This window comes from Bosea sp. 685, from assembly GCF_031884435.1.
GTDB lineage: Bacteria > Pseudomonadota > Alphaproteobacteria > Rhizobiales > Beijerinckiaceae > Allobosea.
Genome location: NZ_CP134779.1, coordinates 1,454,524 through 1,508,568 on the forward strand (window position 1 = coordinate 1,454,524; position 54,045 = coordinate 1,508,568).

Sequence of the window (54,045 nt, forward strand, 5' to 3'; positions counted from 1 at the left end):
GAAAAACGCGCCGTCGATGCGTAGCGCCTTCGATTCGATGCCATAGGGCTTGAAGCCGAGGCGTTCATAGAGGCGCAGCGCGACGCTGTTGGTCGTCACGGCGCGCGCCTGCAGCACCAGCACATGCTGCGCCGCATGGGCGCTTACCGCTTCGATCAGCGCTTGAGCGCCGCCGCGCCCGCGCCAGTCCGGTGCAAGATAGACGCCCCAGAGCGTGCCGCGATGCCGGCTCTTCTCGGAGTTCCCAGCGAGGAAACCCGCCACGCCGACCAGCTCCGCATTCGCGAATGCCCCGAAGACGAGGCTCGGCGGAGCCGGCGTGATGCGCGCGATGAAGGCTTCAAGCGGGCGCGCCGCCTCCTCGGCATGGCTTGCGCCAAAGGCCTCGGGCGCCTGAAGCAGCGCCTGGAGGCGCAAGGCCCGATAGGCTTCCGCATTGGCGGCATTGAGCGGCCTGATCGTGACGTCGCTTTCGGTCTCAGCCATGGCCGGCGACCTCCTGGGCCAGCGCTGCGAGCTTCGTCAACGTCGTCCAGTTTCGCGCGGTGCCCTGCACGCCGAGATGCCTTTCGATCACGGCATTGGTCAGCTTCGAGCGGCCGATGCCCTCACTATAGTGCAGATAGAGGTCACGGCCTCGCAGGCCGATCTCCTCAGGCCCCTTGTGCCAGGCGCGCAGGCGGTCGAATGCGCCATCAGTCGGGACCGCGTCGAGCGGCATCACCAGAAGCCAGTTCGGTTGGCGCTCCGCGGCCGGCAGTGGGGAATGCGTCAAGATGTCCTGCAGCTCGGCCTGGCTGCGGGCAATCACGCGCGGGCGCATCGGATGCGTGGCGGCGATCGCCTCTTCCAGCTTCAGGGCGATTATGTCGCGCGCCTCGCTGTCATGGCAGGCGACGAGGTTGCCGCTCTGCAGCAGGGTCGCGGCATGGCGAAGGCCCAGCGGCGGGCAGAGCGCGCGCAGGGCCGCCATCTTGATGGTGCTGGCGCCGCCGAGATTGACGGCGCGCAGGAGGAAGATCGTCACAGGCATGGCGGGGCAGTATCGCAGCCCCGCCGCCGGGTTGGAAGCGCGGCGTCAGCGCTTCAGATTGACGATGACGACACCGCCCAGCGCCATCGCGCCACCGAGGATGCCGAGGAGGCTCGGCACCTCGCCGAGCCAGAGATAGCTGATCAGGAGCGAGACCGGCGGGGCGGCATAGAGCAGGTTCGAGGCGCGGCCCGCCGGCAGGCGCGAGAGCAGCGTCGTCCAGGTCGCATAGGTGATCAGGCTCGGCACGATGGCGAGATAGAACATGGCGTAGAGGCTGGCGGTCGAGGCAGTCTGCGCCTGGGCGATACCGCTCGGCAGGAAGGGCGAGAGCAGGAGGCCACCAACCACCATGTTCCAGGCCGTAACCGTCAGCGGCTTGTGCTGGGCGAAGAGCGGCTTCTGCACGATGGTGGTGAGCGAGTTGCACAAGGCCGCGCCGAGCACCAAGAGCACGCCGATGCCGAGGTCGAGCGCCGCCCCGTTCTGTCCGAAGGCGATCACCCCGACGCCGGCGAGCGAGATCGCGCTGCCGAGCCATTGGCTGCCGCTGAAACGCTCACCCAGCACCAGCATGGCGAGCGCTGCCGTGATGATCGGGTTGATGTTGATGATGAAGCTTGCCGCTCCGGCCGAGACCGTCTGCTGGCCGAGATTGAGCAGCACGGTGTAGCCCGCGACGAAGACGAGCCCGCCGAAGCCGAAGCGCCAGGCGTCGCGCCATTCCGGCAGCTTTGGCCGCGTGACGGCAAGGAACAGCGCGGCTGGCACGGCGGCGATGGCGAAGCGTACCGCGCCGAGTTCGAGCGCCCCGAAGCCACTGAGCGCGGCGCGGATCGCGGGAAAGGCCGAGGCCCAGGCGATGATGGTGAAGATCGCCAGCCCCAGCGTGGTCGAGTCGAAGGCTGACTTGGTGGGGATTGGCGCTGCGGCGCTGGCGGTGGTCATGGCGAACCTCATCGAGGAGAGAGCATGACCCGCCATAGATACCTGCCCCAGCTGATTGACAAACGATGAATTCGAGGGCGAGCTGTGAGAATGGATCACAGCTCGAACCTTCCGCCTCTCGATACGCTGCGCGCCTTCGAGACCGCGGCGCGCACCGGCAGCTTCTCGGCCGCGGCCGAGGCGCTGAACCTGACCCATGGCGCGGTCAGCCGGCAAGTGGCCAAGCTGGAGCATTGGCTGGGCCTGCGCGTCTTCGAGCGGCAGGCGCGCGGCGTGGCGCTGACGCCGGAGGGCCAGCGCCTGCTCCAGCGCACGCAGGAGGCGTTTTCGCTGATCGCCGATACCTCTGACCGCTGGACCGAGGCGCGGGGCGCGGCCGTGGTGCGCTTCAGTGCGACACCGTCGGTCTGCAGCCTCTGGCTGATGCCGCGCATGCACCAGCTCGAAAGCGGCAATCCAGCCCTGCGCATCGTGCTGCAGGTCGACCACCGTCGCGTCGATCTCGATGACGAGGGCATCGACCTCGCCATTCGCTGCGGGCGCGGCGGCGCGCCCGGGCGCATCTCGGTGCAGCTCTTCGAGGAATGGTGTTATCCGATCGCCGCGCCGGAGCTCGCTCGGGCGATCGGGCAGGGCCGGCCGGAGCGCCTGCTGGCATATCCGCTGATCCATGATTCGGATGCCGCGGGCTGGCGTGCCTGGTTCGCGAGCCATGGGCTGGATTACCGCCCGCGCCCGCAGGATCGCAGGTTCGAGGATTATAACCTCGTGCTCGACGCCGCCGCCTGCGGGCTCGGGGTGGCGCTGGCCCGCCCGCCTCTGGCGCATGCCCAGGTCGAGGCGGGCCGGGTCGCTATGGTCGACCCTCGCACCGCGCTGAACCCGGTCTCCTACTGGCTCGACCGTCCGCTCGGCCAGCTACGCCCAGCTGCGCTCGCGTTGGCGCTGCGGATCGCGAAGGAGGCGGAGCTGCCTGCCGGCAAGCTCGCAGGATTCCTGAAGATCGAGGCGAAGGCGGCGTGAGGAGGCGCGGGTAAACGCCGTGTCGATACGAAAAGACTGCCGGCTCCCTGTCTCAGAGCTTCGCAGAACTCGTTTCCCGGTTCGAGGCCGGAGAGCCAAGGCGGCGCTGCAGGCTTGAGCTAAAACGACGCCCGATGGACGGCGTAGGCGATGATCAGGCCGAAACCGAGCATGGCCAGCAGATCCTTGCCGATCTTCGTTATTTCTGGGAGTGGGCGGCTGGGCGCGGCTGAAAGCGGTACGACGACATAGGTCATGACCACGAAAATGCCGACGCCATAGGCCAGGCCGGCTGCGATCCACATCGTCACCAGAATCGGCAGCCAGAGGCTGGCCAACCCATAGATGGCGGCGATGACGATGCTCATCGCGACTTGCAGGAGAAAGCCCCAGGCCGAAGCCAGGGCTCCGCCTTTCAGCGCCTTGCCGCCAAGAAGCCCGCTCGCGATGCCCCGCAGGATGGCGAGAGGGCCCTTTCGATTGATCATCGCCGCCGCGCCGATGTCGAGAATTCCGGCGACGGTCCCGCCAATCACAACGGCGCTCAGCAAATCTGGATTCATGAAGGGTCTTTCGCGGGTATCCCGCATGCGGCGCCTGGGCGGCCTCTGCTGTCCACTGTGAGCCGATGTCACCGCAAAAGCGAATTCCGAGGCTAGTTGCCGGGCTGCTCATCAGCCAACGGCCGCCGCGCCGATTTGCCGGAAATCCTTCGAAATCAGACGTAAGGCGTCCCGACGAGCGCGGCGTCGACGCCGATGAAGCCGCGTTCCAGCACGCTCATGAAAGCGGCTTCGGGCTCTCGGTTTCCGCGAAAGGCGCGTAGCGCCCCGCCATAGGCGACGACCAGCGTGGCCATCAGCATTGCCGCTGCGAGGTGCGCGTCGGGGTCGGAATGCGGCCTGCCCACCACGTCGGACAGCATGCGTGCTAGATCATCGGCGAGCGTCACCTGAAGCTCGCGGGCGCGGGCCGTCAGGGCCGGACTCTCCGCGACGGTACGCCAGAACTGGACGGGCCGCTCCGTGATCCTGAACAGGGGGTGCTGGGTCTCGACCAGCCTGCGCATCAGCGCCTGGAACGCCTTCACCGGCGAGCGCCCATCGCGACCGGCGAGCGCTTCCCGCACTAGGGCGCGCACTTCCTCCTCGCGATCGAAGACCAGATCTTCCTTTCGGGGGAAGTAGTTGAACACGGTCTTTCTGGCGACGTCCGCTTCCTCGGCGATATCGGCGACGGAGACGTTGTCGAAGCCACGTTCGACGAACAGGCGCGTGGCGACGGTGGAGATCGCCTGACGCGTCACCTCCTTCTTGCGGTCGCGGAGTCCGAGTCGGTTTGACATGTCGATATCTATACCATAGATAAATTTACACTGAGTATAAAAATATGCTCTATCGAGCGCACCAACGCGCGTCATCGCGCTCGGCGCGGGCCCTATGGGCACTTGAGGAATTTTGCCTTGATCTATGATGTCATGATCGCCGGAGCCGGCCCTGTCGGCCTGTTTCTCGCCTGCGAGCTGCGTCTCGCCGACGTCTCGGTGTTGGTGCTGGAGCAAGCCGAGGATCCGAGCTCGCCCTTGAAGCGGCTTCCGTTCGGGATGCGCGGCCTCTCCGTGCCCAGCATCGAAGCCTTCTACCGCCGCGGATTGCTGAACGACATCGCGGCACCGCAAAGCGCGCAGGCTGGTTCGAGCAACCGTGCTTCGCCTGCCCCGCATTGGATGCAACAGCCGCGCCGCCCGGGCGGCCATTTTGCCGGCATCCAGTTCTACGAGGACAACATCGACACCTCGAAATGGCGCTATCGCCTGCCAAGTCCGGCGGGCGCCAGCATCGCGGTCGAGATGGAGCACCTCGAATCCGCCTTGGCTGTTCGCGCAAGCGCAATGGGCGTCGAGATCAGGCGCGGCCTCGGCGTCGAAGACTTCGAGCAGTCGGATGAAGGCGTGAGCATTCGCGCGGGCGGCGAGATGTTTCGCGGACGCTGGCTCGTTGGCTGTGATGGCGGCCGCAGCATGGTCCGCAAGGCTGGCGGTTTTGCGTTCGTCGGCACCGATCCCGAGTTCACCGGCTATTCCGTCGAGGTCGAGATGGCCGATCCGGATCAGCTCCGCCTCGGCCGCCACTACACGCCGACCGGCATGTATACCTACTCACGGCCCGGGACCATCGCGATGGTCGAGTTCGACGGGGGCGCTTTCCATCGAACCCGGCCGATCACGCTCGAGCATGTGCAGTCGGTCCTGCGCCGTGTCTCCGGCACTGACGTCACCGTGACGGCCTTGAAGCTTGCCACGACCTGGACGGATCGCGCCTACCAGGCGACCACCTACCGCAACGGGCGGGTGCTGCTCGCGGGTGACGCCGCGCACATCCATTCTCCCTTGGGCGGCCAGGGGCTCAACCTTGGGCTCGGCGACGCGATGAACCTTGGTTGGAAGCTGGCCTCGACGATCCGTGGCGACGCGCCTGCCGGTCTCATCGACAGCTATGCGCGTGAGCGGCATCCGGTGGGGGCGCAGGTTCTTGAGTGGTCGCGCGCCCAGGTTGCGCTGATGCGGCCAGCTAAGAGTTCACGCGCGCTGGAAGCCATCATCCGCGATCTCATCGAGACGCGCGACGGCGCGACATATTTCGCAGAGCGCGTCTGGGGTGTTTCTCTCCACTATGATCTTGGCGGCGGCCATCCGCTGGTGGGCCGCAGCGCTCCTGACTTCGCGCTGGCCGACGGAACGAAACTCGGCGATCTCCTCAGAACGGGCAGAGGCCTGTTCCTGGATTTTGACGCTCATGCACCGCTTCAGGCGCTTGCAACGCGCTGGAGTGGTCGCATCGCCTATGTCGTAGGTGACGCCAGGGATCGGCTGGGCTTGAGCGCCGTGCTTATCCGTCCCGATGGGGTCGTCGCCTGGGCCGTTGAGGGCGCCCCTGACCCCGAGGGCGCGGCTCAGGCCGCGTCGCGATGGTTCGGCGGGCCCGAGGAGGCACGTCAGTCTGCCTGAGCCGGCCCAGCTTTGCGATGGCCTCCTCCCAACCAATCGCAGAAATCATCCGACTCCGGATATGGCGTGATGCAGATCATCAAGGCGACTGCAATCGTCAACAATGAAGTCGCGGTTCTCGCATGGCGGACCGGCCCCGATCCGCTCCCTGATTGTAGCGGCTTTCACATCGTCCGAGGCTATCTCGACGCAAATGATCAAGTGACGAGCGAGCGGTCGTTTGCCGCCTATGTCGCTTTCCAGGGGCCGTCGAACTCCGGCTGGCAGGCTCAGAAGGCTGCGGCAGGAAAGCGCCCGAGTTCCTCCAGCAGCATCGGCCAGGCCTGCAAGCCGAGCGGGATCGAGGCCAGATGGAAGAACTCGTTGGGCGCGTGCACGTCCTCGTCGGGCAGATTGAGGCCGAACATCAGCGTGTCGAGGCCCAGTGTCTCCTTGAAGATCGCGGTGATCGGGACCGTCGCGCCAAGCCGGACATGGACCGGTTCTTGTCCCGAGGACGCCTTCAGGACGCGAGTGGCGGCCTGCACCAGCGGGTGATCGGCCGCCAGCGTCGAGGCGGGCGAGCCGCCCCCGATGGCCTCGAAGCTCACCGCGACACCGGGCCGCGCCGCGGCCAGGATATGCGCCTTGAGCGCCTGCGCGGCTTGGTCGGGGTCCTGCCCCGGCGCGAGCCGGATCGTGATCTTGGCGCGCGCCTCGTCGGGGATCACCGTCTTGCTGCCGGAGCCGGTATAGCCGCCCCACATGCCGTTGACATCGATGGCAGGGCGCAGCGTCAGTCTTTCGCGGATGCTGTAGCCGGGCTCGCCCGCGGCGATTCCACCGATATCGGCGACAAAGGCGGCCTCGTCGAAAGGTAAGGCGGCGGTATCGTGCCGGTCGCGTTCGCTGAGCGTGCGCACCGCGTCCATCAGCGCCGGGATCGCGATCGCGCCATCCGCGTCATGGAGCGTGGCGATGATCGCCGCGAGTTCGTGCAGAGCATTGCGCACCGAGCCGCCATAGCGGCCCGAATGCAGTTCCTTCTCGGCGGTGCGGACCACCAGTTCGAGCTTGGTCAGGCCACGCGCGCCGATATTGATCGTCGGCACGGTCGGGCTGGCGCGACCGCCATCGGCCGAGATCATCGCATCGGCCTGCAGCAGCGGGCCATAGCGCTCGACGATGGCGTGCAGGCTCGGGCTACCGGTCTCTTCCTCGCCTTCGATGAAGAGCTTGATGTTGACCGGGCAGCGGCCGTTCACCGCGAGGAAGGCTGCGACCGTCTCGATTGCGATCGTGGTCGATCCCTTCACATCGGATGCGCCGCGCGCATAAAGCCTGCCGTCGCGGATCGTCGGCTCGAAGGGCGGCGTCTTCCAGAGGGCCAGCGGGTCGGGCGGCTGTACGTCATAATGGCCGTAGATGATGATCGTCGGCGCACCGGGCGCGCCGAGCCAGGTGCCGTAAACGGCCGGCTGGCCGCCGCCATCCAGCAGCTGCACATCCGACAGGCCGATCTCCTTCAGCCAGGCGAGCAGGAACTGACGCGTATCCTGCATGCCCTGCGCATAGGCTGGATCGGTGCTGACGCTCGGCAGCCTCAGAAAGGCGTTCAGCCGGTCCAGCACAGCATCGTGCCGGGCGAGGAGATGGTCGATGACGGGCTGCACGCTCATCGCGGGCCTCCAATGGTTTCGCGATGATGGGCCGAGACGGGGATCGGGACTTGATGGAGGCAGGCTTGCAGATTGGGAAGCCAGGCGCCGGCGGCGTCAAGCCAGATCCCACGGATTGATCCATCGACCTTGGGTGGCGAGGCCGAAAAAAGCGCGTGTTTCCGGACGAATCCGGTCATCTCGGCGAAGCGATCGTGCCCGTCAGCGCATCGGGAAAAGCGGGGCACCGGCTGCAACCCTGGTTCCGATCAAGGCGTCGGGGGAAGCTGGCCCTGAATAGCCTCCGTCTTTGCCGAGTTTTTCGCTCAGCCTTCGGCTGGCTGCCGGGAGCAGCGGGGCGATGCATTGCGCTATCGTCTGGAGCGCGCCGGCAAGGCTGAACAGGCAGCCATGGAGCTTGGCGAGGCTCGCGGCGGGATCGCCGGAATCCTGGCCGGAATCCTGCCCTGAAGCCGCTTTCCTTGCCAGGACCCAAGGCTCTTCCTCGGATACATAACGATTGGCCTCGGCGATGAAGAGCCAGAGTGTGTCGAGCGCATGGTCGAAGGCGAAGGCCTGCAGATGCCCGGCAACCGTCGTGTTCAGGTGCTGGCCCGCTTTCGAGAGCCTGTCGGTTGCCGCGAACCCGTCCGGCGGCGCTGGCAGGATCCCGCCGCAATAACGTTCGATCATGCTGAGGACGCGATGCGCCAGATTGCCGAGCTGCCCTGCGAGTTCGGATTCATAGGCTTGCCGGAAGCGGTCATGCGAGAAGTCGCCATCGCCGGTCGAGCGGATATGGCGCAACAGATAGTAGCGCAGCGCATCCGTGCCGAGCTCCGCCGCGAGTGGAACCGGATCGATCGCGTTGCCGGCGGATTTGCCGATCTTGCGGCCTTCGACAGTGACGTAGCCATGGACGAGGATGCGCGTCGGCACGGGCAAGCCGGCGGAGAGCAGCATGCCCGGCCAATAGACGGCGTGGAAGCGGGTGATGCCCTTTCCAATGACATGTTCGCGGGAGGCGGAACCTGTCCAGTAGCGGGAGAGAAGAGCCTCATCGCTTCCGTAGCCCAGCCCCGTGACATAGCTGCCGAGCGCGTCGAACCAGACATAGATCACCTGTTCGGGGTCGCCGGGCACGGGAATGCCCCATCCACCGGCACGTGCCGCGCTGCGTGAGATGCTGAAATCCGTGAGCCCCTGCTCGATCCAGGCAAGAACCTCATTGCGGCGGCTTTCCGGGACAATCTCGATCTCGCCACGCGCATAGAGACTGCGGAGGCGGTCGCGGTAGCGCGACAGGCGGAAGAACCAGTTCTCTTCCTCGACCTGCTCAGGGATCGTGCCGTGCTCGGGGCAGCGTCCGTCGAGAAGGTCGTCCAACCCGTAGAACTGCTCGCAACCGGTGCAATAGAGGCCGCGATAGGCGCTCTTGTAGATGTCGCCATTGTCGCAGCAGGCTTTCCAGAGGCGCTCAACACCCTTCCCGTGCCGAGGATCGGTGCTGGTGCGGATGAAGTCGTCGAAGGAAAGGTCCAGACTGTCCTTCAGGGCGAGAAAGCGCAGCGCGTTGCGCTGGACGAGTTCCACGACCGGGATGCCCGCGAGGTTGGCGGCCTGGACGTTCTTAAGGCTGTTTTCGTCGGTTCCCGTCTGGAAACGCACCTCATCGCCTGACTGCCGATAGAAGCGAGCCAAGGCATCGGCCTGCACCATCTCCAGCGCGAAACCGACATGAGGCGCGGCGTTCACATAAGGAATGGCGCTGGTGATGTAGCGGTGAGGGCTCGCGTCTGGTTCAAGCGTTTCGGCCGGCATTTCTGGAATCCTCGGTCTGGATGAGGAGGCGATTCCGGAAATGAAAAAGCCGCCTCGGGTGGAAGCGGCTCAGGCGTGTCGGATGTTCTGATCAAGTCACATGCCGAAGGGGACCGCTCCCGGTTTGCAGGGCGGCATCATCATGGCAGAGGCGATGAACGGGGTGGAATTGATCATGGAGCAAGCTTAGTCGATGCGAAGACATTCGCCAATGGCGGAATCCGACACGGCTGGCGTGTTTATCGCGCTTGTTGGCGAGATTCGGTGCCCGCGCTCCAATGCCTCGGTCAGCTCCTCCGCATAGCTGAAGAAGCGCTCGCGCACGGCGCGTGCATGCGGGTTGGCGCGTTCGATCGCGAGGAAGACGCCGGGCGCGTCATGGCGCACCATCTCGGTCGCCTGCATCAACAGCTCGAAGCTCTTCGTCGTCATGCGGCGCGGCATCGGCTCCATGCGGACGAGGATCTTTGCCACGAGATGGGTCAGCCCCTGCACCATCGCCATGTCGCGATCATGCGCATCCGGCGTGGTCAGGATGACGTCGAGCTTCAGGACATGGCGCAGGAAGGCCGCGATCCGGCGAAAGCTGTCGCCGCGGATCGGGCAGAGCGCGAGCTTCAGGCCCGCAATGCCGCGGCGCGCGCTTTGCGGGCCGAAGAGCGGGTGTGTGCCAATGATCTCGACATCGTCGGGTAGTTCGGCGAGCAGCAGGCGCGCCGGTTCGATCTTCACCGAGCCGACATCGAGCACGATCGCACCGGCGCGCAGATGCGGGCGCAGGCTCGCTATGGCCTCCGGGAGCCGGTCGACCGGGACGGCGAGGATGACGATGTCGCAGGCGGCGACCTGCGCGATGCCGCCGGGAGCCAGGCCCTTGCCCGAGCCGTCGGCCTCAGGCGCGCGCGCCGGATCGAAGACGACAAGCGGCAGATGTGGCTGGAGGTGCTGCGCCATCAGCCGGCCGAAGGCGCCAAAGCCCATCAGGCCGATGGAGGAGAATGAATGTCGCTGGGTAGGCATCGTCTGGTCCTCTCGGAGGCCGCGATGCCGGGTGACTGCCTTTAGTTCATCCGCCAAACGCAGCGGTTGAACATGAAAATGCGCCCGCTCTTATGAAAAGAGCGCGTAATACTGCTGGGTGCGGAGCAGGGCGGGGCTGGTCATGAGCCGCTTAAATCCCGCGCCGGCGGGGCTGTCAACCGGGAAGCGGCCAGGCTCAGCTCGACAGACCCCTGCTGAGCGCGAAGTCGACGCAGCCCCAGATATGGGCGGACAGGATCTCCTGCGCCCTGGCGGCTTGGCGCTTCAGGGCGGCGTCCAGCAAGGCCCGGTGCTCGTCGGCGGCGATTTCTCCGCGGAAGATGACGAAGACCATCTGGTAGCGGAGATAGCGGTCATAGACGCCCGAATGCAGGGCCAGCAGTGCGCGCGAGCCGCAGGCCGAGACCAGCGCCTGATGAAACTCCCAGTCATAGCGTTTCCAGGGCTCGGCATTGGAGCGGTCGCCGGCGAGCAGCTGGGCCTCCATCCGGGCGAGCTTGTGATGGGCGGCGACGACGCGGCCTTCCCATTCCATGTCGCCGGCCTGGAAGGATTGTTCCATTGCATGGCACTCCAGCAGGAGGCGCAGCGCAGCGATTTCCTTGAGGTCGGCCACTGAGCAGGGCGCGACCTGGAACCCGCGCTGTCCCTCGGCGACAACCAGGCCTTCCGGCACCAGGCGATTGAGGATTTCGCGCAAGGTGCTGATGCCGACGCCGTAATCCAGGCGCAGCCGCTCCAGCTTGAGCCGCTGCCCGGGCTGCAGGCGCCCGAAGACGATGTCGGTGCGCAGTCGCTCATAGGCCTGCTCGCCGGCTGTTCCGGCGTCAGTCTCGTCGCGCAAGATTTGGGCTGAAAGCTCGTTCATTCACAGTGCTCGCATTCGCAAGGCTTGCATTCGCAGGCTCGCCCCTGGGCCTATCGCGCTCCGGCATAGACGGAGGCTGGAAAGGAGGCCAGCCGAGACGCAATGGCCGATACCGGGTTCCGTTATATCTGATGTTTTATGATTCATCAGTTGAAATTAATTTCAGCAGATGAAAGATTGACGCCTGAGCTACCCGTGGCAAGCGGGAGCGAGAGCCGATCACGGCCCAAAGCACCATGCGGCCTGTAACCCTGGGGAGGGAACACCGATGTCTGGACCGAAGTTTTTGCGACGCGACATCCTGCTGGGAGGCGCTGCGCTTCTCGCGGCGCCGGCTATTGCGACCCGGCCGGCGCTGGCGATCACGCCGGCCGAGATCAAGAGCCGGGGCAAGCTGGTGGTCGGGATTCAGGGCGACAACCCGCCCTGGGGTTTCGTCAACAGCGCCGGCAAGCAGGAGGGGCTGGATGCCGATATCGCCGAGCTTTTCGGCAAGGAGCTCGGCGTTGCGATCGAGTTCGTGGCGCTGGAGGTCAACAACCGCATTCCCGCGCTGACGACCGGGCGCGTCGATCTGCTCTTCGCCACGATGGCGATGCTGCCGGAGCGGGCCAAGGCCGTGCAGTTCAGCAAGCCCTATGTCGCCAACACCATCGTCCTGATCGGTCCCAAGGCGGAAAGCATCAAGACCAATGCGGATATGGGCCGCTACACCATCGGCGTGGCGAAGGGCGCGGCCCAGGACACGCAAGTGACCAAAAATGCGCCGGCCAATACAACGATCCGCCGCTATGACGGCGATGCGCCGAGCATCCAGGCGCTGGTCTCGGGCCAGGTCCAGGCGCTGGGCGGCAACATCTTCTACCTCCAGCGGATCGAGCAGGCGCGGCCCGGCATCTTCGAGAACAAGCTCGAATTCCAGAACCTCTACAACGGCGCCTGCACGCGGCTGGGAGAGAAGGAGATCAACGCCGCGATCAATGTTTTCATCGACAAGATCAAGGCCAATGGCGAGCTCCAGAAGGTCTACGACAAGTGGATGAAGGTGCCGGTGCATAAATTCCCGGACAGCCTCGAGAACATTCCCTTCACCGTCAGCTGATCGCGGCTCGCCGCGCCGCCATCCCGGTGGCGCGGCGGGTTAGCCAGTTAGCGGCGGTCGCCGCGGAGCCTGTCCATGAAGAAGCCGATCTATGTCCTGAACGGACCTAATCTGAACCGCCTCGGCCGCCGGCAGCCCGAGATCTACGGTCATACCACGCTGGCCGAGGTCGAGGCGCTCTGCCGGGCTGCGGTCCCTGAGCGCGAGATCGTCTTCCGCCAGTCCAACCGGGAATACGAGCTGATCGAATGGATCCATGAGGCGATCGACGAGGGTGACGGCATCGTCATCAACCCGGCCGGCTTCACCTTCACCTCCGTCGCGATCATGGATGCGCTGAAGATGTTCGAGGGCCCGATCATCGAGTTCCACATCTCGAACGTCCACAAGCGCGAGGCGATCTACCACAAATCCCTGATCTCGCCGGTCGCGACAGCGGTGATGGCCGGCCTCGGCGCGCGCGGCTACGCCACCGCGCTGATCGCGATGCGGGATCTGTTGAGCCAGAGCTAACGGCTTTCGACCAGACAAGAATCGTCATTCCGGGACGCCCTCCGGGCGCTGGGGATGACGGAGAGGGTCTGAGCGCCAGCGGCGTCGTCCAGCGCGGGCTTGGTGCCTGCGCTCAAGCGGAAATCACCCCGGTCGGCGAATAATCCGTCAGCGTCATGATCCGGTCCTCGATCGTGCCGACGAGATTGCCGTATTCGATCGAGGTGACGCGCTTGATCTCGATCCACTCCGGGTCCGCGAGGAACGTCGTCCAGCGCGCTGTCCGGGTCTCGTTGTCGGGCCAGGCGAGGATATAGGCGAATTCGGTGCGGCCGGCGCTCGCCGTCTCCCACATCGCCACGATCTGGAAGCCGTGCCGCGCCATGATCCGCATCGCATGGTCGCGGAAGCGGGCGTGGAAGGCGGCCTTGTTGCGCTCGAAGATCTCATAGATGCGCAGCTGGTGGATCATGCCCGGCTCCTTTGTCGACATCCGCGGCCCTCATCTCGAGGAGCCGCGAAAGCGGCGTCTCACGGGATGATCGAGAGCCTGCCGGAGCATCCTTCGAGACGTGGACTTCGTCCACTCCTCGGGATGAGGGCTGAATGTCGCGCCCAAGCCGCCGTCTTCAGGCCGCTGTCTTGGCCTTCTCCGCCGCCATCATCTCGACGAAGCGAGTGAACAGGTAGTGGCTGTCCTGCGGGCCGGGCGAGGCTTCGGGGTGGTGCTGCACGCTGAAGGCCGGGCGATCGGTCAGGGCGATGCCGCTGTTGGAGCCGTCGAAGAGCGAGACATGGGTCTCGACCGCATGCGCCGGCAAAGAGGCCGGATCGACCGCAAAGCCGTGGTTCATCGAGACGATCTCGACCTTGCCCGTGGTCTTGTCCTGCACGGGGTGGTTGGCGCCGTGGTGGCCCTGCTTCATCTTCATGGTCTGGCCGCCGATGGCGAGTGCCATCATCTGGTGGCCGAGGCAGATGCCGAAGGTCGGGATTTTCTTGTCGAGCAGCGCCTTGATCACCGGCACGGCATATTCGCCGGTTGCAGCCGGGTCGCCCGGTCCGTTCGAGAGGAAGATGCCATCGGGCTGCAGCGCCAGGATGTCCTCGGCGCTGGCGGTCGAGGGCACGACCGTGACTTCGCAGCCGGCCTTGGAGAGCAGGCGCAGGATGTTGCGCTTCACGCCATAGTCGATCGCGACGACCTTGTGGACCGCGCTCTCGCGCTTGCCATAGCCCACGGGCCAGATCCAGGGCGTCTCGTCCCAGCTATAGCGCTGGGCGGCGGTGACCAGCGGTACGAGGTCGAGCCCGGCCATGTCGGGCAGGGCCGCGGCCTCGCGCTTGAGCTGCTCGATGTCGAAGACGCCGTCGGGGCTGTGGGCGATGATCGCGTTGGGCATGCCATTGTCGCGGATCAGGGCGGTCAGCGCGCGGGTGTCAATGCCGCTGATGCCGACGATGTTGCGGGCCTTCAGCCAGGCGTCGAAATGCCGGTTGGCGCGCCAGTTCGAGGGCTCGGTGATCGCGGCGTGCAGCACGAGGCCGCGCACGCCCGAGGAGGCGGCGGCGTTGACCGTCTCGACGTCGTCCTCGTTGACGCCGACATTGCCGATATGGGGGAAGGTGAAGGTGATGATCTGCCCGGCATAGGACGGGTCGGTCAGGATCTCCTGATAGCCGGTCATCGCCGTGTTGAAGCAGAGTTCGCCGGGCGCCTGGCCGGTCGCGCCCAGGCCGAAGCCCTCGAGCACCATGCCGTTGGCCAGCGCCAGGAGCGCGGTCGCGCGCGGTTCGATCCAGCCGGCGGCGGCGGGGTTTCCTTCGGGAGCGGTCATGTCTATGTCTCGGTCCAGGCCGCGCTGGGCGGCAATGTTTCAAGGCGGGCAGCGGCTTTGTCGCTCCGCCGGTCTGGAGCGCGAGCCTTAAAGGCGCGCCTTCATGCCGTCAATCGACGCGGGCGCAAGCCTGCGGCACAAAAAGGGAATACCCACATGACAAGCCTGCGCGAGCGCTTCACGGCCGATCTCAAGGAGGCGATGAAGGCCGGCGAGAAGGGCAAGGTCTCGACGATTCGGCTGATCACCTCGGCGCTGAAAGACAAGGACATCGAGGCGCGCGGCCTGGGCAAGCCTGAGACGACGCCCGACGAAATCCTCGCCTTGCTGCAGAAGATGATCAAGCAGCGCCAGGAATCAATCGCGATCTACGACGCCAATGGCCGCCCCGAGCTCGCCGCAGGCGAGCGCGCCGAGGTCGAGGTCATCAACACCTATCTGCCCAAGCAGATGTCGGAGGACGAGGTCAAGGCCGTGATCGCGGCGGCCGTGACCGAAAGCGGCGCGGCTTCCGTCAAGGATATGGGCAAGGTCATCGCGATCCTGCGCGCGAAATTCGCCGGCCAGATGGATTTCGCCAAAGCGAGCGGGCTGGTGAAGGCGGCGCTGGGTGGGTGATCAAGGGAGCGGGCTCAAGCCCGCTCCACATCCGTCAGCGAAAAATCCTCGCCCTTGAACAGCAGCGGCCAGCCGCGCGCCTTCGCCAGCGCGTAGGCTGCGCAATCGCCCATGTTGAGTTTGGCGGGATGCCTGCCTTTTCCGTAGCGGCGATAGCCGTCGAAGGCGAGATCGGAGAGGTTTTCGTCGAAGGCGACGATCTCGATCTGCTCGTTTTCGATGAACTCTTCCAGCCAATCGCGTGGCAAGCCCTTCGAGCCTGTGATCACGATCCTGGCTTCCAGCAAATTGACGCTCGACAGAACACGTCGCTCGGCAAGCGCGAGGATGCGCATGAATGCTGGGCGCTCCGGCTCCTTGGTCAGGCAGGCGACGATCGCCGAGGTATCGACGACGAGGCTCACCACATGCCGTTCTCGTCATAGCCGATGATGTCGTCCATCTCCTGCTTGGTCATGGACTGCTCGGCCGGCTTGATTCCGTATTTGCGGTCCAACGCCTCCATCCGCGCCATGGCGGTGGCGACACGCTTTTCCTTCTCCTCCTCCGACAATTCGTCCTTGTTGAGTTCGCTCCTGACGGCCTGGCGCACCGCTTCCGTCAAGGTCAAGCCACGCCGGCGGGCGAGGGTGCGCACGGCCTTCTCCGTCTCCGGATCCTTGATGTTGAGAGCCATGGCTTTCTTCCTTTTCGAGCATTTTCTTTACCATGGCGTCGGTGCTGTGGATATGGCCGATAAGCCGGGGAACGGCCCTCGCGGGAGTTGGCTTCCGCTGCCGGAAGGACCAGATAGGACAGTATGAAATTCCCGCCCTCCATCCTGGAAGAGATCAAGGCGCGGCTGCCGGTGTCGGCGGTCGTGGGCAAGCGCGTGCGCCTGGCCAAATCGGGCCGCGAATGGAAGGGCCTGTCGCCCTTCAACGCCGAGAAGACGCCTTCCTTCTTCGTCAACGACCAGAAGGGCTCGTTCTTCGATTTCTCCTCGGGCAAGAACGGCGACATCTTCAAATTCGTAATGGAGACGGAAGGGCTTTCCTTCCCGGAGGCCGTCGAGAAGCTCGCTTCCGAAGCCGGCGTGACGCTGCCGAAGATCACGCATGAGGCGCAGGCTCAGGAAGAGAAGCGCAAGGGCCTGCATGAGGTCGTCGAGCTTGCGGCGCGTTTCTTCGAGGCCGAGCTCATGGGCGATCGCGGTGCGGCGGCGCGGCGCTATCTCTCGGGCCGGGGCCTGGAGGGCGAGGCGCGCAAGCTCTTCCGCATCGGCTATGGCCCGCCGGACCGCTTCGCCTTGCGCGATCACCTTGCAGCCAAGGGCGTCGATGCCGCGCTGATGATGGAGACGGGGCTGCTGGTGCATGGCGACGAGATCGCCGTGCCTTATGACCGTTTCCGCGACCGCATCATGTTCCCGATCCATGATGCGCGCGGCCGGGTGGTCGCTTTCGGCGGACGAGCGATGAGCGCAGAGGTCTCGGCGAAATATCTGAACTCGCCGGAGACGCCGCTCTTCCACAAGGGCTCGCTGCTGTTCAACCACCACAATGCTCGCAAGGGCGCCCATGACACCGGCCAGGTGATCGTCGTCGAGGGCTATGTCGACGTGATCGCGATGACGCTGGCGGGCTTTCCGCAGACCGTCGCGCCGCTGGGCACCGCACTGACCGAGGACCAGCTCGGCCTGCTCTGGCGCATGGCCGACGAGCCGGTGATCTGCCTCGATGGCGACAAGGCCGGACGCAAGGCGGCAAGCCGCGCGATCGACATCGCGCTACCAATGCTGGAGCCGGGCAAGTCGCTCGCCTTCGCGACCTTGCCTGACGGGCAGGACCCCGATGATCTGGCGCGTGCGGGCGGCAAGATGGCTGTTGCCGAGGTGCTGCAGGCGGCGCGCCCGCTGGTCGACATGCTCTGGACGCGCGAGGTCGAGGCCGGCACTCTCGACACGCCCGAGCGCCGCGCCGCCTTCGAGCGCCGGCTGAAGGAGCCGCTTGGCCAGATCAAGGACGAGGCGACGCGCCGGCATTACCGCCGCGAGATGGATGAGCGCCTGGCCCAGCTTTTCGCCAGCGCCGCTCCCGCGCGGGCCGAGCGTGGCCGTGACGGCGGCTTTCAGCGCGGTCGCCCGCAAGGCGGTGGCGCCGGGCGCGGCGGTTTCCGTCAGGCCGTGGCGCCCTGGGCCGTTGGCCCGCTCAAGGCGAGCAGCCAATTGACGCAGTCGCGGATGATGGCGGGCCGCCGCGGCGAGGATGTGCGCGAGGCCTTCATTTTGCTGGCGCTGGCGAGCCATCCCGATCTGATCTTGCGTTGCGCCGACGAGATCGCCGAGCTCGCGCTCGATGGCCCCGCCGCAGAGCGTTTCCGCCAGGTGCTGCTCGAGGCTGCCATGGATGATAGCCTCGACGAGAATGCGCTGGCCGATCGCCTGGTCCAGCCGCGTGTGCAGGAGGCCCAAAGCGCGCTATTGGCGATCACCGGGCGGGCCGAGCGCCAAAAATTGACGCAAGCGGCTGATCCAGAATCGGTTTTCGACTCAATTCGGCAGGCTATCGTCTTGCATCATCGCGCGCGGACGTTACATAGCGAGCTGAAGGCAGCCGAGCGCGCATTGGCTGACGAAGCGACCGAAGCCAATTTCGCCTGGATCAAGGACGTCAAGGCCCGCCTCGAGACGATCGAGGGCACGGAGGCCATGTCTGGAGATTGAAGGCTAGCTGCTCCGGCTTCCGCGGTCATGCTATGCGTGCCGATTACAGGTGGTTTACGATTCATCAACGATGATCGGCGCCATCTGGCCGAAGTGATTTGGGTGGGGTGAGCGCGCCGGACCAGCGGCCGCGCCGCCCTTTTATGCGTCTGCATGTGGCTTCTTCCGAGCCGTGGCGACGCGCGAGTGCGGAGCGCTGATTGATGGCGACAAAAGCGAGCGAACGGGAAAAGACCGACCAGGTCGCGCCGGAAGCCCCCCCGACGTCCGATGGACCGTTGCTCGATCTGACCGATCAGGCCGTAAGGCGGATGATCAAGCTCGCTAAGAAGCGCGGCTATGTCACCTATGACGAACTGAACGAAGTCCTGCCCTCGGAGGAGTTTTCCTCCGAGCAGATCGAGGATGTGCTCGGCCAGCTCAGCGAGCAGGGCATCAACGTTGTCGACAATGAGGATCCCGAAGCCTCGGGCGAGGAGCGCGCGGCTGCGCGCACCGGCACGAATGGCGACGAGGAGGAGAGCGAGGGCGAGCTCGTCGAGACGCAGCGCTCGGCGCTGCCCGTCGAGGTCAAGCGCAATCTCGAGCCGACCGAGCGCACCGACGATCCGGTGCGGATGTATCTGCGTGAAATGGGCTCGGTCGAATTGCTCTCCCGCGAGGGCGAAATCGCCATCGCCAAGCGCATCGAGGCCGGCCGCGAGGCGATGATCGCGGGCCTCTGCGAGAGTCCGCTGACCTTCCAGGCCATTATCATCTGGCGCGACGAGCTCGTCGAAGGCAAGGTGCTGCTGCGCGACATCATCGATCTGGAAGCGACCTATGCCGGCCCCGACGGCAAGAACCCGTCGCAACTGCCCGGCGAAGGCGAAGAGGGCGAGCCCGCTGAGGCCGCCGCGCCTGCTGGCGAGGTGCCGGAAGGCGAATTGCCGTCCGACATGGACGATGACGACATCGAGAACAACGTCTCGCTCTCGGCCATGGAAGCCGAGCTCAAGCCGCGCGTGCTCGAGACCTTCGATTCGATCGCCGACAACTACAAGAAACTGCGCCGCCTGCAGGACCAGGACATCGCCAACCGGCTGGAGAACACCAAGCTCTCGCCGTCGCAGGACCGCAAATACAAGAAGCTGAAAGACGACATCATCACCGCGGTGAAGTCGCTCTCGCTCAACAACAACCGCATCGAGGCGCTGGTCGAGCAGCTCTACGACATCAACAAGCGGCTGATTTCGCATGAGACGCGCCTGCTGCGCCTGGCCGAGAGCTATGGCGTCGGCCGCGAGGACTTCCTCAAGCAGCATGTCGGCGGCGAGCTCGACCCGAAATGGGTTCTGCGCGTCTCCAAGCTCGGCTCGCGCGGCTGGCGCGAATTCGTCGGTGCCGAGCTCGACCGGATCAAGCAGCTGCGCGAGGAGATCCATACGCTGGCCTCCGAGACCGGCCTGGAGATCCAGGAGTTCCGCAAGATCGTGCTGATGGTCCAGAAGGGCGAGCGCGAGGCGCGGCAGGCGAAGAAGGAGATGATCGAGGCCAATCTTCGCCTCGTGATCTCGATCGCCAAGAAGTACACCAACCGCGGCCTGCAGTTCCTGGATTTGATCCAGGAAGGCAATATCGGCCTGATGAAGGCGGTCGACAAATTCGAGTACCGCCGCGGCTACAAGTTCTCGACCTACGCGACATGGTGGATCCGCCAGGCGATCACGCGTTCGATCGCCGACCAGGCCCGCACCATCCGCATCCCGGTGCACATGATCGAGACGATCAACAAGATCGTCCGGACCTCGCGCCAGATGCTGCACGAGATCGGCCGCGAGCCGACCCCGGAGGAATTGGCCGAGAAGCTCGCCATGCCGCTGGAGAAGGTGCGCAAGGTCCTTAAGATCGCCAAGGAGCCGATCTCGCTCGAAACCCCGATCGGCGACGAGGAAGACAGCCATCTCGGCGACTTCATCGAGGACAAGAACGCGATCCTGCCGATCGACGCGGCGATCCAGAGCAATCTGCGCGAGACCACGACCCGCGTTCTGGCCTCGTTGACGCCGCGCGAGGAGCGCGTGCTGCGCATGCGCTTCGGCATCGGCATGAACACCGACCACACGCTGGAAGAGGTCGGCCAGCAGTTCAGCGTCACGCGCGAACGTATCCGCCAGATCGAGGCAAAGGCGCTGAGGAAGCTGAAGCATCCGAGCCGGAGCCGGAAGCTCAGGAGCTTCCTGGACAATTGAGTTGATCAAGGCGGGTCGAGAGACCCGCCTTTTTTCTTGGCCGGGACGGTGCCAAGATGGCGGCCTCAGGGGGGCAGCTATGACCGACAAGCCTGATCTGGCGGCGATCGAAGCGGCGGTGCAGGCCGCCCAAGCGCAGGCCGAAGCGCAACGCAAGCAGCCCGCCGTGGCGAGCGATACGGGCAGCACGGCGAGCGATGGCGTCGGCGACGTCGTTAGCGCCGTCCTTGACGGCGCGCTCGACCTCGCAGGCAGCGTGCTCTCCAGCGCCGGCGAAGCTGCCGCTTCGGTGATCGGCGGTATCTTCGAAGGCCTGGGCTCCTAGATCACTTTTCTGCTCGTATCCCTACCTGCTGGGACAGCCGATCGTCTGATCCGCCGCGCCCTGGCTTTATCTGCCGTGGGGCGATTCATTCGACTGCCGCGATGCGAATGGGGCGTGTCCCGATCGGAGCGCCGGTCTCGCGGTCGATGGTGACAGCTTCGATCTCGGTTCCGGTCTCGGCGTCGAAGAAGCGCGTCACCTTGCCCCCGCCGCGATGCTTGCGTCCCCAGGCGCCGATCGCAAACAGCACCGGCAGAAAGTCGCGGCCGGCTTGCGTCAGCACGTATTCGTCCCGTGGTGGGCGCTCGGAATAGCGGCGTTTCTCCAGCAGTCCCTCCTCGGTCAGGGCCGAAAGTCGCCCCGTCAGCATCGTCGGCGCGATGCCGAGGCTTTTGCGGAAATCATCGAAGCGGGTCAGCCCCGCATGGGCGTCGCGCATGATCAGCATGCTCCACGCGTCTCCCACGAGCGCCAGGCTCCGGGCGATCAGGCATGGCTGGTTCGAAAGATTCTTCATGTCCATACTTTTTTGATAGTGACTTGATACGGATTTGATAGTAACTAACTGCTCATCGCAATTCCACGAAAAAATGAAGGCGGAAGACGATGAGCAAGACTGAACGGAGCAAGACAGAACGCGGCATTGCCCTGGTCACGGGGGCGTCCTCCGGCATCGGGCTGGTGACGGCACAAGCGCTGCGGCGCGATGGCTACCGTGTCTTCGGCACCAGCCGGAAGCCGATGCCCGATACCGCGGACGGGGTCACGATGCTGATCTGCGACGTGATCGACGATGCATCCGTGCAGGGCGTCGTCGACGAGGTGCTGAGCCGGGCAGGGCGGATCGATCTTCTCGTCAACAATGCCGGGATCGGATTGCTGGGCGGCGCAGAGGAATCCACGACGACGCAGGCGAAAGCGGTGTTCGACGTGAATGTGTTCGGCACCATGCGCATGACGAATGCGGTCCTGCCCGTGATGAGGCGGCAGCGCAAAGGCCGGATCGTCAACCTCAGCTCCATACTCGGGCTGATCCCTGCGCCCTATAACGCGCTCTACGCATCGACCAAGCACGCCATCGAAGGCTATTCGGAATCGCTCGACCATGAAGTGCGCATGCAGGGCATCCGCGTCGTGCTCGTCGAGCCCGGTGTGACCCGCACCTCCTTTGAGGAGAACATCACGCGGCCGGACCGGCCGCTGGCCATCTACGATACGGTTCGCACCGAGGCGGAGAAGCTGATGCGCGCGATCGTGGCAAAAGGCGATGCTCCCGAGGTGGTTGCTGACGCCGTCGTAAGGGCCGCCAATGCGGCCTCGCCCAGGAGACGCTACACGGCCGGAAAAGCTGCAGGGCAGGTCCGCTTCATGCGCCGCTTCCTGCCTGAGTCCTTCGTCGACAAGAACCTTCGGAAATTCAACGGACTTCCCGCTTGAGCCGTCACCGCTGCATTGCTGGCGCTGCCGGCTCACCACAAAAACGAAAGCCAGTCCGATGAAATCATTCCTGATCGATCGCTACAAGAAAGGCGGTGCTCTGCGGCTCGGCGAAACGCCCGTGCCGGAGTTGCGCGAAAACGACGTCCTGATCGAGATCCGCGCCGCTGGCGTCAATCCCGTGGACGCCAAGATCCGGGACGGCGAGTTCAAGCTCATCCTGCGCTATCGCCTCCCCCTGATCCTCGGGAGCGATCTCGCCGGCGTGGTGACCCGCATCGGGTCCAAGGTTACGCGCTTCAGCCCGGGCGACGAGGTCTATGCGCATCCGGGCCAGGACCGCATCGGCACCTTCGCGGAGTTCATCGCGGTAGACCAGGCCAATGTGGCGCTGAAGCCCAAGAACCTGACGATGGAAGAGGCGGCTTCCATGCCGTTGGTCGCCTTGACCGCCTGGCAGGCCCTGGTCGAGCGAGCCAAGCTGCAGAAGGGACAGAAGGTCCTGATCCATGCCGGCTCGGGCGGCGTGGGCACGCTCGCGATCCAGCTTGCCAAGCATCTCGGGGCCCATGTCGCCACGACCACGAGCACAGCCAATATCGCCCTTGTGCAAAGCCTCGGCGCGGATGTCGTGATCGACTACAAGAAGGACGACTTCGAGACGGTGCTCCAGGGCTACGACGTCGTGCTGAACAGCCTCGGCAAGGACACGCTGGAGAAATCTCTTGCGGTGCTGAAGCCGGGCGGGACGCTGATCTCGATTTCCGGTCCGCCCGATCCTGACTTCGCGAGGAAAAGTGGCCTTGGTTGGCCGCTTCAACTGGTCACGCGCCTGCTAAGCTCCGGCATCAGGAGGAAAGCGAAACGCCGCAGGATCAACTATTCCTTCCTCTTCATGACGGCCAATGGCGGCCAACTCGGACAGATCACCTCCCTGATCGAGGCGGGTGAGATACGCCCGGTGATGGACCGGGTCTTCCCGTTCGAGAAGACCAATGAGGCATTGGCCTATGTCGAAACGGGCCGGGCCAAGGGCAAAGTCGTCATCACAATGAAGTAAGCTTCGACAATCACATCCGGCTGAAGCGATATTAAAGCCTCAAACCGGAGCGTTTCGATGTCTCCCGAAGTCCCGTTCGCCGCGCTGATCGTCGCCGCCGCGCTCAGTGCTGGGACGCTCTACGCCATCGCGGCGGACCTCGTGCACAGGCCGCGCGGCGGAATGCTCGCCGCCTTCGCCTGCGCGCTCGGTCTCACGGCTTGGGCAAGCGCGGCCGCTGCGCAGGAGAGCGTCAGTTTCCGTTCGCTCGATAATGAGACCACGCTGACGGCCTATCTCGATCGCCCGGCGACGGAGGATGCGCGGCCAGCCATCGTCATGATGCATGGCTGTTCGGGCCTGCTCGATCGCAATGGCCGCATCCTGCCGATCTATCACGCCTGGACGCGCATGCTCGTCGCCAAGGGCTATGTCGTGCTTGTCGTCGACAGCGCGAAATCGCGCGGTTTCGGGCAGACCTGCACTGCCGGGCCGCAGCGGCGCACCATGCTGCGCGACAGGCCAAAGGACGCCTATGCCGCGCTGCAATACCTCCAGGCGCAGCGCTTCGTGCGGGCCGACCGCGTCGCGCTGATGGGCTGGTCGCAGGGCGGCGCGACCGTGCTGCTCACCATCAACGATAAGAGCATCGGGCGGCCGCAGCCGCTCGCTCGGGATTTTAATTCCGCGATCGCCTTCTATCCCGGCTCCTGCAGCGAGACCTTCCAGACCAGGCCCTTTACGCAGGTCGAGCCCGGGCGCTGGACGACGCAGACGCCGCTGCTCGTGCTGTTCGGTGAGGCCGACGTCTGGACCCCGTTCGCGCCCTGTGAAGCCTTCGTCAACGCAGCGAAGGCGCGCGGCAACCCGCTCGAACTGAAGAGTTATCCGCGTGCCGTCCATGCCTTTGATGCCCCCAATGCAGACAGGCGCGAACTGCCGGCTTATCGCAATGGGGATGGCCCGATCCCGCTCATCGGCACGGATGACGAGGCGCGCGCCGACGCGCTGCTGCGGGTGCTCGCCTTTCTGGAACGGCATTTCGCGCAATAGGCGTGGCTGTTGCCGGCTTGCGTGAAGCACGCGTGCCGCTAACCTGCCGCGAATGTCCGTTCAGCCGGAGCCATCGATGTCCCCCGAATTCCTCCTGACCTCGCTGATTATCGTCGCTTCGCCCGGCACAGGCGCGATCTACACCATCGCTGCCGGGCTCACGCGCGGCTCACGCGCCAGCGTGTTGGCTGCCTTCGCCTGCACGCTCGGCATCGTGCCGCATCTCATTGCCGCGATGATGGGGCTGGCGGCGCTGCTGCATGCCAGTGCGCTCGCCTTCGAGATCGTGAAATATGCCGGCGTCGCCTATCTGCTCTGGATGGCCTGGCAGACGTTGCGCGAGCAGGGCGCGCTCAAGGTCGAGACCAAGGCCGATCCGCGCTCTGGGCTGCGCGTGCTGACAGACGGTATCGCGATCAATGTGCTCAATCCGAAGCTGTCGATCTTCTTCGTCGCCTTCCTGCCGCAGTTCATTGCCGCCGACGAGGCCGCGCCGCTCACGCGCATGCTGGAACTCTCCGCCGTGTTCATGGCGATGACCTTCGCGGTCTTTGCGCTCTACGGTCTCTTCGCCGCGGCGATGCGCGATAAGGTTGTCAGCCGTCCAGCCGTGATGGCCTGGCTGCGCCGCAGCTTTGCCGCCGCCTTTGTCGCGCTGGGCGCCAAGCTCGCGCTGACCGAGCGCTGACGGCCGCGCCGGGGATGAGCTCGCAATCGGTCCTCGCCATCGAGACGCATGGAGCCGGGCTCTATGAGTTCACGGACCGCGTCATGGCCTTCATCCGCTCGGCGCCTATCGAAAGCGGGCTGCTGACGCTGTTCCTGCGCCATACCTCCTGCTCGCTGCTGATCCAGGAGAATGCCGACCCTGATGTCAGGCGCGATCTCGACGCGTTTTTCCGCCGTTTGGTGCCACAAGCCGATGATCCGGCGATGGCCTATCTGACGCATCGGGCAGAGGGGCCCGACGACATGCCCGCCCATATCAAGGCGGCATTGACGCCGGTCTCCCTCTCGATCCCGATCATGGACGGACGCCTTGCGCTGGGAACCTGGCAAGGCATCTATCTGTTCGAGCATCGCCGCAGGCCGCATCGGCGCGAGGTCGTGCTGCATCTGGGGAGTTAGATGCCCTCTGCCCTTAAGCTGGCGGAGCCACGATCAGAGCCATGATCCGCCGCACCAGCGGCAGGACCAGAAGCAGCGTGGGGAAGGCGACCAGCCAGGACAGGCCCCAGGAGACCGGCCAAGTGTGGAGGAAGTCCGGGGAGAGGCCAAGCGCCCGCAGCGTCGAGATGGCCGAGACCACGAAGGTCATGACGATCGACAAGAGGAAGGGCAGCACGACAGTGCCGTAGCGCGCCGGAAGCCGGCGCCGGGACGATAGGTTGGACATGGGACGATAAGCTTTCGTAAGCGGGCCGTGCCGTGGGGCATTGCAAGGCATCTTGGCGAAACATCTTGGCAAAGCATCCTGACGGCGATAGCCGGTTGGATGCGTTGTCTGACGTGAGACGCTTACGACCGGCCTGTCAGGCCGATGCCGCCTTCTAGGGCAGGATTAATGCCAAGGGAAGCCGGTTTTTCGCATCGATCCTGCTCTCACCTTTAGATGAGAGGCTGCGCGTCTCGCGCGTGGACGAGCGCAAACTGGGCTCCCCTTGGCGTTGATCCTGCCCTATATGAAGTCGCGACGAATGCGGAGGCCCCATGTCGTTTTTGAAATCCCTGTTCGGGTTGGGCGGCAAGGCCAGCGAGACGCCGGCCGGCCCGCTCAAGAGCATCGAGCATAATGGTTTCACCATCCATGCGACGCCCTATCAGGAAGGCGGGCAGCACCAGCTTTGCGGCGTGGTTGAAAAGGAGATCGGCGGGGAACTCCGCCAGCATCGCTTTGTGCGGGCCGACCGCTTTCCCGGTGCCGAGGACGCCGCCGATTTCGCGCTGGTGAAGGGTAAGCAGCTCGTCGATGAGCAAGGCGACGCGCTCTTCAAATAAATCGGCCGCGGTGCTGCTGCTGGATGATGCCGATTACGTTAAGGCATACAATCATATTGCTCTGCGGCGTAGACAATAATTTCTGGACTGTTTCTTGAATTTTTCCAGGTTTTTCATTTTTTATTGATGTTCTTGCTTCATCTTGCAGAGTGAGAGGCGATCCCGCTGAAGCGGCCCGCTTGGCTGCTGCTTTAAGCATTTGTTGTGATCTCTACGGCTTCTATCGAAAGCGCAGAGTTTCAAGAATGTTCAGCGGATTGCACCAATGTCCAAGGCTGTCACCAGCCCCGACGTAACTGCCTATCGCCGGTTCTCCGCCGATCGTCAGATCGCGTCGGGCTTCGCGGCGCTGAGGGAAGGTGGTGTCGATCTCTCCCAGATCGCGCCAGGGGCGGCGAGGAACGACAAGCCGGCTCACCGCGACGCCTGGTTCGAGGGCGTGCTCGATCAACTGCCGATCTGCGTTTACATGACCGATGCCGAGGGGCGGGTCACCTATGCCAACCGCGCTTCCGGCGCCTTTGTCGGGCGTGAGCCGCGCATCGGCGCGGATCGCTGGTGCATCACGCACAGGCTCTTCACCATCGAGGGCGCGCCGCTCGCGCACCAGGACTGCCCGATGGCGGTCGCGCTGCGGGAGAGCCGGCCCGTGCGCGGCATCGAGGCCATGCTCGAACGCCCGGACGGGACACGGACGCCCATCCTGACCTATCCCACGCCGCTGTTTGGGGATGACGGTGCGCTGATCGGCGGCTTCAACCTGCTGGTCGACATCAGCAAGCGCAAGCAGGTCGAGCAGAAGCTGGCGGACACGCTGCATCATGACGGGCTGACCGGGCTGCACAACCGCCCGGCGCTGAGCGCCCATCTCGACCGGAGGCTGACGCAGGCGCGGCTTGCCGGCGAAGAGCTGGTCGTGATGCGCATGGACCTCGACGGCTTCAAGGCGCTGAACGACGAGCATGGCCATGCCGTGGGCGACGCGGTTCTGGTCGAGGCGGCGCAGCGTTTGCGGGCCAGTGCCGGCGACGCCTTCCTGGCGCGGATCGGCGGCGACGAGTTCATGCTGGTCTCGGGCGCGCTGCAGACAGAGGGCGAGGCGCGGGCGCAGGCCGAGCGCGTACGCTGTGCCTTCGCGGAAGAATTCTTCACGAGCGGCCATTCCTTCAAGATCAGCGTCAGCGCCGGCTGCGCGTGCTTTCCGGGGGATGGCGACGATCAAATCCGCCTGATCGCCGCCGCCAATGCCGCCTTGAACCTCGCCAAATCCGAGGGGCCGGGCGCGATGCGCATGTTCGATCTCGCCGAGCAGGCGCGCGAACAGGAACGCCTCACCTTCAGCCGGCATTTGCGCCAGGCGATCGAGCGCAATGAGATCCACCCGCATTACCAGCCGCTGTTCCGGGCCGATGGCTCGATCGCGGGTTTTGAGGCGCTGGCGCGCTGGAAGGACCCGGTGCGCGGCATCGTCGCGCCGGCGAGCTTCATTCCGGCGGCGGAGGAGGGCGGTCTCATCGCCAAGCTCGACGCCTATGTGCTGCGCAGCGCCTGCATCGAGGCTTCGCGCTGGACACAGCCCTTGCGGATTTCCGTCAACATCTCGGCGCTGGAGTTCCAGTCCGGCGACCTGCCCGGCCGTGTCGCGGCGGTGCTGGCCGAGACCGGCCTCGACCCTGAGCGGCTCGAGCTCGAGATCACCGAGGGCGTCATGGTCACCGATGCCGACCGCGCCATGGCGACCTTCGCCAAATTGCGCGCGCTCGGCGTGCGCATCGCGCTCGATGATTTCGGCACCGGCTATTCCTCGCTCTCCTATCTGCATCGCTTTCCGCTGACGACGCTGAAGATCGACCGCAGCTTCATCGCCAAGCTCGGCGTGACGCTGGAATCGGTCGCGATCACGCGCGCCGTCATCCAGCTCGGCCATGCGCTCGGCATCGAGGTGGTGGCCGAAGGCGTGGAGACGCCCGAACAGCTCGACTTCCTGATCCAGGAAGGCTGCGACCTGACCCAAGGCTTCCTGCTCGGCCGCCCGCTGGACGCCGGCGCCTACGCGCATGTGACGGGCGCCTGAGAGGCTTTTGCCTTTTCCCCGCGCCTCCTCGTCATGGTCAGGCGCACCTCTTCCGCCAACGCCGTTCCGCCCTGCGGGGCCTGCGCTTGTCGCGCGGGGCGGCGCCGCCTAATCCTCGCAACTGGAAAAGTCGTTCTCTGAAAACGACGGCGCGAGGAAACATGACTTCCCTGGATGCGCGTTATGCGCCGGATTCCTCCTATGCCTGGCTCAGGCTGGCGATGTCGCTGCTGCTCGGCACGGTCGCTTGCGTCGGCACCTGGTCGGTCGTGGTCGTGCTGCCTTCGGTGCAGGCCGAGTTCGGCGCGCTCAGGGCAGGCGCCGCGCTGCCCTATACCTGCGTGATGATCGGCTTTGGCTTCGGCAACATCGCCATGGGCCGCATCGCCGATCGCTACGGCATCGTCGTGCCGGTGGTGATGGGCGCGCTCCTGCTCGGCAGCGGCTACATGCTGGCGGCGTTGGCGCAATCGCTCTGGCAGTTCGCGCTGGTCCATCTCGTCCTGATCGGCATTGGCGGTGGGGCAGGCTTCTCCCCGCTGATTGCCGATCTGTCGCATTGGTTCCGCAAGCATCGCGGGCTTGCCGTCGTGTTCGGCGCGTCGGGGAGCTATCTCGCCGGGGTGATCTGGCCGCAGCTCATCACCTGGGGCGTGGCGCATCATGGCTGGCGGGCGACGCATATCGGCATCGGACTGACGGCGCTCATCGTCATGCTGCCGCTGTCGCTGTTCTTCCGGCGGCGTCCTTCAGTCGAGCACATGGCTGCCGACGATGCGGCCAGCACCAGCGCGCGCGGCGATCTCGGCCTCTCGGCGAACCAGTTGCAATGGTTGCTCGCGACCGCCGGCTTCTGCTGCTGCGTCGCCATGGCGATGCCGCAGGTCCATATCGTCGCCTATTGCGGCGATCTCGGTTACGGCGTCGCGCGCGGCGCGGAAATGCTCTCGCTCATGCTGGGGCTTGGCATCATCAGCCGCATCGGCTCGGGCTTCGTCGCCGACCGCATCGGCGGAACGGCGACGCTGGCCTTGGGCTCGGCGATGCAGGGCGCGGCGCTGTTCCTCTATCTCTGGTTCGACGGTCTGACCTCGCTCTACATCGTCACCGGCATTTTCGGCCTGTTCCAGGGCGGCATCGTGCCGATGTATGCGGTCATCATCCGCGAATACCTGCCAGCCAAGGAGGCGGGCGTGCGCATCGGCATCGTGATGTCGGCGACGGTTTTAGGGATGGCCTTCGGCGGCTATGTCTCGGGCGCGATCTTCGATTATTTCGCCTCCTACCGCGTCGCCTTCCTCAACGGGCTGGCCTGGAACCTGGTCAATCTCGCGCTGGTCTGCTGGCTGATGATGCGGTCGCGGCCGCGAACTTCGCTGGGAAATTCCACTCCGGCGGCCGCCTGACGCGGCTTTCTGCGCGTCCTGTGCTCACGGATGAAAAGTCGGCTCAGGTCCGGCGATGGCGTGAGGAGCTGCGGCCTCATCACAACCGCTCCGTCATTCCGGGCGCAGCGAAGCGCAGACCCGGAATCCATCGTAGAGTCCAGCGCCCTTCGATGGATTCCGGATCGGCGCCGCTGCGCGGCTTGTCCGGAATGACGGCAAGGTTGTGCTGACGCCGGTTGGCGCTTCAAGCCGGCTTGTCGCCCGGCCGGTACGTCCCAAAGCACCAGATATGCCCTTCCGGGTCCTTGCAGATGAAGTCGCGGCTGCCATAGGGCTGGTCGGTCGGCTCCATGCAGATTTCGGCTCCAGCTGCTCGGGCGCGCTCGCAGCGGGCGTCGATGTCGTCGGTGGCGATATAGGGCGAGGCGGTGGTGCCGCCGAGCTCAGTGGGTCTGGCTACGAGCTTGCCGAATTCATTGTTCTCGGCCGAGCCCAGCATGACGAAGCTCTCGCCCATGCGCAGTTCGCCATGCAGCAGGGTTTTGCCGTCCGGCGCGTAGTAGGCGGCGTGTTTCTCGAAGCCCAGGGCCGTGATCAGCCAGTCGTACATTTTCGGTGCATCGGCATAGCGCAGCGAGACGCAGATCATGGCGGGCGCTGTGGTCATGGCGTTCCTCCTGGAGCATTTTCGAGCGAAGTGGATACCGGTTCGCGTGAAGGAAATGCTCTAGCTATCATCCATGGTCTTCGCCGCGCTTGACGCAGCATGCCGCGTGTCGGATGCCGGCTCAACCGGCAAGGCTTGCGGCAAGGCGTGAAAGGGAGCGGCGATGAAGGGCCTGACGCAGTTCGAGCATCGCAGGCAGACAGTGATCCCTGTGCACCGCTTCGTCTGGCGCATGGGCCGCACCCTGCTGATCTATGTGGGGCTGGCCACGGTCGGCATGGCAATCGGCATGGCCGGCTACATGTCGACCGAGGGCATGAGCGCCGTCGACGCTTTCGTCAATGCAGCGATGATCCTGTCGGGCATGGGCCCCGTCGACCAGCTCAAGACCGATGGCGGCAAGCTCTTCGCCGGCGCCTATGCCTTGTTCTCGGGTTTGTTCGTGGTGATCGCGACCGGTTTCGTGCTGGCGCCGGTGCTGCATCGTGTGCTCCATTCCTTCCATGTCGAACAGGGAAAGAGCAGCGATGATTGAGCCGGGCCTGACGCAGGATGAAGCACCGCGCGGGAGTCTCACCGTGCGCGTCAACGCCATGCCGGCCGACACCAACGCCAATGGCGACATCTTCGGCGGTTGGGTGATGTCGCGGATGGACGCGGCTGGCGGCATCGCCGGGGTGGACCGGGCGCAAGGGCGCGTGGTCACGATCGCGGTCGATGCGATGACCTTCATCAGGCCGGTCAAGGTCGGCGATGTGCTCAGCGTCTATACCGAAGTCGAGTCCGTCGGGCGGACCTCGATGAAGATCCATGTCGAGGCCTGGGCCCGCCGTTTCCGCACGACGCTGCACGAGAAGGTCACCGACGCGACCTTCACCTTCGTGGCGATCGACGAGGAGGGCCGGCCAAGGCCGGTGCCGAAGCCGCAGGAGGCGTGAGGCCAAGCCTGCGCTTGCCGCCTCGCTTCCGCCGCACAGCCTAACGAATCCTGAAGCGCCGATGCGCGCGAGTGATTCAGAAGAATCCGCCCGCTTAAACGTTCCTTAAGTGCATATCCGCGATCTTGATCTTCGGAAGGCCTTGTCCTGCCTTCTGAAATCGGAGCCGTGCACGCATGCGCGATCGTCGCGAGGTTCTCGCTTTGCGCGAACTCGCGGCAGGTGGCCGGCGTCGCGGTCTGCCGCTTTCTGTCCTTATTTCCTGATTCTTTCCACGCGTTGCGTCAGCATTTCGGAGAGCAATTCATGACCAAGGCTACGAAGCCCGCGCGCCAGCGCACGCCGCTTCGCATCGGTATCGCTGCGCGCATCTATGCGGCGCTCGGCCTGCTCACGGTGCTGACGATCGTAGCCTCGCTGGTGGCATGGTTCTCCTATGATCGCGTCAACCAGACCGTCAGCGAGACAGTCGAGCACAAGATGCCGACTGTGGAGCTTTCGCTCGAGCTTTCGCAGGCCGCGACGCAATCGACGGCGCTGGCGCCCCGTTTCATGGAGGTCACCACGGTACAGCAGCGCGCGAAGCTGACCGGTGAGCTCGACGCCATCGAGGCCCGGCAGTTCGACCTTATCCGCCGTATTACCGCGCTCGACGCGACCGACATGAAGCCGATCCAGACCGGCGTCGATGAATTGTCGCGCCAGATCAACGACATCAACGACCTGACCGGAGAGCGGCTGCGCAATGCGGCGGCGATGCAGGCCTCGCTCGAACAATTATCGAAGGCGCGCGGCGTTTTCGTCGGGGTGGTCGGGGCCGAGGCCGATGAGGCCCGGTTCAACATCCTGATGGGGATGGAAAGCGTCAAGGGCCTGAGCGGGGACGATCTCAACGCTTCGATCCAGGGGCTGATCGAGCGCGATTTCCAGGCTTTTGACCTGGCGCGGAAGCTGGAGGCGCAGGTCAATGAATTGATCGGCCTGCTGCGCGAGATCGCGCAGATCGACGACAAGGCGAAGCTGAGCGCGGCCCGTGACCGCTTCACCGCCATCGTGACGCGCATCCGCAAGGATTTGTCGGCGATCGAGAAGATCGTTCCCAACAAGGTGCGTGTCGGCGCCATCAACACGGTCATCGATGTCGGCGAGGGCAGCGAAGGCGTCCTCAGCGTGCGCCAGCGCGACCTTTCCACGCAGGAAGGGATCACTGCGAGCCTGCGCGGCGTCGGCGGCGCGGCCGAGGCGCTGCGCGGCCAGGTCGACAAGCTCGTCAAGAGCGCGCGCGGCGAGGCTCTCGCCTCCAGCGTCTCGACCCGCACGCTGATCGAGCAGAGCAAGCTCTGGCTCGGCGCGGTCGGCATCGGCTCGCTCCTCGTCGCGCTGGCTTTGTCGCTGTTTTATGTCCGCCCGATGATCGTCGGCCGCCTGAATCGGCTCTGGGCCGCGACGCGCGCGATTGCCGACGGCCAGCTCGAGACGGTCGTGCAGACCAAGGGCAATGACGAGATCGCCGACATCTCCAAGAGCGTGCTGCTGTTCCGCGACAATGCGGTCGCGCTGCGCGCTGCGGAAGCGGCGAAGATCGAGGACGAGGCAAAGGCCCAGCAGCAGCGCCGCGAGATGATGCAGGAACTCGGCGCGGCGTTCGGCGAGGTCGTCGCCGCTGCCGCCGCCGGCGATTTCAACCCGCGTGTCGCGGCGACCTTCGCCGATGCCGAGCTCAACGCGCTGGCCGATTCGGTCAATGCGCTGCTCGAAACCGTCCAGGCCGGCTTGTCGGAAACCTGCGACGTGCTGGCCGAGCTCTCGGTCGGCCATCTCTCGACCCGCGTGGAGGGGCGCTATCAGGGCGCCTTCGCCGAACTCAAGAACGGCACCAACAGCCTGGCCGAAGAGTTCGAGAGCACGCTGGCGCGGCTCTCCAACACGGTCGCGGCCGTGCGCAGCGCCACCAGCGAGATCCTCGACGGCGTTACCGACCTCGCCGAGCGCACCAGCGAGGAGAGCAACGCCGTCTCGATGGCGACGAACCAGCTCACCGCCTTCGCCGGCACGGTCAAGAAGACCGCAGCCGAAGCCGCCCAGGCGACCGGCATGGCCGAGGGCGCCGAGGCCCGCGCCCAGCAGGGCGAGAAGGTCGTGGCGTCCGCGCTGGAGGCGATGCACCGCATCCGCTCCTCCTCAAGCAAGATCTCCGAGGTCATCGCGATGATCGACGAGATTGCCTTCCAGACCAATCTGCTGGCGCTCAATGCGGCGGTGGAGGCAGCGCGCGCCGGCGATAGCGGACGCGGCTTCGCCGTCGTCGCGACCGAGGTGCGCAGCCTGGCCAAGCGCTCGGCCGACGCCTCCAACGACGTCAAGAAGCTGGTCGAGGCCGCCCATGGCGACGTCAAGGTCGGCGTCGGCCTGGTCGAGGAGACCTCGGCGATGTTCGAGGCCATCGTCGCCTCGGTCAATGATCTGACCGGGCTGATGAACGGCATCTCGCAGACCGCCAGGAGCCAGGCCACCGACGTCTCGGCGATCAACAACGAGATCGACGGCATCGGCACCATGGCCCATCAGAACGCGGCGCTGGTCGAGGAGACCAATGCGGCGCTGGCCCTGACCGACGAGCAGACCCGCGCGCTGACCGAGCATATCGGCCGCTTCAAGTTCCGCGAGGGCCATATCGCCGACCATGGCGAGGACCTCCGGATCGCGGAAGCTGCCTGAGACCAGTAGCCGAACCTCAAGGCGAAGCTCTTCACGCCCCCGCTGCCGCAAGGCGGCGGGGGCGATCGTTTTGCGCATGTCTTCAAACTGGTCGTTGCGCTCAGACTGGCCTTGCCCGAAGCGCGGCTGCGATGTTACGCGGGGTGTGGGCCGGTAGCTCAATGGTTAGAGCTCGCTGCTCATAACAGCGCCGGTGCCGGTTCGAGTCCGGCCCGGCCCACCATTTCCGATCAGAGCTGCGAGCTACGACGTGGCCGCGCGGTATCGCTTCGCAGGTTTTTCTCGAAGTTGTCGTTTCTGCCGACGACCCGGATTGATCCGGGCTCGACGATTATGGCGTCGACGCCGGCATGGGCCAGCTGACGGGCGATCTCGAGCCCGATCCCTTTATTGGCGCCGGTGACCAGCGCGATGCGCTGATTATTCGACCTGGGGCGTTCCTTGAAATGAGCGTTTTCTGGAAGGCCGGGATCCGGGCGCGGGTGGGAACGATGCTCCCACCCGCCTAGAGCCGGATGATTTCATCAAGGAGTTAGAGCACGATCAATGCGAAAAACCGGTTCCCACTTTTCCGCATCCTGCTCCAGGGCTCACGCCGGCTCCAAAGAGGGGTAGTCGATGTAGCCCTCGGCGCCGCCGCCGGCGTAGAACAGGGGCACACGCGGCTCGTTGAGCAGGGCGCCCTGCTTGAGGCGTGCGACGAGGTCCGGGTTGGCGAGCGCCATGGTGCCCAGCGCTTCCATGTCGGCGAAGCCTGCCGCGACATCGGTCCCGACCTGCTCGCGCGAGCGGCCCGGCCGATTGACGATCAGCACGCCCCCGAAAGCCTGACGGATGTCCGCGAGGAGCGCTTCATTGCCGATGTGCAGGACGTGCAGATAGGCGATGCCGATCCTCTCGAATTCCGCCGCCAGGTAGCGGTAGAGATCGTCGTTCACGCTCCCTTCCGCGATGCCGCCCGTCGGAAGGCCGGGAGACAGCCGGATCGCGGTCTTCCTAGGCCCTATCGCAGCGACGATCGCCTGCACGACCTCGATGGCGAACCGCGCGCGGTTCTCAAGCGAGCCGCCATAGGCGTCGGTGCGCTCATTGGCGTTGGGCGCCAGAAACTGATGCACCAGATAGCCGTTCGCGCCGTGGACTTCCACGCCGTCGGCACCCGCTTCGATCGCGCGAGCCGCGCCACGAGCAAAGTCGGCGATGGTCTGCCGCACTTCGGCGGTCGTGAGCGCGCGGGGCTCGGGAACCGGCAGCATGCCCTGCATCGTGAACATATTCTCGCCCGGCGTAATCGCCGAAGGGGCGACCGGCTGGCGATGATGCGACGTGTTCTCCGGATGCGACCTGCGGCCGACATGCATGAGCTGGACGAACAGCCGGCCGCCGGCCTCATGGACGGCATCTGTCACCCTGCGCCATCCGGCGACATGCTCGTTGGTGTAGATCCCCGGCGTGTTCAGATAGCCCTGCCCATCCTCTGACGGCTGGGTGCCTTCGGTGATCAGCAGGCCCATCGTCGCGCGCTGTGCGTAATATTCGGGCGCCAGGTCGCCAGGCGTGCCGTCGGGCTTGGCCCGGCTGCGGGTCATCGGCGCCATGGCGAGGCGATGCGGCAGTTGCAAGTTGCCGACCTTTATGGGGGACCAGACATCGGTCATGTGAATTCTCCTTGTTGCTGGATGATGAGGGAGGCGAGGGTCAGAGCTTGCCTTCGGCGAGCATCTCGCGGGTGCGTTTCAGCGTGGACAGCAGGGCGGCCTTGTAGCCCTTGTCGCTGTCGAGCTGGGCCTGCTCGGCCTGTTCCTCGGGGCTGTTCGGCTCTTTGCCACGCAGTCCGAGGTAGCCGTAGAATCTGAGCTGAAGCGCGCCCGCTTCATCCTCGAACAGCTCGTTGATGATCGCGCCTTCGCGCGGCCCGGTGGCCTGGAAGAAGGTGACCTTGTGCTGTGGTTGGAGCGTGATGATCTCGCGCAGGTCGGAACCCGCGATGGTGGCGTCACGGACGAAATGCGTCGCGCTTTCCTCCGTAACGTCGCAGCGGGTGCAGAGGCCGGGCGGGAGGAACAGGCGCGCATCGCGCGCCTTCAGCTCCAGGCCTTTCCAGGCCTGCTCGCGTGTGAGTTTGGCTTCGCCTTCCGGGTTCACCGGGACGGTAGCGGTCGAATAGATCATGACGATGGTCCTCGTCGGCGTGGTTGCGGTGGCAGGATGTCAGCCGGCGATCTGTGCGACGTAGTCGCGATAGGACCGCAACGGACGTCCGAGCAGGGTTGTCAGCCGATCGACGTCGCCGGCATCGGGGAGCATGCCGTCGCTCAGGAAGCGCTCGGCCATCAGCCGCATGTCGAAGGCCATCCAGCTCGGCATGAACTGGCGCAGATTCTGCTCGAATCCGGCGGTGTCGTTGCCGGGAAACGCGATCGTACGACCGAGGACGTCGCTCCAGATGGCGGCGGCGTCCGCTCCGGTCAGCGTGTCCGGGCCGACCAGGTTGATGCGGTTGAGCGGCAGCGGCGCGGCCGACTGTTCGCGGCGCATCAGCTCGATCGCGGCGATCTCGCCGACATCGCGGGCGTCGATCATCGCGAGGCCCTTGTCGCCGATCGGCATGGGGTAGATGCCGTAGCTGGTGACCACGTCCTTGATCGTGATCTCGTTGTCCATGAAGTAGGCCGGGCGCAGGATGGTGGCGTTGAGCCCCATCTGCTCGATCATCCGCTCGACGCCGAACTTGCCCGCGAAATGCGGCACGTTCACATAGACGTCGCTGTGGATCACCGAGAGGTAGACGATCCGCTCGATCTTGGCCTCGCGGGCGAGATTGAGAGCGATCAGCGCCTGGGTGTACTCATCCGCGACAACCCCGTTCAGCAGGAACAGCGTGGACACGCCGGAGAAGGCGCTGCGTAGTGCGTCGACATCGAGCAGGTCGCCTTTGACGACTTCGACGCCGGCGGGGAAGCTGGCCTTGGAGGGATCGCGGACCAAAGCGCGCACATTGGCGCCACGGTTCACGAGCTGTTCGACGACGTTGCGGCCGACATTGCCGGTCGCGCCGGTCACGAGAATGGTCATGGGCGTAACTCCTGGGTTGAGCCGTTTGGCTGTCCCGAATTTAGCGATCCACATTCGCGCCAATAGACGCTATATCTGGACAGACCGTCTCGTGGGTGGAACGTATGGATCTGCTTGCCCTTGCCGATTTCAACTTGGTCGCCCGTCACGGAGGGTTCGGAAAAGCCTCTCGCGCCGCAGGCCGTCCCAAGGCGACCCTGTCCCGCCGCGTCGCGGAACTGGAGGGCAGCCTTGAGCTCCGCTTGTTCGAACGGGGCGCACGCGTCCTAAAGCTGACCGAGGAGGGGCGGGCGCTGTTCGAGCGGACGGGCCAGTTGCTCACCGAACTCGACGAGACGGCTGCGGCGATCGCCTCGGGTGGACATAGTCCCCGAGGAAGGTTGCGGATCAGCGCGCCCTTGCTTTTTTCCCAGACCGCGATGGGGAAGCTCGCCGCCGGCTTTGCGCTGAAATTTCCCGACGTCCGGCTCGAAGTCACGACCGAGGACCGGTCCGTCGACATGATCGAGGAAGCCTATGACCTGGTGATCCGGGTTAATCCGGAACGGGACGAAAGCCTCATTGGGCGAATCTTCCTTCACGACCAGCTAGTGGTCGTGGCGAGCCCGAAGCTGACGCCGCCGGTCGATGGATCTGCTGCCCCGGCCGTCGTGCGAGGCCAAGGCCGACAAGCCGAAGCTTGGGACGTGACGACAGCGACAGGAAAATCCAGGATCGCGGTCAATCCGATCCTCAGCCTGGCGTCGCTTGTCATGGTCCGGGACGCCGCGCGCATGGGCGTGGGTGCCGCGCGCCTTCCCATCTCGCTCGTAAGTCACGATCTCGCCGATGGCACTCTGGTGCGTTGGGGGGACGTCGAGGGGCCGGAGATCGCCCTGTGGGCGCTCTATCCCTCGCGCCGACTGCTCAGCGCTCGCGTCTCAGCTTTCCTGGAGCATTTGAAGGAAGCCTTTCCTCAAGGGACACCAGACGAACTCGCTGCCTATCTCGGGCGATAAAGGCCCGTAGGGGCCACAGCCGCTCGCAGCAAGCAGCCGACACGCCAGCGCCGGCTCGATGGCGGTTAAACCGACATGCTCTTCGCCCGACGGTCAGTTTAAGGACCCAAACTCTCTCCTATCGTTCCACCCATGAAACACTTTGTCTAAATTCGAGGGATAGTTGGCACTGATTTGGGCCGATAAAAGATGTTGGAGAAACGGCGGCCTCATTGAGAGGCTCCCCTGCCGAGGAGGCAATCATGGCTAGTTCCGGGAACGACAAGATCCCCACTCCACATTCCAAGATTTTGATTCTCGGGGCGACCGGGGGCACCGGCCGCCTGATCGTCAAGGAGGCTCTGGCGCGAGGATACGATGTGACGGTCATCGTCCGCTCAGCCGAGAAAGGACGCGATCTTGGAGGTGTCAAACTCGTCATCGGCGACGCTCGCGACGAGACTGTGATGCGCGAAGCTCTCAGGGGGCGCGACGCCGTCGTCAGCGCGCTTGGGACGCCGGCCAGCCCGTTCCGCGAGGTGACCCTGCTTTCGTCCGCGACGCGCAGGCTGGTCGACGCGATGAAAAGCGAGGGTGTTACTCGTCTCGTCGCCATCACCGGGATGGGCGCGGGCAACAGCGCCGGGCATGGTGGATTTCTCTTCGACACCCTGATCTTCCCGCTGCTGCTACGCCATGTCTATGCCGACAAGAACCGGCAGGAGGCCATCATCAAAGAGAGCGGGCTCGATTGGGTGCTGGTCCGTCCCGTCATCCTGAACAACAAGCCCGGCCGCGGCGCCGTGCGCGCCTTGGACGATCTCTCCGGCTTTCACGGCGGCAATGTCGCCCGTGAAGACGTCGCACGCTTCGTAGTGGATCAGGTTGAGGGCGAGGCGTGGCTGCGCCGCTCACCGCTCATCACGTGGTGAATGTCTCCACCTTCGTCGGAGATGGCCGGTGTGACGCGCTCGATCTCAGTGCCGGACATCACATGACCGCAAGGAGCGACGCCCAGTGGTAGCGGGCGTCGTCTATCGATTTGCGGAACTCAACCGACAATCGCGGCAGCACTATGCCTCGCTTTTCGGAAAATTGGCACCTTGCCGAAGGCGCCGCAGTTCGCGCCCGCGTGATTGCGGTCGAGCTCCTCATCTGGTCGGATGGTGTCGCGCACGAGAAGTGGCATAGGCCCGATAGGGAGGTCACCCCATGGCAATCGGCGACGCTCGGCGAGAGCAGATTTTTCCGACACTGTCCGCCCTTCAGGTCGCGACGGCGCGTCGCTTTGCGAGCGGCGCTCCGCGCAGCTTTGGTCCTCGTGAGGTCATCTACGAGATCGGCGCCCGCGGCGCCCCCTCCTGGCTGTTTCTGGATGGCTCGGCTGACGCGATCCGGCGCGGCGCAGCCGGCCAGTCGTCGCTGGTCACGACCTACGGTCCCGGCCAGTTCACCGGCGAGACCAATCAGCTCTCGGGCCGTCCATCCCTGATGTCCGTGGTGGCGGGTGACACCGGCGCGGTGGCGATACCCTTTGATGCGCCGCATCTGCGTGCGCTCGTCATCGGATCGGCGGATGTCGGTGAAACGATCATGCGCGCCTTCATCCTCCGGCGCGTCATGCTGATCGAGGAAGGTCAGACCGGCGGCGCAGGGTCGATCCTGGTCGGACGCCGGGATGATCCGGGCATCGTCGAATTGTCGGGATTTCTCACCCGCAACGGCTACCCCCACACCGTCATTGCCGCATGCGAGCCGGAGGGGCGCGAACTCGTCGAACGGCTCGGCGTTGCCCCCGAAGACCTGCCGCTGATGATCTGCCCGAACGGCACATTGCTGAGAAGCCCGAGCAATGCCGATGCCGCGTCCTGCCTCGGCATCACACCGGATCTCGATCCGAAGATTATCCATGACGTGGCGGTCATCGGGGCCGGGCCGGCCGGGCTTGCCACTGCCGTCTATGGCGCATCCGAAGGGTTGTCCGTCCTGGTTTTGGACAGCCGCGCCTTTGGCGGCCAGGCGGGCGCGTCCGCCAGGATCGAAAACTATCTCGGCTTTCCCACCGGCATCTCCGGACAAGCCCTCGCGGGCCGGGCCTTCAATCAGGCGGCGAAGTTCGGCGCCGAACTCGCCATTCCGCTGACCGTCGGATTGCTCCGCTGTCATGGAGCGGATGCGGAAGCCCCGTTCACCCTCGAGCTCAGCAATGGTGGCACTGCGCGGTCGCGCACCATCGTGATCGCCTCGGGAGCGCGCTACCGGCGGCCCGACATTCCCAATATCGAAGAACTGGAAGGGGCCGGCGTTTCTTACTGGGCATCGCCCGTCGAGGCGCGGCTTTGTGCCGGCGAGGACGTCGTCCTGGTCGGCGGAGGCAACTCGGCGGGCCAGGCGGTTGCCTATCTCGCACCGCAGGTCAGGCATCTGCACCTGGTGGTGCGCCGCCCCCTCGAGCAGACCATGTCCCGGTACCTGATCGATCGGATCGCGGCGCTGCCCAATGTCGAACTGCATGTGGACAGCGAGATCGTCGATTTGCACGGCGACCGGGCGACAGGCCTGACCGGGACGAGGTTTCGAGACCGCCGGACAGGTGCGATCCGGGAGTGCACCTCGCGCCACCTCTTCCTGTTCATCGGTGCGGACCCCAATACGCACTGGCTCGACGGCTGTGTGGCGCTCGACGCAACGGGCTTTGTCCTCACGGGAGAGCGCGCCGGCGACGGCGAGCGGCTGCCGCTCGAAACCAATTGCCCAGGCATCTTTGCCGTCGGGGATGTGCGGGCCGGCTCGACCAAGCGGGTCGCCGCCGCCGTCGGCGAAGGCGCCGCCGTCATCTCACAGATTCATTCCGTCCTGGCACGGGACGTCGGACGCGCATTGAATGCGGTGCGGCAAGCATGATGGAACGTGGCCTCCCCGCGGCGGTCCCTTCTCAGCCCCCGATCCAGCAGCCCCAACTCGAAGAGCCGGGGCTGCCTTGCTGCGAGGGATCAGCCCTTGATGAAGGCGAGCAGGTCCGGGTTGATGATGTCCGGATGGGTCGTGCACATGCCGTGCGGCAGGCCCTCATAGATCTTGAGCGTGCCGTGCTTCACCAGCTTGGCGGCGAGCAGGGCCGAATCCGCGATCGGGACGATCTGGTCGTCGTCGCCATGCAGGATCAGGATCGGCACGTCGATCGCCTTCAAGTCCTCGGTGAAATCGGTCTCCGAGAAGGCCTTGATGCAATCGTAATGGGCCTTGGCGCCGCCCATCATGCCCTGCCGCCACCAATTGTCGATCGCGCCCTGGGAAACCTTGGCGCCTGCCCGGTTGAAGCCGTAGAACGGGCCGGTGGGCACATCGATGTAGAACTGCGCGCGGTTGGCGACGAGCGCGGCGCGGAAGCCGTCGAAGACCTCGATCGGCAGGCCGCCGGGATTTGTCTCGGACTTCACCATCACCGGCGGCACCGCGCCGATCAGCACCGCCTTGGCGACGCGGCCGGGCTCGGCGCGGGCGACGTAGTGGGCGACCTCGCCGCCACCGGTGGAGTGGCCGATATGGACGGCGTTCCTGAGGTCGAGCGCTGTGGCGAGCTCGGCGACGTCGGCGGCATAGGTGTCCATCTCGTTGCCGGTTGCGGTCGGGGTCGAGCGGCCATGGCCGCGGCGATCATGCGCAATCACCCGGTAGCCCTGTTCGAGGAAGAACAGCATCTGGTTGTCCCAGTCATCGGCGCTGAGCGGCCAGCCATGGTGGAAGACGATCGGCTGCGCGTCCTTGGGACCCCAATCCTTGTAGTAGATCTCGGTGCCGTCACGGGTGGTGATCGTGCTCATCGTCTGGTCCCTTCGGTTGCCGGGGCGGTGGGATCGCCGCCCGCGATGTAGACGGTATAGCCGCGCCGTTGCATGCTGCCGCTTGGCGGAACCGACATTATGCGAGGCGAAACTGACAGCATGACGACTGCCCAGAGGATCAAAGCCGAGATCGGGCTCTTGCTCTACCCCGATGTGCAATTGGCAGCTGTTCATGGGCTGACCGATCTGTTCCGCATCGCCAGCGACATCAGCGCGGCGCAGGGCGACCCGCAGGCGCCCGCGATCCGCGTCAGCCATTGGCGGCAGATGGTGCAAGAAAATATGGTGCAAGAGAACGTGGCTCAGGAACATGTGGCGCAGGGTGATGCGGCAGTCGCATGCGTCTTCGACAGCCATCCGGGCCCAGTGCACAAGCTCGGCCATCTGATCGCCCCGCCGAGCCTGGTGATGCCGGCCAGGATGCAGCCCATGGCGGGCTTCGCGGCCTGGCTGAGCGAGCGCCATGCCGAGGGGGCGACGCTGTGCTCGGTCTGCGCGGGCGCCTTCCTGCTCGGCGAGACCGGATTGCTCGCGGGCCGCGAGGCGACGACGCATTGGGCCTTCGCGGAGGCGCTGGCGGCGCGCTTCCCGGCGATCCGCGTCGATAGCGATCGCATGGTGATCGATGGAGGCGACATCATTACCGCCGGCGGCATCCTGGCCTGGACCGATCTCGGCCTGACCCTGGTCGAGCGCCTGCTGGGGCCAAGCGTGATGCTGGAGACGGCGCGCTTCCTGCTGATCGACCCGCCGGGGCGGGCGCAGCAGCCCTATGGCCGCTTCGTGCCGCGCCTCGGCCATGGCGATGCGGCGGTGCTGAAGGTGCAGCACTGGCTCCAGGCGACGGGCGCCAGGGACCATGCCGTGCCGGCGCTGGCGGCGCGCGCCGGACTAGAGGAGCGGACCTTCCTGCGCCGCTTCCGCAAGGCGACCGGCCTGCGCCCGACGGAATATGCCCAGCAGGTCAGGATTGCCAAAGCGCGCGAGGCGCTCGAACAGAGCCGCCGCCCGGTCGCGCAGATCGCCTGGGAGGTGGGCTATGGCGATGCCTCGGCCTTCCGCAAGCTGTTCCAGCGCGTCACCGGGCTCGCGCCGGCGGATTATCGCCGCCGCTTCGGCGTCGCGGCCTGAGCGGGCGGGATCAAGGTCGCCCCCGGCCAGGCCTCGGTTCCGCAGAGACCAGCCAGCAGGCTCTCGATTTCCACGCCGAGCTGGCGCGCCAGCGGCTCGGCGAGCGTGCTCTGGCGCATGATCAGGGCCAGCGTCGCGACGATCGGCGGGTTGTCGATGGCGCGGCGGCTGAGCTCGCCGCGCGCGACCTCGGCCTGGACGGATGCGTGGGTCAGGATCGTATAGCCTTGCCCGACCCGGACCATGGCCTTGGTCAGCGCGACGCTGTCGACCTCGGAGCGGATGGCGAGCCGGACCTCATGACGCGCCGCCGCCTGTTCGAGCACCCGGCGGTTGTTGTGCGGCAGGCTCGGCATGATCAAGGGCAGCCCGGTGATGTCCTTGATGCGGATCTCCGACGTCTCGCCGATTCTGCGCGTGTCGCCGGGCGGGCCGACGAGCACCATGCGCTCGCGCAGCAGCGGCACGATCCGGAAGCCGTCGACCGGCATCGCATTGTAGACGAGGCCGACATCGATGCGTTTTTCCGCCAGCCATTCATGGATCAGGGAGCTGACGCCCTCGCGCAGATTGAGGACGATCTCGGGATAGGCCTGCGCCATATGCGCGGCCAGGGCCGGCCCAAGCAGCAGGCCCGCCGCCGGCGGCAGGCCGAGCGCGACCGTGCCGCGCAGGGCAGGGCGGTCCTGGCGGGCGTCGGTCTTGATCTGGGCCAGCAGGTGCTCGATCTCTTCGGCGCGTTGCAGCACGCTTGCGCCCAGCGCCGTCAGGCGGACGCCACGGCCATGGCGGACGAGGAGCGGCCGGCCGAGTTCGTCCTCGAGTTCGCGGATGCGCCGGCTGAGCGCGGGCTGCGCGATCCGCAATTCCTCGGCGGCACGGCTGAAGCTGCCGGCGCGCGCGACGCTGGCGAAATATCCGAGCTTGCGGGAATCCAAGCGCCTTCTCCGAATTGCCGCTGGAGCATAAGAGATCGAAACCATGCCGTCACGGCATGGCTTGCCATTCCAACATGGTTTTGGCGTCGACGCGTCTCTCCTGCCAGAGTCGGGGCCTCGATCGGGCCGCCGGAAGAGCGGCAAGACCAAGGGGGAGGCGAGATGATGCAGGCTAGATTTTGCGGCTGGCTCGTGATGGCCGCCATGCTGCTGGCCCAGGCGGCCAGCGCCCAGACCTTTCCGAGCAAGCCGATCAGGCTCGTGGTGCCCTTCGCCGCGGGTGGCCCTGCCGACACGATCGCACGGGCCGTCGCCGAGAGGATGCAGGCGATCGTCAAGCAGTCGGTCGTCATCGATAACCGCGCCGGGGCAGGCGGGGCTGTGGGCACCAAGGCGGTCGCGATGGCGGAGCCCGACGGCTACACGATCGGAATCAGTACGGCGGGTGCGCTCGCGATCAGCGTCAGCATGCAGGAGGCGATCGGCTACGACCCGCGCAAGGATTTGCGGGCGCTGACATTGGCGGCAAGCGTCCCGGAACTTCTGGTCGTCGGTTCCAAGGTACCGGTCACGAGCCTGCCCGAATTGCTGGCCCTGGCCAAGGCCAAGCCCGGCACGCTGAATTTCGCCTCGTCCGGCGCCGGCAGCATGCCGCATCTCGCCGGTGAATTGCTCAAGCAATATGGCCAGGTCGACATGGCGCATGTGCCTTATCGTGGGGCTGCGCCGGCCGTGACCGATCTGATCGCCGGGCAGGTCGAATTGATGTTCATGGACATCGCGGTGCTGCTGCCGCATGTCCAGGCCGGCACGATCAAGGCGATCGCGATCGGCAGCGCCACGCGCTCGCCGAGCCTGCCCGATCTGCCGACCACGGCGGAGCTCGGCCTGCCCAAGGTCGTCGCCGACAACTGGTATGGCATCGTGGCGCCGCGCGCGACGCCGCAGCCGATCGTCGACAAGCTCCATGCCGCTCTGGTTGAGGCGCTGCGTTCGCCCGAGGTCAAGGACAAGCTCGCCTTGCAGGGCGCGATCGTCGTCGCCAACAAGCCCGAGGAGTTCGCCGCCTATATCGTCAGCGAGATCGACAAATGGGCGGCCGTCGTCAAGGCGGCGAATATCAAGACGAACTGAAGCACAGCGACTATGCCCCAAGCGTCGCTCGGCCCAATCAGCCTCAACTATGAGATCAGCGGACATGGCCCCGATCTCATTCTGATCCACGAACTCGGTGGGGCGCTGGACAGCTTCGACGGACTGCTCCCCCTGCTGATCCCGCATTTCCGTGTGCTGCGCTATGACCAGCGCGGCGCCGGCGGATCGAGCCGCAAGCCTGCCGCATTGTCGATCGAGGATCATGCGGCCGACCTCGCGGAGCTTGTTGCGGCAACCGGTTTCGGGCCGCGCTGCCTGCTTGCCGGCGTCGCGGCCGGAGCTGCGATCGCGGTGGCTTACGCGGCGCGCGACGAGGCCGTCGTCGAAGCGCTGGCCCTGTGCGCGCCGGCGCTTTCGGTTCCGCCGGAGCGCAAGGCCTATCTCGACCGGCGCGCCAGGCTCGCGCGCTGCAAGGGCATGGCCGCGATCGTCGAGGCGAGCTTGGACCGCTCCTATCCGGAGGAGCTGCGCGCCGACCGGGCGGCGTTCGAGGCCTATCGCGAGCGCTTCCTCGCCAATGATCCCGAGAGCTACGCGATGGCCAATGCCGCCCTGGCCGGGACGCGGGTGGCCGAATGTCTGCCCTCCCTGACGATGCCCTGCCTCGTCCTTGCCGGCCGGCACGACCTGTTGCGCCCGCCCGCCGAGGTCGAGGCGACAGCGGGTGCTATCCCGCATGCTCGCTTCGCGACGATCGAGAGCGGGCATCTGATGCCGGTGCAGGCCGCGCAGGCGATGGCGGCGCAAATCGTGCCGTTCCTGATGCGGCATGCCGGCAGCCTCAAGTCGGTCTCGGAGAGCGCCCATGTCTAGAGCGCCCACGTCTGGAGCGCCCATATCTAAGGGCCTGCTGCTCGTTGCGATGGAGCCCCCCGCCGCGTTGGAGGAGGAGTTCAACGACTGGTATGACAGCGAGCATTTTCCGCAGCGGCGCGGCTTGCCCGGCTTCGAGAGCGCCTCGCGCTGGGTCTGCCTTTCGGGCTGGCCGCGCTGGCTCGCGATCTACGATCTGAGTTCCGTCGAGGCGCTCGCGACGCCTGAATATGCCGCGGTCTCGGGGGGAAATTCCACGCCGTGGAGCAAGCGCCTCTTACCGCGCACGATCGGGCGGCGACGGGTGGTCGCCGAGCAGCTTCATCCTGGGGACGCGCTGGCCCTGCCCGCGGGCGAGGTCGCTCGTCTTTGCGTGGCACATTATCCCGGGGCGGATGACGCGGCCGTCGAGGCGCTGCTTCAGGCCGCCGCCGGGCTCGATGGCTTGAGCCAGTTGCGCCTGTTCCGCGACACGACTGGGGCTTTGTGGCTGCTCGCCGCCTTTTCGCATCCTGTTGGGTTGGAGCGGATCGAGGGCACGTTCGCTGTGGCAGGCGGTTACGGCGCAAAACTGCTCAACCTCTATGCTCCCTATCGGCGTGATTGAGGCAAACGCATGCGTATCAAGGATTTCACCCCCGAGGAGATGAACGAGGCGCAGCGGCGCGTCGCCGAGGAGGCGGCCTCGGGCAAGCGCGGGCGCGTTCCGGCGCCGCTGCGGGCCTGGCTTCACAGCCCTGAATTCGGCGCCCGCGCCCAGCGGCTTGGCGAGTTCCTGCGCTATGATACGAGCCTCGGGCCGCAGCTCTCGGAGCTTGCCATCCTGGTGACGGCGCGGCGCTGGACTTCGCATTACGAATGGTTCGTCCATAAGCGCGAGGGCTTGAAGGCGGGTTTCGACCCGGCAGTCGTGGCGGCGATAGCCCGGCGGGAGAAGCCGGATTTCGCGGCTCCAGCTCAGCAGGCCGTCTATGACTATGCGATGGCGCTGCACGAGACGCACGCGGTCCCCGCGGCCGTGCATGCGGCGGCGGTGCGCGAGCTCGGCGAGGCCGGCGTGGTCGAGCTCGTCGGCGTGCTCGGCTATTACACGCTGGTCTCGATGACGCTGAACGCCTTCGAGATCGGCCTGCCGGAGGGTGAAGCGCCGGAGCTTGCGCCGTGACGGCGGGGGTGGGGCGTCTTACCGGCAAGGTCGCGTTGATAACGGGAGCGGGTTGCGTCGGGCCGGGCTGGGGCAATGGCCGCGCGGCGGCGGTGCTGTTTGCACGCGAAGGGGCGAAGGTTTTTGCGCTCGACCTCACGGCCGAGACCATGGCCGAGACGGTCGCGCGCACTGAGGAGGCCGGCGGCACGATCGCGACCCATCTCTGCGACGCGACCGACAGCGCGCAGGTCGAAAAAGCAGTGCAGGCCTGCCGTGAGGCTTTCGGGACGGTCGACATCCTCGTCAACAATGTCGGGGGCTCGGCGCCGGGCGGGGCGGTGGCGCTGTCGGAGGAGGGCTGGCGCCGGCAGCTCGACTTCAACCTGTCGAGCGTCTTCCTCGCCTGCAAGCATGTCATCCCGGTGATGGAGGCGAATGGCGGCGGCGCGATCGTCAACACCGCCTCGACCTCGGGGCTGCGCTGGACCGGCGCGGCGCAGGTCGGCTACGCCGCGGCCAAGGCCGCGATCATCCAGTTCTCGCGGGTCACGGCAGTCGAATACGCGCCCAGAGGCATCCGCGTGAACACGGTCGTGCCGGGCCAGATGCATACGCCGATGGTCGAGGCGCGGCTGGCCGGGCAACGCGCCGATGGCGATGTCGCGGCGCTGCTCGCAGCCCGCGTCGCCCGCATTCCGCTCGGTTTCATGGGCGATGGGCGCGACACCGCCCATGCGGCGCTGTTCCTGGCCTCCGACGAGGCCCGTTTCATCACCGGCACCGAGATTGTCGTCGATGGCGGCATGACCGCGCGCTGCGATTGAGGATTTAAGCATGACGACCCCGAAGCCGGACGGTCCGCCGCCGAACCCCAACCCGCGCAAGCCGGCTCTCGCATTGCCGCCCGGCGCCTGCGACGCGCATTGCCATATCTACGGCCCCTTCGACCGCTTCCCGCTGCCGCCCGAGCGCAGCTTCACGCCCAACGCGGCGCCCGAGACGGCGCTGCGCCGGTTGCACGACCATCTCGGCATCGCGCGGGCCGTGATCGTCCAGAGCCAGGGGCATGGCCTCGATCATCGCCCGCTGCTCGCCGCGCTGGCAGAGGGCGCGGGGCGCTATCGTGGCGTCGCGCTGCTGAAGCGCGATTGCACGGAAGGCGAGATCGCGGCGTTGGACGCTGCCGGCATCTGCGGCGTCCGCTTCAACTTCCTGACGCATCTCGGCGGCCAGCCCGATCTTGCGGCGATGCGAGAGATCATCGCCAAGGTCGCGCCGTTTCGCTGGCATGTCGCGATCCATGTCGCTGGCCATGACATCGTCACGCAGGAGCGCTTCATCGGCTCGATCGCGGCACCTGTCGTGGTCGACCATATGGCACGACCGCCCCTGGCGGAGGGGCCGGACGGGCCGAGCATCGTGGCGCTGAAGCGCCTCATCGACACGGGCCGCGTCTGGCTCAAGCTCAGCGGCGCCGACCGGCTGTCGGTTGCGGGGCCGCCTTTTCGCGACGCCTTGCCGATCGCGACGAGCCTTGCCCGGCATGCGCCCGAGCGCATGCTCTGGGGCAGCGACTGGCCGCATGTGAACCTGCATGGGCCGATGCCGGATGATGGCGACCTCGTCGATCTCTTGACGGAGATCGCGCCGGGCTCGCGCGAGCGCCAATTGATGCTGGTCGATAATCCCCAAGCCCTGTTCAACTTCGGCTGAACAGGACTTGGAGAGCCGCGTTCAGGCCAGTCCCTTGGCGATCAGCCTGGTCAGGCGATCGGAGAAGGCCTTGGCGTCGCTCGGCCGCTCGCCATCGAGGATGCGTGCCTCGTCGAGCAGCAGATGCGCGATGTCGCTGCGCAGCGGCTCATCCTGCGATCCGGCGAGGCGGATGATCAGCTCATGCTGCGGATTGACCTCGAGGACCGGCTTGTTGGCGCCGTCGAGGCGGCCGGCGGCGGAAAGCAGGCGCTCGAACTGCCGGTCGGGGCCCTTGTCGGTCGCAACGAGGCAGACCGCGCTGTCGGTCAAGCGGTCGGAGGCGCGGACATCCTCGACCTCGGCCGCCAGGGTCTGCTTCATCGCGCCAAGCAGCGCCGTGACTTCGGCGCTGGTTTCGAGCTGCGGCTTCGCCTCGCCGTCGAGCCGCGGGATCAGGCCGAGATCGGCCGCGCCCTGCGTCACGGATTTGAACGGCTTGCCGTCATGGTCGGGCGCGTTCGAGACCCAGAAGCTGTCGACAGGGTCGCTCAGCAGCAGGACCTCGATGCCGCGGGCGCGGAAGCCCTCGAGCTGGGGCGAGGCGGCAATGCGCGCGGGGTCGTCGCCAGCGATGTAGTAGATTGCCGTCTGGTTCTCCTTCAGCGCCGCGACATAGTCCTTGAGGCTGCGCCACGTGTCACTGGGAGTGGTCGTCTTGAAGCGCGCGAGGCCGAGCAATTGTTCGCGCCGCTCGAAATCCTCATAGAGGCCTTCCTTGATGACGGGGCCGAAATTCTCCCAGATCCCGGAGAAGGCCTCGCTATCCTGCTCCGCGAGCTTGCCGAGATCGGTGAGGATGCGGCTGGTCACGCCCTTCTTGATGGCGGCCAGCAGCGGGCTGTCCTGGATCATTTCGCGCGAGACATTGAGCGGCAGGTCGGCGGTGTCGACGAGGCCGCGCACGAAACGCAGATAGCGCGGCAGGAGCTCGGCTTCATCCGTGATGAAGACGCGCTTCACATAAAGCTTCATCCGGCCCTTGCGGTCGGCGTCGAAGAGATCGAACGGCTTGCCGCCCGGCACGAAGGCGAGCGCGGTGTATTCGTGACGCCCCTCGGCGCGGAAATGGATCGTTGCCGCCGGCTCATCGTACTGGCCCGCGACGCTGCGGTAGAAATCGGCGTATTCCTCGGGCTTGATCTCGCTTTTCGGCCGGGTCCAGAGCGCGGCTCCGTCGGCGAGCGAGGTTGGCTCAGTGCCGGGCTTCTCGATGAGGGAGATCGGCACCGGGACATGGCCGGACTGCGCCTTGACAATGCGCTCCAGCGTCCAGCGCTCGGCATAGCTCTTGGCGTCGTCGAGCAGCGAGAGGGTGACGCGCGTGCCGCGGGCAGGCGCCTCCTCCAGCGCGACTGGGGCGACGGAAAACTCGCCCTTGCCGTCGGAGGACCAGCGCCATGCCTCCTCGCTGCCGGCGCGGCGGCTGACGACCTCGACCTGGCCCGCCACCATGAAGGCGGAATAGAAGCCGACGCCGAACTGGCCGATGAGCTGCGCGCCCTCCTTGCCCTGCGCCGCCTCGACGCGATCCATGAAGGCGCGGGTGCCGGAGCGGGCGATGGTGCCGAGGGCATCGATCATCTCGTCGCGGGTCATGCCGATGCCGTTATCGGCGATCGAGAGCGTGCCGGCCTCGGCATCGGCGGCGATGGTGATCGCGAGCCTGGGATCGTCGCCGATCAAGTCCGGCCTGGCGATCGCCTCGTAGCGCAGCTTCTCGCAGGCGTCAGCCGCGTTGGAGATCAATTCGCGCAGGAAGACGTCCCGGTCCGAATAGACCGAATGCACCATCATATGGAGCAGGCGCGAGACGTCGGCTTCGAAACTGCGGTTCTCGGTGGTCGTGGCGGTCATGCTGAAAAGCTCTTTGAACGGATCATCGTCGCAGCGTGCGATTTGGCCGCAAAGTGGCGTGGTTTCAAGGTGCGTCAGGCCTTTTGCGGAGAGGTTGGAGTGATGCAGTCATCCCGCGCGCAGCGAAGTGCCGACGGTGTCCTCACCGCAGTCCTTATCCTGAGGAGCGCCGCAGGTGCGTCTCGAAGGATGGACCAGGAGGCTCCGCAGCCTCTGGAGCATCCTTCGAGACGCCGCTTCGCGGCTCCTCAGGATGAGGGCTGTGGTGAGATTGAGGAGTGTGTTCCCAAACAGCCTCTAAACACCTGCCTTGGCGCGCCGGGCGGCGTCGAGCTGGGTGATCGGGGCGCCCTTGGACACCGTTTTGTCCTTGCTGATCGAGAAGATCGCGACGAGGCGGTCGAGTTCCTGGATCTGCTCCGCCAGCATCGCCGCCGAGGCGACGCTCCGATCGGCGAGCGCAGCGTTCTGCTGGGTCATGCCGTCCATATGCGTCACGGCCTGGTTCATCTCCTCGATGCCATGCGCCTGTTCGCTCGATGCGGCCGATATCTCCGAGACATGGCCGGCCACCTGCCTGGAGGCGGCGACGATCTGTTCGAGCACCGTGCCGGCCGAGCGCACCAGCGTGGCACCCTGGACGACCTCCTGGGTAGAGGATGCGATCAGCGCCGTGATATCGCGCGAGGCTGCGCTCGACCGCTGCGCCAGGGTGCGGACCTCGCCCGCGACGACGGCAAAGCCCTTGCCGGCATCGCCGGCGCGCGCTGCCTCCACCGCCGCGTTCAGCGCCAGCAGATTGGTCTGGAAGGCGATGTCGTCGATCACCCGGATGATGTCGGAGATCTTGCGGCTGGCGCTTTCGATCCGCTCCATGGCGAGCACGGCGTCGCGCACGACGCCGCCGCCTTGCTCGGCGACCTCTGCCGCGCTGCCGGCGGCGAGCGCCGCTGTCGCCGCGAATTGGGCGCTGATTTTCACTGAAGCCGCGAGCTCCTCGGTCGTCGCGGCGGTCTCCTCCAGCGAGGAGGCCTGCTCCTCGGCGCGCTGCGACAGGTCCTCGGCACCGGATTTGATCTGACGCGCCGCCAGCGAGACCTGCGAGGTCGTCTGCTGGATGCCGGAGACGATGCCGGACAGGCGCAGGACCGTCTCGTTGATGGAGGCGTTGAGCTCGGCCAATCGCCCGCGATAGGGCGTCGAGACCGAGCGGGTCAGGTCGCCGCGCGCGATTGCGCCCAACACCTGCGAGAACTCGGTCAATGCCATGTCGACCACAGTGTTGATCTCATTGATGCCGCCGACCAGACGCTGCATCTCTGCGTCGTCATGGTCGATCTTCAGCCGGGCGCTGAAATCGCCGGCGGCGGCCGCCGCCACGACGGCGCCGACATCGTTGACGACGGCGATCATCGATTCCGTGCGGGCGGCGCGCTCGGCGGCAGCACGGCGCTCCTGCACCTCCAGGGTCCGGATCGTCTGGAGATTGTCGCGGAAGACCTCGAGTGCGGCGGCCATCCCACCGATCTCGTCGGAACGATCGCGGGCGGGAATCGGCGTTTCGAGCTCGCCTTCCGATATCTTGCCCATGGCCCGGGTGATCAGGCGCACCGGCACTGAGATCGAGCGGCCGACGAGGAAGGAGACGAGGCAGCCGACCAGGACGACGAACACGACGAGGATCAGGGCCGAGCGCGACGAGGCGGCCATGATCTCCTCGATCTCCGGGCCCGTGGTGCTGCTCCTGGTTTCCAGCGCGGCGGTCGCCTGCTTCAATTGCGCGGCGTTGTCCTCGCCTGTCTTGATCAGGGCCTGCGAGGCGTCGGCCTGGAGGCCCGCGCCCTTCAGCGTTGCGACGAGCTTGAGATAGGTCGCGACCTGCTCATCGAGCGAGCCGAGGACGGAGCCGATCTCGCTCCTTCCTGCCGCCGCCTTGGCGGCGACGAGATTGTCGAGGCTCGCCTTGCCGGCGCTCTCCGCCTCGTCGAGCTTGCCGGGGTCGAGCGAGAGCGTGAAGGCCTCGCCGGCAAGCCGGGCGTCGGCGAAGCTCGACTGCGCCTTGGCTATGCTGGCGGTGACCGCGGTCACGGTTCGGTATTGCTGGAAGAGCGCGAGCGAGGCGCGCGAGGACGAGATTGCGAGCCATCCCAGAAGCCCCGCCATCGCCAGGATGAACAGGAACCCAGTGGCGATCCTGGTCTGGATCGTCAGCGTCTTGAAGAACTCGCGCATCTCATCCTGCTCCGCGAGCGCGTCATGCTCGCATGTGCGGTTTCGCCCGGTTGTCGAAGGTGAAGTCAGCCCTGCTTCGAGGCTTCGTAGCGGGCCTTGTTCTCGGCGTTGGGCGGATAGAGCCCCGGCAGCGCGGCGCCGGCCTCGACCTCCTGCATGATCCAGGCTTCGAGACGCTCCTGTTCGGGCGAGGCCTCGAGCACGGCGTCGATCAGGGCGGCGGGGATCAGGACCGCGCCATCGTCATCGACGACGATGATGTCGTCGGGATAGACGGCGACGCCGCCGCAGGCGATCGGCTCCTGCCAGTTGACGAAGGTCAGGCCCGCGACGGAGGGGGAGCCGCCGCGCCCTGGCACCAGACCGGCAGGCCGGTGCCGAGCACCCCGGCGACATCGCGCACGACGCCGTCGGTGATCAGCGCGGCGACGCCCCTCTTGGCCATGCGCGCGCAGAGGATGTCGCCGAAGATGCCGGCATCGGTGACGCCCATCGCGTCGACCACGGCGATGCAGCCATCCGGCATCGCCTCGATCGCGGCGCGGGTCGATTTCGGCGAGGACCAGGATTCCGGCGTGGCGAGATCCTCGCGCGCCGGCACGAAGCGCAAGGTGAAGGCGCGCCCGACGAGGCGCGGCTGGCCCGGCCGCAGCGGCTTGGTGCCGCGGATCCAGACGTTGCGGAGCCCCTTCTTGAGCAGGATCGTGGTGAGGGTGGCGGTCGTCACCTTCGACAGGATTTCGATGATCTGGGCATTGGTCGCCATGGGGGAAGTCGCTTTCATGGGTGGTGGATGGGAATAGCGATCAGCCCGGCGCGCAAGCGTCGACGCAGCCGTCGATCAGATTGAGCCCGAGCAGGAATTCGGAGCTGAAGCGCGTGCGGATCAGCGGTTCGATGAGAGGGCGCGCCTCGAGGAAAGCCGCTTCCTGCGCGCGTGCCGCCACCGCCTCGGCATGGTCGACGGCGCGGAAGCGGAGCGCCGTTCCGGGGCGCGCCTGCGCGAGCCGGCCGAGATCGGGCCCGATGATCGTCGCGATCTTGGGATAGCCGCCGGTCGGTTGGCGGTCGGCCATCAGCACGATCGGCTGGCCTTCGCCGGGCACCTGGATCGCGCCCATGG

The 54,045-nt window shown here is 65.8% G+C and carries 56 protein-coding genes, 1 tRNA gene and 1 pseudogene (2 of these 58 cut by a window edge); 31 read left to right on the forward strand and 27 right to left on the reverse strand.

Going from position 1 to position 54,045, the window contains the following annotated elements; genetic code table 11:
* The 3 genes in view from RMR04_RS08135 to RMR04_RS08145 are tightly spaced (at most 45 nt apart) and all read right to left on the reverse strand, a layout consistent with a single transcriptional unit that may run on beyond the window.
* Positions 1-486, reverse strand: partial view of a GNAT family N-acetyltransferase gene (locus RMR04_RS08135; RefSeq protein ID WP_311914042.1) — the 5' portion only. The gene continues 48 nt to the left of window position 1, outside the view; only the first 486 of its 534 coding nucleotides appear in the window; it begins with the start codon at positions 484-486; the stop codon falls past the left edge of the window.
* Positions 479-1,033, reverse strand: a complete 555-nt coding sequence (locus RMR04_RS08140) for a DUF1697 domain-containing protein (protein WP_311914043.1) — start codon at positions 1,031-1,033, stop codon at positions 479-481. The genes RMR04_RS08135 and RMR04_RS08140 overlap by 8 nt, the downstream gene beginning before the upstream one ends.
* A 45-nt stretch (positions 1,034-1,078) precedes the next feature.
* Complete coding sequence (locus RMR04_RS08145; protein WP_311914044.1) at positions 1,079-1,981, reverse strand: DMT family transporter; 903 nt, start codon at positions 1,979-1,981, stop codon at positions 1,079-1,081.
* A gap of 90 nt (positions 1,982-2,071) precedes the next feature.
* On the opposite strand from RMR04_RS08145, the gene RMR04_RS08150 reads away from it, so the two are divergent.
* Positions 2,072-3,004 carry a LysR family transcriptional regulator gene (locus RMR04_RS08150; protein WP_311914045.1) on the forward strand — a complete coding sequence of 311 codons (933 nt, stop codon included), beginning with the start codon at positions 2,072-2,074 and terminating at the stop codon, positions 3,002-3,004.
* 119 nt (positions 3,005-3,123) lie between these two features.
* Here the strand turns inward: RMR04_RS08150 and RMR04_RS08155 are convergent, their stop codons facing one another.
* Both RMR04_RS08155 and RMR04_RS08160 read right to left on the reverse strand, forming a co-directional pair.
* On the reverse strand, positions 3,124-3,567 hold the full coding sequence (locus RMR04_RS08155; protein ID WP_311914046.1) for a hypothetical protein: 444 nt from the start codon (positions 3,565-3,567) through the stop codon (positions 3,124-3,126).
* 155 nt (positions 3,568-3,722) lie between these two features.
* The gene (locus RMR04_RS08160) at positions 3,723-4,310 is read right to left on the reverse strand and encodes a TetR/AcrR family transcriptional regulator (RefSeq protein ID WP_311914047.1); all 588 of its coding nucleotides are present in this window, start codon (positions 4,308-4,310) and stop codon (positions 3,723-3,725) included.
* A 171-nt stretch (positions 4,311-4,481) separates the two neighbouring features.
* On the opposite strand from RMR04_RS08160, the gene RMR04_RS08165 reads away from it, so the two are divergent.
* Positions 4,482-6,011, forward strand: coding sequence for an FAD-dependent monooxygenase (locus RMR04_RS08165; RefSeq protein ID WP_410492215.1), 1,530 nt, complete (start codon positions 4,482-4,484; stop codon positions 6,009-6,011).
* A gap of 269 nt (positions 6,012-6,280) precedes the next feature.
* Here RMR04_RS08165 and RMR04_RS08170 read toward each other — a convergent pair whose 3' ends face one another.
* From RMR04_RS08170 to RMR04_RS08185, 4 genes are all read right to left on the reverse strand, one after another.
* Positions 6,281-7,669, reverse strand: a complete 1,389-nt coding sequence (locus tag RMR04_RS08170; protein ID WP_311914049.1) for a dipeptidase — start codon at positions 7,667-7,669, stop codon at positions 6,281-6,283.
* Between the two features lie 201 nt (positions 7,670-7,870).
* On the reverse strand, positions 7,871-9,469 hold the full coding sequence (locus tag RMR04_RS08175; RefSeq protein ID WP_311914050.1) for a methionine--tRNA ligase: 1,599 nt from the start codon (positions 9,467-9,469) through the stop codon (positions 7,871-7,873).
* A gap of 186 nt (positions 9,470-9,655) precedes the next feature.
* Positions 9,656-10,489 carry a prephenate dehydrogenase/arogenate dehydrogenase family protein gene (locus RMR04_RS08180; RefSeq protein WP_311914051.1) on the reverse strand — a complete coding sequence of 278 codons (834 nt, stop codon included), beginning with the start codon at positions 10,487-10,489 and terminating at the stop codon, positions 9,656-9,658.
* Positions 10,490-10,685: 196 nt separating this feature from the next.
* Complete coding sequence (locus RMR04_RS08185; RefSeq protein ID WP_311914052.1) at positions 10,686-11,378, reverse strand: GntR family transcriptional regulator; 693 nt, start codon at positions 11,376-11,378, stop codon at positions 10,686-10,688.
* A 268-nt stretch (positions 11,379-11,646) separates the two neighbouring features.
* Between RMR04_RS08185 and RMR04_RS08190 the strand changes: the two genes are divergently transcribed.
* Together RMR04_RS08190 and RMR04_RS08195 are read left to right on the forward strand one after the other, a co-directional pair.
* Positions 11,647-12,480: a transporter substrate-binding domain-containing protein gene (locus tag RMR04_RS08190; protein ID WP_311914053.1), complete on the forward strand. Its 834-nt coding sequence runs from the start codon at positions 11,647-11,649 to the stop codon at positions 12,478-12,480.
* Positions 12,481-12,555: 75 nt separating this feature from the next.
* Positions 12,556-12,993, forward strand: coding sequence for a type II 3-dehydroquinate dehydratase (locus RMR04_RS08195; RefSeq protein WP_311914054.1), 438 nt, complete (start codon positions 12,556-12,558; stop codon positions 12,991-12,993).
* 112 nt (positions 12,994-13,105) lie between these two features.
* On the opposite strand, the gene RMR04_RS08200 is transcribed toward RMR04_RS08195, so the two are convergent.
* Both RMR04_RS08200 and carA read right to left on the reverse strand, forming a co-directional pair.
* Entirely contained in the window at positions 13,106-13,444 is a 339-nt protein-coding gene (locus RMR04_RS08200; protein WP_311914055.1) for an NIPSNAP family protein, read from the reverse strand.
* Between the two features lie 157 nt (positions 13,445-13,601).
* Positions 13,602-14,810, reverse strand: coding sequence for a glutamine-hydrolyzing carbamoyl-phosphate synthase small subunit (gene carA / locus RMR04_RS08205; protein ID WP_311914056.1), 1,209 nt, complete (start codon positions 14,808-14,810; stop codon positions 13,602-13,604).
* Between the two features lie 156 nt (positions 14,811-14,966).
* Here carA and RMR04_RS08210 point away from each other — a divergent pair, with 156 nt between their 5' ends.
* On the forward strand, positions 14,967-15,428 hold the full coding sequence (locus RMR04_RS08210; protein WP_311914057.1) for a GatB/YqeY domain-containing protein: 462 nt from the start codon (positions 14,967-14,969) through the stop codon (positions 15,426-15,428).
* A gap of 14 nt (positions 15,429-15,442) precedes the next feature.
* On the opposite strand, the gene RMR04_RS08215 is transcribed toward RMR04_RS08210, so the two are convergent.
* Together RMR04_RS08215 and RMR04_RS08220 are read right to left on the reverse strand one after the other, a co-directional pair.
* Complete coding sequence (locus RMR04_RS08215; RefSeq protein ID WP_311914058.1) at positions 15,443-15,832, reverse strand: type II toxin-antitoxin system VapC family toxin; 390 nt, start codon at positions 15,830-15,832, stop codon at positions 15,443-15,445.
* A complete protein-coding gene (locus tag RMR04_RS08220; RefSeq protein WP_311914059.1) occupies positions 15,829-16,104 on the reverse strand; it encodes a type II toxin-antitoxin system VapB family antitoxin in 276 nt (91 codons plus the stop codon). Before RMR04_RS08220 ends, RMR04_RS08215 begins: the two co-directional genes overlap by 4 nt.
* A 123-nt stretch (positions 16,105-16,227) precedes the next feature.
* On the opposite strand from RMR04_RS08220, the gene dnaG reads away from it, so the two are divergent.
* From dnaG to RMR04_RS08235, 3 genes are all read left to right on the forward strand, one after another.
* Positions 16,228-18,132: a DNA primase gene (gene dnaG, locus RMR04_RS08225; RefSeq protein WP_311914060.1), complete on the forward strand. Its 1,905-nt coding sequence runs from the start codon at positions 16,228-16,230 to the stop codon at positions 18,130-18,132.
* 203 nt (positions 18,133-18,335) lie between these two features.
* A complete protein-coding gene (gene rpoD, locus RMR04_RS08230; protein ID WP_069692646.1) occupies positions 18,336-20,363 on the forward strand; it encodes an RNA polymerase sigma factor RpoD in 2,028 nt (675 codons plus the stop codon).
* A 79-nt stretch (positions 20,364-20,442) separates the two neighbouring features.
* Entirely contained in the window at positions 20,443-20,688 is a 246-nt protein-coding gene (locus tag RMR04_RS08235; RefSeq protein WP_311914061.1) for a hypothetical protein, read from the forward strand.
* Between the two features lie 85 nt (positions 20,689-20,773).
* On the opposite strand, the gene RMR04_RS08240 is transcribed toward RMR04_RS08235, so the two are convergent.
* Positions 20,774-21,205 carry a winged helix-turn-helix transcriptional regulator gene (locus RMR04_RS08240; protein WP_311914062.1) on the reverse strand — a complete coding sequence of 144 codons (432 nt, stop codon included), beginning with the start codon at positions 21,203-21,205 and terminating at the stop codon, positions 20,774-20,776.
* 89 nt (positions 21,206-21,294) lie between these two features.
* Between RMR04_RS08240 and RMR04_RS08245 the strand changes: the two genes are divergently transcribed.
* From RMR04_RS08245 to RMR04_RS08265, 5 genes are all read left to right on the forward strand, one after another.
* Positions 21,295-22,125: an oxidoreductase gene (locus RMR04_RS08245; RefSeq protein WP_311914063.1), complete on the forward strand. Its 831-nt coding sequence runs from the start codon at positions 21,295-21,297 to the stop codon at positions 22,123-22,125.
* Positions 22,126-22,183: 58 nt separating this feature from the next.
* Positions 22,184-23,185: an NADP-dependent oxidoreductase gene (locus RMR04_RS08250; RefSeq protein WP_311914064.1), complete on the forward strand. Its 1,002-nt coding sequence runs from the start codon at positions 22,184-22,186 to the stop codon at positions 23,183-23,185.
* A gap of 57 nt (positions 23,186-23,242) precedes the next feature.
* A complete protein-coding gene (locus RMR04_RS08255) occupies positions 23,243-24,217 on the forward strand; it encodes a dienelactone hydrolase family protein (RefSeq protein WP_311914065.1) in 975 nt (324 codons plus the stop codon).
* A gap of 76 nt (positions 24,218-24,293) precedes the next feature.
* Entirely contained in the window at positions 24,294-24,905 is a 612-nt protein-coding gene (locus tag RMR04_RS08260; RefSeq protein ID WP_311914066.1) for a LysE family translocator, read from the forward strand.
* A gap of 14 nt (positions 24,906-24,919) precedes the next feature.
* Positions 24,920-25,345: a secondary thiamine-phosphate synthase enzyme YjbQ gene (locus RMR04_RS08265; protein WP_311914068.1), complete on the forward strand. Its 426-nt coding sequence runs from the start codon at positions 24,920-24,922 to the stop codon at positions 25,343-25,345.
* Positions 25,346-25,358: 13 nt separating this feature from the next.
* On the opposite strand, the gene RMR04_RS08270 is transcribed toward RMR04_RS08265, so the two are convergent.
* Positions 25,359-25,613, reverse strand: a complete 255-nt coding sequence (locus RMR04_RS08270) for a DUF2798 domain-containing protein (protein ID WP_311914070.1) — start codon at positions 25,611-25,613, stop codon at positions 25,359-25,361.
* 314 nt (positions 25,614-25,927) lie between these two features.
* Here RMR04_RS08270 and RMR04_RS08275 point away from each other — a divergent pair, with 314 nt between their 5' ends.
* Positions 25,928-26,215, forward strand: coding sequence for an HlyU family transcriptional regulator (locus tag RMR04_RS08275; RefSeq protein ID WP_311914072.1), 288 nt, complete (start codon positions 25,928-25,930; stop codon positions 26,213-26,215).
* Here the strand turns inward: RMR04_RS08275 and RMR04_RS08280 are convergent.
* Positions 26,208-26,414, reverse strand: coding sequence for a hypothetical protein (locus RMR04_RS08280; protein ID WP_311914073.1), 207 nt, complete (start codon positions 26,412-26,414; stop codon positions 26,208-26,210). The genes RMR04_RS08275 and RMR04_RS08280 overlap by 8 nt on opposite strands.
* A 66-nt stretch (positions 26,415-26,480) precedes the next feature.
* Here RMR04_RS08280 and RMR04_RS08285 point away from each other — a divergent pair, with 66 nt between their 5' ends.
* Both RMR04_RS08285 and RMR04_RS08290 read left to right on the forward strand, forming a co-directional pair.
* Positions 26,481-28,289 (forward strand): putative bifunctional diguanylate cyclase/phosphodiesterase, encoded by a 1,809-nt coding sequence (locus RMR04_RS08285; RefSeq protein ID WP_311914074.1) that lies wholly within the window; start codon positions 26,481-26,483, stop codon positions 28,287-28,289.
* A 161-nt stretch (positions 28,290-28,450) separates the two neighbouring features.
* Positions 28,451-29,695 carry an MFS transporter gene (locus RMR04_RS08290; RefSeq protein ID WP_311914076.1) on the forward strand — a complete coding sequence of 415 codons (1,245 nt, stop codon included), beginning with the start codon at positions 28,451-28,453 and terminating at the stop codon, positions 29,693-29,695.
* Positions 29,696-29,921: 226 nt separating this feature from the next.
* Here RMR04_RS08290 and RMR04_RS08295 read toward each other — a convergent pair whose 3' ends face one another.
* Positions 29,922-30,344 (reverse strand): VOC family protein, encoded by a 423-nt coding sequence (locus RMR04_RS08295; RefSeq protein WP_311914077.1) that lies wholly within the window; start codon positions 30,342-30,344, stop codon positions 29,922-29,924.
* 163 nt (positions 30,345-30,507) lie between these two features.
* Here RMR04_RS08295 and RMR04_RS08300 point away from each other — a divergent pair, with 163 nt between their 5' ends.
* The 4 genes from RMR04_RS08300 to RMR04_RS08315 all read left to right on the forward strand — a co-directional run bounded on the left by RMR04_RS08300 (position 30,508) and on the right by RMR04_RS08315 (position 34,223).
* Entirely contained in the window at positions 30,508-30,879 is a 372-nt protein-coding gene (locus RMR04_RS08300) for a hypothetical protein (RefSeq protein ID WP_311914079.1), read from the forward strand.
* Positions 30,872-31,282: an acyl-CoA thioesterase gene (locus tag RMR04_RS08305; protein WP_311914080.1), complete on the forward strand. Its 411-nt coding sequence runs from the start codon at positions 30,872-30,874 to the stop codon at positions 31,280-31,282. Before RMR04_RS08300 ends, RMR04_RS08305 begins: the two co-directional genes overlap by 8 nt.
* A 306-nt stretch (positions 31,283-31,588) precedes the next feature.
* Entirely contained in the window at positions 31,589-34,000 is a 2,412-nt protein-coding gene (locus tag RMR04_RS08310; protein ID WP_311914082.1) for a methyl-accepting chemotaxis protein, read from the forward strand.
* Positions 34,001-34,147: 147 nt separating this feature from the next.
* A tRNA-Ile gene (locus tag RMR04_RS08315) sits at positions 34,148-34,223 on the forward strand.
* 7 nt (positions 34,224-34,230) lie between these two features.
* On the opposite strand, the gene RMR04_RS32085 is transcribed toward RMR04_RS08315, so the two are convergent.
* Positions 34,231-34,413, reverse strand: a complete 183-nt coding sequence (locus tag RMR04_RS32085) for an SDR family NAD(P)-dependent oxidoreductase (RefSeq protein WP_410492256.1) — start codon at positions 34,411-34,413, stop codon at positions 34,231-34,233.
* Here RMR04_RS32085 and RMR04_RS08320 point away from each other — a divergent pair.
* On the forward strand, positions 34,351-34,509 hold the full coding sequence (locus RMR04_RS08320; protein ID WP_311914084.1) for a hypothetical protein: 159 nt from the start codon (positions 34,351-34,353) through the stop codon (positions 34,507-34,509). The two genes, RMR04_RS32085 and RMR04_RS08320, sit on opposite strands and share 63 nt — an antisense overlap.
* Before the next feature lie 81 nt (positions 34,510-34,590).
* Here RMR04_RS08320 and RMR04_RS08325 read toward each other — a convergent pair whose 3' ends face one another.
* Genes RMR04_RS08325 through RMR04_RS08335 form a run of 3 tightly spaced genes read right to left on the reverse strand, consistent with a single transcriptional unit; the run spans position 34,591 to position 37,075 of the window.
* Entirely contained in the window at positions 34,591-35,658 is a 1,068-nt protein-coding gene (locus tag RMR04_RS08325; protein WP_311914085.1) for an alkene reductase, read from the reverse strand.
* A gap of 40 nt (positions 35,659-35,698) precedes the next feature.
* Positions 35,699-36,172: an AtaL-like protein gene (locus RMR04_RS08330; RefSeq protein WP_311914087.1), complete on the reverse strand. Its 474-nt coding sequence runs from the start codon at positions 36,170-36,172 to the stop codon at positions 35,699-35,701.
* A gap of 39 nt (positions 36,173-36,211) precedes the next feature.
* Positions 36,212-37,075 (reverse strand): SDR family oxidoreductase, encoded by an 864-nt coding sequence (locus tag RMR04_RS08335; RefSeq protein WP_311914089.1) that lies wholly within the window; start codon positions 37,073-37,075, stop codon positions 36,212-36,214.
* A 104-nt stretch (positions 37,076-37,179) separates the two neighbouring features.
* Here RMR04_RS08335 and RMR04_RS08340 point away from each other — a divergent pair, with 104 nt between their 5' ends.
* From RMR04_RS08340 to RMR04_RS08350, 3 genes are all read left to right on the forward strand, one after another.
* Entirely contained in the window at positions 37,180-38,073 is an 894-nt protein-coding gene (locus RMR04_RS08340) for a LysR family transcriptional regulator (protein ID WP_311914091.1), read from the forward strand.
* Between the two features lie 242 nt (positions 38,074-38,315).
* Positions 38,316-38,984, forward strand: a complete 669-nt coding sequence (locus RMR04_RS08345; RefSeq protein ID WP_311914093.1) for an NAD(P)-dependent oxidoreductase — start codon at positions 38,316-38,318, stop codon at positions 38,982-38,984.
* 280 nt (positions 38,985-39,264) lie between these two features.
* Positions 39,265-40,956, forward strand: a complete 1,692-nt coding sequence (locus RMR04_RS08350) for an FAD-dependent oxidoreductase (protein WP_311914094.1) — start codon at positions 39,265-39,267, stop codon at positions 40,954-40,956.
* A gap of 89 nt (positions 40,957-41,045) precedes the next feature.
* On the opposite strand, the gene RMR04_RS08355 is transcribed toward RMR04_RS08350, so the two are convergent.
* A complete protein-coding gene (locus tag RMR04_RS08355) occupies positions 41,046-41,876 on the reverse strand; it encodes an alpha/beta fold hydrolase (protein WP_311914095.1) in 831 nt (276 codons plus the stop codon).
* Between the two features lie 120 nt (positions 41,877-41,996).
* Here RMR04_RS08355 and RMR04_RS08360 point away from each other — a divergent pair, with 120 nt between their 5' ends.
* On the forward strand, positions 41,997-43,028 hold the full coding sequence (locus RMR04_RS08360; protein WP_311914097.1) for a GlxA family transcriptional regulator: 1,032 nt from the start codon (positions 41,997-41,999) through the stop codon (positions 43,026-43,028).
* On the opposite strand, the gene RMR04_RS08365 is transcribed toward RMR04_RS08360, so the two are convergent.
* Positions 42,998-43,966: a LysR family transcriptional regulator gene (locus tag RMR04_RS08365; protein ID WP_311914098.1), complete on the reverse strand. Its 969-nt coding sequence runs from the start codon at positions 43,964-43,966 to the stop codon at positions 42,998-43,000. The genes RMR04_RS08360 and RMR04_RS08365 overlap by 31 nt on opposite strands.
* A gap of 162 nt (positions 43,967-44,128) precedes the next feature.
* Here RMR04_RS08365 and RMR04_RS08370 point away from each other — a divergent pair, with 162 nt between their 5' ends.
* Genes RMR04_RS08370 through RMR04_RS08395 form a run of 6 tightly spaced genes read left to right on the forward strand, consistent with a single transcriptional unit; the run spans position 44,129 to position 48,794 of the window.
* Positions 44,129-45,100, forward strand: coding sequence for a Bug family tripartite tricarboxylate transporter substrate binding protein (locus RMR04_RS08370; RefSeq protein WP_311914100.1), 972 nt, complete (start codon positions 44,129-44,131; stop codon positions 45,098-45,100).
* A gap of 12 nt (positions 45,101-45,112) precedes the next feature.
* Positions 45,113-45,934, forward strand: coding sequence for an alpha/beta fold hydrolase (locus tag RMR04_RS08375; protein WP_311914102.1), 822 nt, complete (start codon positions 45,113-45,115; stop codon positions 45,932-45,934).
* Positions 45,927-46,541, forward strand: coding sequence for a hypothetical protein (locus RMR04_RS08380; protein WP_311914103.1), 615 nt, complete (start codon positions 45,927-45,929; stop codon positions 46,539-46,541). The genes RMR04_RS08375 and RMR04_RS08380 overlap by 8 nt, the downstream gene beginning before the upstream one ends.
* Before the next feature lie 9 nt (positions 46,542-46,550).
* Positions 46,551-47,099 carry a carboxymuconolactone decarboxylase family protein gene (locus tag RMR04_RS08385; RefSeq protein WP_311914105.1) on the forward strand — a complete coding sequence of 183 codons (549 nt, stop codon included), beginning with the start codon at positions 46,551-46,553 and terminating at the stop codon, positions 47,097-47,099.
* Positions 47,096-47,905 carry an SDR family NAD(P)-dependent oxidoreductase gene (locus RMR04_RS08390; protein WP_311914106.1) on the forward strand — a complete coding sequence of 270 codons (810 nt, stop codon included), beginning with the start codon at positions 47,096-47,098 and terminating at the stop codon, positions 47,903-47,905. The genes RMR04_RS08385 and RMR04_RS08390 overlap by 4 nt, the downstream gene beginning before the upstream one ends.
* 10 nt (positions 47,906-47,915) lie before the next feature.
* A complete protein-coding gene (locus tag RMR04_RS08395) occupies positions 47,916-48,794 on the forward strand; it encodes an amidohydrolase family protein (protein WP_311914107.1) in 879 nt (292 codons plus the stop codon).
* Positions 48,795-48,815: 21 nt separating this feature from the next.
* Here RMR04_RS08395 and htpG read toward each other — a convergent pair whose 3' ends face one another.
* The 4 genes and pseudogenes from htpG to RMR04_RS08415 all read right to left on the reverse strand — a co-directional run.
* Complete coding sequence (htpG, locus tag RMR04_RS08400; RefSeq protein WP_311914108.1) at positions 48,816-50,690, reverse strand: molecular chaperone HtpG; 1,875 nt, start codon at positions 50,688-50,690, stop codon at positions 48,816-48,818.
* 297 nt (positions 50,691-50,987) lie between these two features.
* Complete coding sequence (locus RMR04_RS08405; protein ID WP_311914109.1) at positions 50,988-52,922, reverse strand: methyl-accepting chemotaxis protein; 1,935 nt, start codon at positions 52,920-52,922, stop codon at positions 50,988-50,990.
* A 65-nt stretch (positions 52,923-52,987) separates the two neighbouring features.
* A pseudogene (locus RMR04_RS08410) lies at positions 52,988-53,688 on the reverse strand (ribonuclease activity regulator RraA).
* Between the two features lie 40 nt (positions 53,689-53,728).
* Positions 53,729-54,045: the 3' portion of a 5-oxoprolinase subunit C family protein gene (locus RMR04_RS08415; RefSeq protein ID WP_311914110.1), read on the reverse strand. The gene runs 709 nt beyond the window's last position; 317 of the gene's 1,026 nt are visible here — the last part of the coding sequence; the start codon falls outside the window, past its right edge; its stop codon occupies positions 53,729-53,731.

Excerpts from the sequence above, each read along its gene's own strand:
- RMR04_RS08405 (WP_311914109.1), bottom strand. The coding sequence starts at position 52,922 with ATGCGCGAGTTCTTCAAGACGCTGACGATCCAGACCAGGATCGCCACT.
- RMR04_RS08395 (WP_311914107.1), top strand. The coding sequence starts at position 47,916 with ATGACGACCCCGAAGCCGGACGGTCCGCCGCCGAACCCCAACCCGCGC.
- RMR04_RS08375 (WP_311914102.1), top strand. The coding sequence starts at position 45,113 with ATGCCCCAAGCGTCGCTCGGCCCAATCAGCCTCAACTATGAGATCAGC.
- RMR04_RS08245 (WP_311914063.1), top strand. The coding sequence starts at position 21,295 with ATGAGCAAGACTGAACGGAGCAAGACAGAACGCGGCATTGCCCTGGTC.
- RMR04_RS08265 (WP_311914068.1), top strand. The coding sequence starts at position 24,920 with ATGAGCTCGCAATCGGTCCTCGCCATCGAGACGCATGGAGCCGGGCTC.
- RMR04_RS08360 (WP_311914097.1), top strand. The coding sequence starts at position 41,997 with ATGACGACTGCCCAGAGGATCAAAGCCGAGATCGGGCTCTTGCTCTAC.
- RMR04_RS08310 (WP_311914082.1), top strand. The coding sequence starts at position 31,589 with ATGACCAAGGCTACGAAGCCCGCGCGCCAGCGCACGCCGCTTCGCATC.
- RMR04_RS08250 (WP_311914064.1), top strand. The coding sequence starts at position 22,184 with ATGAAATCATTCCTGATCGATCGCTACAAGAAAGGCGGTGCTCTGCGG.
- RMR04_RS08170 (WP_311914049.1), bottom strand. The coding sequence starts at position 7,669 with ATGAGCGTGCAGCCCGTCATCGACCATCTCCTCGCCCGGCACGATGCT.
- RMR04_RS08280 (WP_311914073.1), bottom strand. The coding sequence starts at position 26,414 with ATGCTTAAAGCAGCAGCCAAGCGGGCCGCTTCAGCGGGATCGCCTCTC.
- RMR04_RS08380 (WP_311914103.1), top strand. The coding sequence starts at position 45,927 with ATGTCTAGAGCGCCCACGTCTGGAGCGCCCATATCTAAGGGCCTGCTG.
- RMR04_RS08330 (WP_311914087.1), bottom strand. The coding sequence starts at position 36,172 with ATGATCTATTCGACCGCTACCGTCCCGGTGAACCCGGAAGGCGAAGCC.
- RMR04_RS08320 (WP_311914084.1), top strand. The coding sequence starts at position 34,351 with ATGGGCCAGCTGACGGGCGATCTCGAGCCCGATCCCTTTATTGGCGCC.
- RMR04_RS08240 (WP_311914062.1), bottom strand. The coding sequence starts at position 21,205 with ATGAAGAATCTTTCGAACCAGCCATGCCTGATCGCCCGGAGCCTGGCG.
- RMR04_RS08285 (WP_311914074.1), top strand. The coding sequence starts at position 26,481 with ATGTCCAAGGCTGTCACCAGCCCCGACGTAACTGCCTATCGCCGGTTC.
- RMR04_RS08305 (WP_311914080.1), top strand. The coding sequence starts at position 30,872 with ATGATTGAGCCGGGCCTGACGCAGGATGAAGCACCGCGCGGGAGTCTC.
- RMR04_RS08195 (WP_311914054.1), top strand. The coding sequence starts at position 12,556 with ATGAAGAAGCCGATCTATGTCCTGAACGGACCTAATCTGAACCGCCTC.
- RMR04_RS08370 (WP_311914100.1), top strand. The coding sequence starts at position 44,129 with ATGATGCAGGCTAGATTTTGCGGCTGGCTCGTGATGGCCGCCATGCTG.
- RMR04_RS08300 (WP_311914079.1), top strand. The coding sequence starts at position 30,508 with ATGAAGGGCCTGACGCAGTTCGAGCATCGCAGGCAGACAGTGATCCCT.
- RMR04_RS08190 (WP_311914053.1), top strand. The coding sequence starts at position 11,647 with ATGTCTGGACCGAAGTTTTTGCGACGCGACATCCTGCTGGGAGGCGCT.
- dnaG (WP_311914060.1), top strand. The coding sequence starts at position 16,228 with ATGAAATTCCCGCCCTCCATCCTGGAAGAGATCAAGGCGCGGCTGCCG.
- rpoD (WP_069692646.1), top strand. The coding sequence starts at position 18,336 with ATGGCGACAAAAGCGAGCGAACGGGAAAAGACCGACCAGGTCGCGCCG.
- RMR04_RS08350 (WP_311914094.1), top strand. The coding sequence starts at position 39,265 with ATGGCAATCGGCGACGCTCGGCGAGAGCAGATTTTTCCGACACTGTCC.
- RMR04_RS08235 (WP_311914061.1), top strand. The coding sequence starts at position 20,443 with ATGACCGACAAGCCTGATCTGGCGGCGATCGAAGCGGCGGTGCAGGCC.
- htpG (WP_311914108.1), bottom strand. The coding sequence starts at position 50,690 with ATGACCGCCACGACCACCGAGAACCGCAGTTTCGAAGCCGACGTCTCG.
- RMR04_RS08150 (WP_311914045.1), top strand. The coding sequence starts at position 2,072 with ATGGATCACAGCTCGAACCTTCCGCCTCTCGATACGCTGCGCGCCTTC.
- RMR04_RS08255 (WP_311914065.1), top strand. The coding sequence starts at position 23,243 with ATGTCTCCCGAAGTCCCGTTCGCCGCGCTGATCGTCGCCGCCGCGCTC.
- RMR04_RS08140 (WP_311914043.1), bottom strand. The coding sequence starts at position 1,033 with ATGCCTGTGACGATCTTCCTCCTGCGCGCCGTCAATCTCGGCGGCGCC.
- RMR04_RS08155 (WP_311914046.1), bottom strand. The coding sequence starts at position 3,567 with ATGAATCCAGATTTGCTGAGCGCCGTTGTGATTGGCGGGACCGTCGCC.
- RMR04_RS08295 (WP_311914077.1), bottom strand. The coding sequence starts at position 30,344 with ATGACCACAGCGCCCGCCATGATCTGCGTCTCGCTGCGCTATGCCGAT.
- RMR04_RS08185 (WP_311914052.1), bottom strand. The coding sequence starts at position 11,378 with ATGAACGAGCTTTCAGCCCAAATCTTGCGCGACGAGACTGACGCCGGA.
- RMR04_RS08145 (WP_311914044.1), bottom strand. The coding sequence starts at position 1,981 with ATGACCACCGCCAGCGCCGCAGCGCCAATCCCCACCAAGTCAGCCTTC.
- RMR04_RS08385 (WP_311914105.1), top strand. The coding sequence starts at position 46,551 with ATGCGTATCAAGGATTTCACCCCCGAGGAGATGAACGAGGCGCAGCGG.
- RMR04_RS08355 (WP_311914095.1), bottom strand. The coding sequence starts at position 41,876 with ATGAGCACGATCACCACCCGTGACGGCACCGAGATCTACTACAAGGAT.
- RMR04_RS08340 (WP_311914091.1), top strand. The coding sequence starts at position 37,180 with ATGGATCTGCTTGCCCTTGCCGATTTCAACTTGGTCGCCCGTCACGGA.
- RMR04_RS08275 (WP_311914072.1), top strand. The coding sequence starts at position 25,928 with ATGTCGTTTTTGAAATCCCTGTTCGGGTTGGGCGGCAAGGCCAGCGAG.
- carA (WP_311914056.1), bottom strand. The coding sequence starts at position 14,810 with ATGACCGCTCCCGAAGGAAACCCCGCCGCCGCCGGCTGGATCGAACCG.
- RMR04_RS08165 (WP_410492215.1), top strand. The coding sequence starts at position 4,482 with ATGATCGCCGGAGCCGGCCCTGTCGGCCTGTTTCTCGCCTGCGAGCTG.
- RMR04_RS08290 (WP_311914076.1), top strand. The coding sequence starts at position 28,451 with ATGACTTCCCTGGATGCGCGTTATGCGCCGGATTCCTCCTATGCCTGG.
- RMR04_RS08200 (WP_311914055.1), bottom strand. The coding sequence starts at position 13,444 with ATGATCCACCAGCTGCGCATCTATGAGATCTTCGAGCGCAACAAGGCC.
- RMR04_RS08210 (WP_311914057.1), top strand. The coding sequence starts at position 14,967 with ATGACAAGCCTGCGCGAGCGCTTCACGGCCGATCTCAAGGAGGCGATG.
- RMR04_RS08260 (WP_311914066.1), top strand. The coding sequence starts at position 24,294 with ATGTCCCCCGAATTCCTCCTGACCTCGCTGATTATCGTCGCTTCGCCC.
- RMR04_RS08175 (WP_311914050.1), bottom strand. The coding sequence starts at position 9,469 with ATGCCGGCCGAAACGCTTGAACCAGACGCGAGCCCTCACCGCTACATC.
- RMR04_RS08345 (WP_311914093.1), top strand. The coding sequence starts at position 38,316 with ATGGCTAGTTCCGGGAACGACAAGATCCCCACTCCACATTCCAAGATT.
- RMR04_RS08180 (WP_311914051.1), bottom strand. The coding sequence starts at position 10,489 with ATGCCTACCCAGCGACATTCATTCTCCTCCATCGGCCTGATGGGCTTT.
- RMR04_RS08220 (WP_311914059.1), bottom strand. The coding sequence starts at position 16,104 with ATGGCTCTCAACATCAAGGATCCGGAGACGGAGAAGGCCGTGCGCACC.
- RMR04_RS08325 (WP_311914085.1), bottom strand. The coding sequence starts at position 35,658 with ATGACCGATGTCTGGTCCCCCATAAAGGTCGGCAACTTGCAACTGCCG.
- RMR04_RS08335 (WP_311914089.1), bottom strand. The coding sequence starts at position 37,075 with ATGACCATTCTCGTGACCGGCGCGACCGGCAATGTCGGCCGCAACGTC.
- RMR04_RS08270 (WP_311914070.1), bottom strand. The coding sequence starts at position 25,613 with ATGTCCAACCTATCGTCCCGGCGCCGGCTTCCGGCGCGCTACGGCACT.